Source organism: Pseudorhodoferax aquiterrae (assembly GCF_014652235.1).
Taxonomy (GTDB): Bacteria; Pseudomonadota; Gammaproteobacteria; order Burkholderiales; family Burkholderiaceae_C; genus Pseudorhodoferax; species Pseudorhodoferax aquiterrae.
The window spans coordinates 1-55233 of record NZ_BMYK01000023.1 but is presented as its reverse complement, the minus strand read 5'-3'; the positions used below and the strand labels follow the sequence as shown (position 1 = coordinate 55233).

At 70.0% G+C, this 55233-nt stretch carries 57 protein-coding genes (1 of these 57 only partly in view); 38 read left to right on the top strand and 19 right to left on the bottom strand.

The window, feature by feature from the left end:
- The 4 genes in view from IE209_RS25745 to IE209_RS25730 are tightly spaced (at most 42 nt apart) and all read left to right on the top strand, a layout consistent with a single transcriptional unit that may run on beyond the window.
- Positions 1–560, top strand: partial view of an ABC transporter substrate-binding protein gene (locus IE209_RS25745; protein ID WP_229883049.1) — the 3' portion only. It extends 457 nt beyond the left edge of the window; 560 of the gene's 1017 nt are visible here — the last part of the coding sequence; the start codon falls outside the window, past its left edge; the stop codon is at positions 558–560.
- Positions 560–1396, top strand: coding sequence for an ABC transporter ATP-binding protein (locus tag IE209_RS25740; RefSeq protein ID WP_189689730.1), 837 nt, complete (start codon positions 560–562; stop codon positions 1394–1396). The genes IE209_RS25745 and IE209_RS25740 overlap by 1 nt, the downstream gene beginning before the upstream one ends.
- 42 nt (positions 1397–1438) lie before the next feature.
- The gene (locus tag IE209_RS25735) at positions 1439–2269 is read left to right on the top strand and encodes an ABC transporter permease (RefSeq protein ID WP_189689787.1); all 831 of its coding nucleotides are present in this window, start codon (positions 1439–1441) and stop codon (positions 2267–2269) included.
- A gap of 11 nt (positions 2270–2280) precedes the next feature.
- On the top strand, positions 2281–2949 hold the full coding sequence (locus IE209_RS25730; protein WP_189689729.1) for a cysteine hydrolase family protein: 669 nt from the start codon (positions 2281–2283) through the stop codon (positions 2947–2949).
- A gap of 15 nt (positions 2950–2964) precedes the next feature.
- On the opposite strand, the gene IE209_RS25725 is transcribed toward IE209_RS25730, so the two are convergent.
- From IE209_RS25725 to IE209_RS25700, 6 genes are read right to left on the bottom strand one after another with little or no spacing between them, the layout of a single operon-like run.
- Positions 2965–4431, bottom strand: coding sequence for a gamma-glutamyltransferase family protein (locus tag IE209_RS25725; protein ID WP_229883047.1), 1467 nt, complete (start codon positions 4429–4431; stop codon positions 2965–2967).
- 11 nt (positions 4432–4442) lie between these two features.
- Positions 4443–5222, bottom strand: a complete 780-nt coding sequence (locus tag IE209_RS25720; protein WP_189689786.1) for an SDR family oxidoreductase — start codon at positions 5220–5222, stop codon at positions 4443–4445.
- Positions 5222–6223, bottom strand: coding sequence for a 2Fe-2S iron-sulfur cluster-binding protein (locus IE209_RS25715; protein ID WP_189689727.1), 1002 nt, complete (start codon positions 6221–6223; stop codon positions 5222–5224). Before IE209_RS25715 ends, IE209_RS25720 begins: the two co-directional genes overlap by 1 nt.
- Before the next feature lie 17 nt (positions 6224–6240).
- The gene (locus IE209_RS25710) at positions 6241–6717 is read right to left on the bottom strand and encodes a GlcG/HbpS family heme-binding protein (RefSeq protein ID WP_189689726.1); all 477 of its coding nucleotides are present in this window, start codon (positions 6715–6717) and stop codon (positions 6241–6243) included.
- 3 nt (positions 6718–6720) lie between these two features.
- Positions 6721–8178 (bottom strand): aldehyde dehydrogenase family protein, encoded by a 1458-nt coding sequence (locus IE209_RS25705; protein ID WP_189689725.1) that lies wholly within the window; start codon positions 8176–8178, stop codon positions 6721–6723.
- Between the two features lie 19 nt (positions 8179–8197).
- A complete protein-coding gene (locus IE209_RS25700; protein WP_189689724.1) occupies positions 8198–8926 on the bottom strand; it encodes an iron-containing redox enzyme family protein in 729 nt (242 codons plus the stop codon).
- A 199-nt stretch (positions 8927–9125) separates the two neighbouring features.
- On the opposite strand from IE209_RS25700, the gene IE209_RS25695 reads away from it, so the two are divergent.
- From IE209_RS25695 to IE209_RS25675, 4 genes are all read left to right on the top strand, one after another.
- Positions 9126–9440 (top strand): 2Fe-2S iron-sulfur cluster-binding protein, encoded by a 315-nt coding sequence (locus tag IE209_RS25695; protein ID WP_189689723.1) that lies wholly within the window; start codon positions 9126–9128, stop codon positions 9438–9440.
- A 283-nt stretch (positions 9441–9723) separates the two neighbouring features.
- Positions 9724–10056 (top strand): 2Fe-2S iron-sulfur cluster-binding protein, encoded by a 333-nt coding sequence (locus IE209_RS25685; protein WP_189689784.1) that lies wholly within the window; start codon positions 9724–9726, stop codon positions 10054–10056.
- Entirely contained in the window at positions 10053–10814 is a 762-nt protein-coding gene (locus IE209_RS25680) for a TSUP family transporter (RefSeq protein WP_229883046.1), read from the top strand. The genes IE209_RS25685 and IE209_RS25680 overlap by 4 nt, the downstream gene beginning before the upstream one ends.
- 8 nt (positions 10815–10822) lie before the next feature.
- Positions 10823–11737: an ornithine cyclodeaminase family protein gene (locus IE209_RS25675; RefSeq protein WP_189689722.1), complete on the top strand. Its 915-nt coding sequence runs from the start codon at positions 10823–10825 to the stop codon at positions 11735–11737.
- Positions 11738–11752: 15 nt separating this feature from the next.
- Here the strand turns inward: IE209_RS25675 and IE209_RS25670 are convergent, their stop codons facing one another.
- The 3 genes from IE209_RS25670 to IE209_RS25660 form a co-directional block, all read right to left on the bottom strand.
- Complete coding sequence (locus IE209_RS25670) at positions 11753–12409, bottom strand: GntR family transcriptional regulator (protein WP_189689721.1); 657 nt, start codon at positions 12407–12409, stop codon at positions 11753–11755.
- A 98-nt stretch (positions 12410–12507) separates the two neighbouring features.
- Positions 12508–13032 (bottom strand): DUF3016 domain-containing protein, encoded by a 525-nt coding sequence (locus tag IE209_RS25665; RefSeq protein WP_373305431.1) that lies wholly within the window; start codon positions 13030–13032, stop codon positions 12508–12510.
- Positions 13033–13043: 11 nt separating this feature from the next.
- Entirely contained in the window at positions 13044–14201 is a 1158-nt protein-coding gene (locus tag IE209_RS25660; protein ID WP_189689719.1) for a serine hydrolase domain-containing protein, read from the bottom strand.
- A gap of 212 nt (positions 14202–14413) precedes the next feature.
- Between IE209_RS25660 and IE209_RS25655 the strand changes: the two genes are divergently transcribed.
- Positions 14414–16612, top strand: coding sequence for a malate synthase G (locus tag IE209_RS25655; RefSeq protein WP_189689718.1), 2199 nt, complete (start codon positions 14414–14416; stop codon positions 16610–16612).
- A gap of 46 nt (positions 16613–16658) precedes the next feature.
- On the opposite strand, the gene IE209_RS25650 is transcribed toward IE209_RS25655, so the two are convergent.
- The 3 genes from IE209_RS25650 to IE209_RS25640 form a co-directional block, all read right to left on the bottom strand.
- Positions 16659–17591, bottom strand: coding sequence for a 2-hydroxyacid dehydrogenase (locus IE209_RS25650; protein ID WP_189689717.1), 933 nt, complete (start codon positions 17589–17591; stop codon positions 16659–16661).
- A gap of 73 nt (positions 17592–17664) precedes the next feature.
- Entirely contained in the window at positions 17665–19080 is a 1416-nt protein-coding gene (locus tag IE209_RS25645) for an FAD-binding oxidoreductase (RefSeq protein WP_189689716.1), read from the bottom strand.
- A gap of 34 nt (positions 19081–19114) precedes the next feature.
- On the bottom strand, positions 19115–19774 hold the full coding sequence (locus IE209_RS25640; protein ID WP_189689715.1) for an aspartate/glutamate racemase family protein: 660 nt from the start codon (positions 19772–19774) through the stop codon (positions 19115–19117).
- Between the two features lie 124 nt (positions 19775–19898).
- On the opposite strand from IE209_RS25640, the gene IE209_RS25635 reads away from it, so the two are divergent.
- The 11 genes from IE209_RS25635 (at position 19899) to IE209_RS25585 (ending at position 30483) form a co-directional block, all read left to right on the top strand.
- Positions 19899–20840 (top strand): LysR family transcriptional regulator, encoded by a 942-nt coding sequence (locus tag IE209_RS25635; RefSeq protein ID WP_189689714.1) that lies wholly within the window; start codon positions 19899–19901, stop codon positions 20838–20840.
- A gap of 189 nt (positions 20841–21029) precedes the next feature.
- Entirely contained in the window at positions 21030–22514 is a 1485-nt protein-coding gene (gene hydA / locus IE209_RS25630; RefSeq protein ID WP_189689713.1) for a dihydropyrimidinase, read from the top strand.
- A gap of 43 nt (positions 22515–22557) precedes the next feature.
- A complete protein-coding gene (locus IE209_RS25625; RefSeq protein WP_189689712.1) occupies positions 22558–23421 on the top strand; it encodes a transporter substrate-binding domain-containing protein in 864 nt (287 codons plus the stop codon).
- A 34-nt stretch (positions 23422–23455) separates the two neighbouring features.
- The gene (locus IE209_RS25620; RefSeq protein ID WP_229883045.1) at positions 23456–24202 is read left to right on the top strand and encodes an amino acid ABC transporter ATP-binding protein; all 747 of its coding nucleotides are present in this window, start codon (positions 23456–23458) and stop codon (positions 24200–24202) included.
- Between the two features lie 7 nt (positions 24203–24209).
- Positions 24210–24893, top strand: a complete 684-nt coding sequence (locus tag IE209_RS25615) for an amino acid ABC transporter permease (RefSeq protein WP_189689711.1) — start codon at positions 24210–24212, stop codon at positions 24891–24893.
- A 13-nt stretch (positions 24894–24906) separates the two neighbouring features.
- A complete protein-coding gene (locus tag IE209_RS25610; RefSeq protein ID WP_189689710.1) occupies positions 24907–25587 on the top strand; it encodes an amino acid ABC transporter permease in 681 nt (226 codons plus the stop codon).
- 103 nt (positions 25588–25690) lie between these two features.
- Positions 25691–26683, top strand: coding sequence for an N-carbamoyl-D-amino-acid hydrolase (locus IE209_RS25605; RefSeq protein WP_189689709.1), 993 nt, complete (start codon positions 25691–25693; stop codon positions 26681–26683).
- Between the two features lie 11 nt (positions 26684–26694).
- Positions 26695–27792: a threonine ammonia-lyase gene (locus IE209_RS25600; RefSeq protein WP_229883044.1), complete on the top strand. Its 1098-nt coding sequence runs from the start codon at positions 26695–26697 to the stop codon at positions 27790–27792.
- Positions 27793–27794: 2 nt separating this feature from the next.
- Positions 27795–28793, top strand: a complete 999-nt coding sequence (locus tag IE209_RS25595; RefSeq protein WP_189689708.1) for a Bug family tripartite tricarboxylate transporter substrate binding protein — start codon at positions 27795–27797, stop codon at positions 28791–28793.
- 90 nt (positions 28794–28883) lie between these two features.
- Entirely contained in the window at positions 28884–29297 is a 414-nt protein-coding gene (locus IE209_RS25590; protein ID WP_189689707.1) for a VOC family protein, read from the top strand.
- Positions 29298–29367: 70 nt separating this feature from the next.
- Positions 29368–30483, top strand: a complete 1116-nt coding sequence (locus IE209_RS25585) for an AI-2E family transporter (RefSeq protein WP_189689706.1) — start codon at positions 29368–29370, stop codon at positions 30481–30483.
- Here IE209_RS25585 and IE209_RS25580 read toward each other — a convergent pair whose 3' ends face one another.
- Complete coding sequence (locus IE209_RS25580; protein ID WP_189689705.1) at positions 30484–30834, bottom strand: DUF1304 domain-containing protein; 351 nt, start codon at positions 30832–30834, stop codon at positions 30484–30486.
- 105 nt (positions 30835–30939) lie between these two features.
- On the opposite strand from IE209_RS25580, the gene IE209_RS25575 reads away from it, so the two are divergent.
- The 4 genes from IE209_RS25575 to IE209_RS25560 are packed head-to-tail and all read left to right on the top strand — an operon-like array spanning position 30940 to position 33639.
- Positions 30940–31155 carry a cysteine-rich CWC family protein gene (locus IE209_RS25575; protein WP_189689704.1) on the top strand — a complete coding sequence of 72 codons (216 nt, stop codon included), beginning with the start codon at positions 30940–30942 and terminating at the stop codon, positions 31153–31155.
- A 36-nt stretch (positions 31156–31191) separates the two neighbouring features.
- Positions 31192–31380: a 4-oxalocrotonate tautomerase gene (locus IE209_RS25570; protein WP_145551689.1), complete on the top strand. Its 189-nt coding sequence runs from the start codon at positions 31192–31194 to the stop codon at positions 31378–31380.
- Between the two features lie 25 nt (positions 31381–31405).
- Positions 31406–32869: an MFS transporter gene (locus tag IE209_RS25565; RefSeq protein WP_229883043.1), complete on the top strand. Its 1464-nt coding sequence runs from the start codon at positions 31406–31408 to the stop codon at positions 32867–32869.
- A 2-nt stretch (positions 32870–32871) separates the two neighbouring features.
- Positions 32872–33639 carry a class II glutamine amidotransferase gene (locus IE209_RS25560; RefSeq protein ID WP_189689703.1) on the top strand — a complete coding sequence of 256 codons (768 nt, stop codon included), beginning with the start codon at positions 32872–32874 and terminating at the stop codon, positions 33637–33639.
- A 6-nt stretch (positions 33640–33645) separates the two neighbouring features.
- Here IE209_RS25560 and IE209_RS25555 read toward each other — a convergent pair whose 3' ends face one another.
- Positions 33646–34143 (bottom strand): Lrp/AsnC family transcriptional regulator, encoded by a 498-nt coding sequence (locus IE209_RS25555; protein ID WP_189689702.1) that lies wholly within the window; start codon positions 34141–34143, stop codon positions 33646–33648.
- A gap of 296 nt (positions 34144–34439) precedes the next feature.
- On the opposite strand from IE209_RS25555, the gene IE209_RS25550 reads away from it, so the two are divergent.
- The 11 genes from IE209_RS25550 to glnT all read left to right on the top strand — a co-directional run bounded on the left by IE209_RS25550 (position 34440) and on the right by glnT (position 48050).
- The gene (locus IE209_RS25550; protein WP_189689701.1) at positions 34440–35789 is read left to right on the top strand and encodes an NAD(P)/FAD-dependent oxidoreductase; all 1350 of its coding nucleotides are present in this window, start codon (positions 34440–34442) and stop codon (positions 35787–35789) included.
- Positions 35790–35973: 184 nt separating this feature from the next.
- Positions 35974–36780 carry a gamma-glutamyl-gamma-aminobutyrate hydrolase family protein gene (locus IE209_RS25545; protein WP_189689700.1) on the top strand — a complete coding sequence of 269 codons (807 nt, stop codon included), beginning with the start codon at positions 35974–35976 and terminating at the stop codon, positions 36778–36780.
- A gap of 80 nt (positions 36781–36860) precedes the next feature.
- Positions 36861–38225 (top strand): glutamine synthetase family protein, encoded by a 1365-nt coding sequence (locus tag IE209_RS25540; RefSeq protein WP_189689699.1) that lies wholly within the window; start codon positions 36861–36863, stop codon positions 38223–38225.
- A gap of 42 nt (positions 38226–38267) precedes the next feature.
- Positions 38268–39656 (top strand): aspartate aminotransferase family protein, encoded by a 1389-nt coding sequence (locus IE209_RS25535; protein WP_189689698.1) that lies wholly within the window; start codon positions 38268–38270, stop codon positions 39654–39656.
- Between the two features lie 47 nt (positions 39657–39703).
- On the top strand, positions 39704–40840 hold the full coding sequence (locus tag IE209_RS25530; protein WP_189689697.1) for a polyamine ABC transporter substrate-binding protein: 1137 nt from the start codon (positions 39704–39706) through the stop codon (positions 40838–40840).
- A 36-nt stretch (positions 40841–40876) separates the two neighbouring features.
- On the top strand, positions 40877–41974 hold the full coding sequence (locus IE209_RS25525; RefSeq protein WP_189689696.1) for an ABC transporter ATP-binding protein: 1098 nt from the start codon (positions 40877–40879) through the stop codon (positions 41972–41974).
- 10 nt (positions 41975–41984) lie between these two features.
- A complete protein-coding gene (locus IE209_RS25520; protein ID WP_373305430.1) occupies positions 41985–42923 on the top strand; it encodes an ABC transporter permease in 939 nt (312 codons plus the stop codon).
- Positions 42920–43774, top strand: coding sequence for an ABC transporter permease (locus IE209_RS25515; protein WP_189689694.1), 855 nt, complete (start codon positions 42920–42922; stop codon positions 43772–43774). Before IE209_RS25520 ends, IE209_RS25515 begins: the two co-directional genes overlap by 4 nt.
- Before the next feature lie 59 nt (positions 43775–43833).
- Positions 43834–45210, top strand: a complete 1377-nt coding sequence (locus IE209_RS25510; protein WP_189689693.1) for a DUF3138 family protein — start codon at positions 43834–43836, stop codon at positions 45208–45210.
- Between the two features lie 19 nt (positions 45211–45229).
- Positions 45230–46720, top strand: a complete 1491-nt coding sequence (locus IE209_RS25505) for an aldehyde dehydrogenase (protein WP_189689692.1) — start codon at positions 45230–45232, stop codon at positions 46718–46720.
- A complete protein-coding gene (glnT, locus tag IE209_RS25500) occupies positions 46713–48050 on the top strand; it encodes a type III glutamate--ammonia ligase (RefSeq protein WP_189689691.1) in 1338 nt (445 codons plus the stop codon). The genes IE209_RS25505 and glnT overlap by 8 nt, the downstream gene beginning before the upstream one ends.
- Here glnT and speB read toward each other — a convergent pair.
- Genes speB through IE209_RS25475 form a run of 5 tightly spaced genes read right to left on the bottom strand, consistent with a single transcriptional unit; the run spans position 48032 to position 52279 of the window.
- Positions 48032–49093, bottom strand: a complete 1062-nt coding sequence (gene speB, locus IE209_RS25495; protein ID WP_373305429.1) for an agmatinase — start codon at positions 49091–49093, stop codon at positions 48032–48034. The two genes, glnT and speB, sit on opposite strands and share 19 nt — an antisense overlap.
- Positions 49048–49611, bottom strand: a complete 564-nt coding sequence (locus tag IE209_RS25490; RefSeq protein ID WP_189689689.1) for a cytochrome b — start codon at positions 49609–49611, stop codon at positions 49048–49050. The genes speB and IE209_RS25490 overlap by 46 nt, the downstream gene beginning before the upstream one ends.
- 49 nt (positions 49612–49660) lie before the next feature.
- Positions 49661–50464 (bottom strand): ABC transporter permease, encoded by an 804-nt coding sequence (locus IE209_RS25485; RefSeq protein ID WP_189689688.1) that lies wholly within the window; start codon positions 50462–50464, stop codon positions 49661–49663.
- Position 50465: 1 nt separating this feature from the next.
- On the bottom strand, positions 50466–51284 hold the full coding sequence (locus IE209_RS25480; protein WP_189689687.1) for an ABC transporter permease: 819 nt from the start codon (positions 51282–51284) through the stop codon (positions 50466–50468).
- Entirely contained in the window at positions 51284–52279 is a 996-nt protein-coding gene (locus tag IE209_RS25475) for an ABC transporter ATP-binding protein (protein WP_189689686.1), read from the bottom strand. The genes IE209_RS25480 and IE209_RS25475 overlap by 1 nt, the downstream gene beginning before the upstream one ends.
- Before the next feature lie 69 nt (positions 52280–52348).
- Between IE209_RS25475 and IE209_RS25470 the strand changes: the two genes are divergently transcribed.
- From IE209_RS25470 to IE209_RS25460, 3 genes are all read left to right on the top strand, one after another.
- Positions 52349–53350, top strand: a complete 1002-nt coding sequence (locus IE209_RS25470; RefSeq protein ID WP_229883042.1) for a LacI family DNA-binding transcriptional regulator — start codon at positions 52349–52351, stop codon at positions 53348–53350.
- 193 nt (positions 53351–53543) lie between these two features.
- Positions 53544–54503: a Bug family tripartite tricarboxylate transporter substrate binding protein gene (locus IE209_RS25465; RefSeq protein ID WP_189689685.1), complete on the top strand. Its 960-nt coding sequence runs from the start codon at positions 53544–53546 to the stop codon at positions 54501–54503.
- A gap of 61 nt (positions 54504–54564) precedes the next feature.
- Positions 54565–55233: enolase C-terminal domain-like protein (locus IE209_RS25460; RefSeq protein WP_308433222.1), on the top strand; the 669-nt coding region annotated here is incomplete at its 3' end.

Below are 55233 nucleotides of genomic sequence, written 5' to 3'. Positions count from 1 at the left end.
ACGTGTTCCTGGAGGCGGCGCTGCGCAAGAAGGGCCTGGACCCCAAGAAGGATCTGAAGCTGGTCAACAACATCGGGCCGGCGGCGCGTGCCGGCGCCTGGACGGCCGGCCAGGCCGACTTCGCGATCTTCCTGGAGCCTGAAGCCACCGCGCTGGAAAAAGCGGGCCAGGCCTTCGCCGTGGCCTCCATCGGCCGCGAAGTCGGCCCGGTGGACTACACCGTGTTCACGGCGACCGACGCCTTCCTCAAGAAGAACCCGGCCATCGCACAGACCTGGGCGAACGTGATCGTCCGCGCGCAAAAACACGTCGCCAGCGCACCCGCGGCCGATCTGGCCCGGCAGATCGCCGAGTTCTTCCCCGGCATGGGCCAGGCCGAGCTGGTGGCCGCCATCGAACGCTACCGCGGCATCGGGCTGTGGAAGACCAGTCCGGTGGTCGAGAAGGCCGCCATGGAGTCGCTGCAGGACATGCTGGTGGCCAGCGGCGTGCTGGAGTCCGCCAAGCGCGTGCCGTACGAGCAGTTCGTCGTGACCGAGTTCGCCGCGAAGGCCAAGTGATGAGCGAAGTCCTCGATCGCCCCTGCGCCGGCACCGTGTCGGCCCCTGTGCTGAAGCCCTCGCGCATCGAGGTGCGCGACGTGTCGCTGCGCTACTTCACCCACGCGGGCGAGACCCAGGCGCTGGAGCGCATCTCGCTGGATGTCGCAGCCGGTGAGTTCGTGAGCCTGATCGGCCAGTCGGGTTGCGGCAAGAGCACGCTGCTGTCCATCATCGCGGGCATCCTGCCGGCGTCGTCGGGTACGGTGCATGTCGACGGCAAGCCCGTGAACGGCCCCTCGCCGCGCATCGGCTACATGCTGCAGCAGGACTACCTGTACGAGTGGCGCACCATCCTGGACAACGCCGTGCTCGGCGCCGAGATCCAGGGCCTGAACCTGCCGCGGGCGCGCGAGCGCGCAGCGCACCTGCTGCACAAGTGCGGCATGGGCGACTTCCTGCACCATTACCCGCGCCAGTTGTCGGGCGGCATGCGCCAGCGCGTGGCATTGGCGCGCACGCTGGTCACCAACCCGGACGTGGTGCTGCTGGACGAGCCGTTCTCCGCGCTCGACTCGCAGACCCGGCTGGCGATCGCCGACGAGGTCGTCGAGGTGTTGCGCAGCGAGGGCAAGTCCGTGGTGCTGGTCACGCACGACATCGGCGAGGCCATCGCCATGACCGACCGCGTGGTGGTGTTGTCGCGCCGGCCCGGCCGCATCAAGTCGCAGCACCTGATGCGCTTTGCCGGCCACGAAAGCAGCCGGCCCAGCCCGTTCGCGGTGCGCGGCCTGCCGGAGTTCAACCGCTACTTCAGCACCCTGTGGGACGAGCTGGATGTCCATGTCGAAGGCTGATCCATCATGACAAGCACCACGCACAGCCCCGTCGCGGCGCCGCTGGCCCCGCCCGCCGCCCATACCTCCTCCAGTGCCAGGCCCCCCAGTCCCGAGTACCGGGCCTGGCTGGCGCGCGAACAGCGGCGCCGGCACTGGATCGTGCTGGCCCGCGCCGCGCTGTTGCTGGCCAGCCTGGCGCTGTGGGAGTACCTGGCCCGCGCGCAGATCGTGAACCCCATGCTCACGAGCTACCCCAGCGCGCTGTGGCCCACCTTCCTCGACCTGTTGCGCAACGGCAAGCTCGCCATGCACACCTGGACCACGCTGGCCGCCACGTTGGTCGGCTTCGGCCTGAGCATGCTCATCGGCACCGCCGTGGCGGCGGGGCTGTGGTGGTCGGGCTTTGCCTACAAGGTGCTCGATCCCTTCCTGGTCGTGGCCAATGCCATGCCCAAGATCGCCTTCGTGCCGATCTTCTACCTGTGGCTGGGATCGGACTACTCGGTCTACGGCATGGCGGTGGCCATCGCAGTGTTCGTCACCATCATGGTGGTCTACGACGGCTTCCAGTCCATCGACCCGAACAAGATCAAGCTGGCGCAGACGCTGGGCGCCAGCCGCGCGCAGGTGCTGCGCCTGGTGGTGCTGCCCGGCAGCGTGCCCACCTTGATCGCGGCGCTGAAGATGAACATCGGCCTGGCCCTGGTGGGCGTGATCGTCGGCGAGTTCCAGTCGGCCAACGCGGGCCTGGGCTATCTGATCGTGAACGGCAGCCAGATCTTCAAGCTCAACATCGTCATGACCGCCATCGTGGTGCTGGCCGTGCTGTCCGGACTCATGTACCTGGCCATCGCGCGGCTCGAAGCCGTGGTGGCCAAGCGCTACGGCTGAAGGAGCTGCAGATGGAATTTCCGCAATGGGTGGTCGACCGCGTGCTGGCCCGCCAGGGCTGCCTGCACCCCCACGAGCGCCTGCCGGCGCGCCAGACCGCGTTCGTCGTGGTCGACCTGCAGAACTACTTCACCCAGCCCGGCTACCAGGGCGAGAACGCGCCGGCCCGCGCCACCTTCGGCGCGGTGAACCGGCTGGCGCAGGCCGTCCGCGCCGCCGGTGGGCTGGTCGTCTGGATCCAGACCTGCGCCGATGGTGCCGACCAGTTCTGGTCGCACCACCACGCCAAGATGCTGACGCCCGAGCGCAGCGCGCGCCGGCTGGTGGAGCTCAGCCGCGGCCATGCGGGCTTCGAACTGGCACCCGGCCTGCAGGCCGAGCCGCAGGACCCGCGCGTGGTCAAGCGCTGCTACAGCGCGCTGGCGCCGGGTTCGTCCGATCTGGACGCCGTGCTCACGGCGCATGGCATCACGCACGTGCTGATCGGCGGCACGGTCACCAATGCCTGCTGCGAGTCCACCGCGCGCGACGCGATGATGATGGACTACGCCACCGTGATGGTGCCGGACACGCTGTCCGCCGTGACGCAGGACGAGCACATCGCCTGCCTGAACAACTGGATGCTGTTCTTCGGCGATGTGCTGGAGAGCGGCGAGGTCATCGAGCGGCTGCAGGCATAGCGCCGGCAGGCGCGTCTACCAACCTGCCGCAATGCCGTCCTTGCGGCGGTCCGAGGCGCCGCACAGGCGGCCGTCGGGCTGGCGCGTGACCCACTGGGCGCCGCCGAAGTCGGAGCGGCCGCCGAGCTCGCCCATGCCGGCCGGGTCTGCATAGCCCGCTGCGCGCAGGGCCTGTTCGACGGGAGGGGGCGTGCCGGCTTCGATGGCCAGCGCGGCGGCGGATTCCAGCCGCCACCGCGGCGCATCCAGCGCGGCCTGCAGCGGCTCGCCCCAGGCCGCCAGCCGCAGCAGCAGCTGCAGCTGGCCCTGCGGCTGCATCGCGCCGCCGACGACGCCGAACACCGCGTGCAGGCGCCCCTCGCGCAGCGCAGCGCCCGGTACCACGGTGTGGTAGGGCCGCTTGCGCGGCGCGGGCCCGTTGATGTGGCCGGGTGCGGAGAAGCCGAAGCCCCGGTTCTGCAGCACGAAGCCGCAGCCCGGCGCCGCGATGCCGGAGCCGAACCGCTTGAACACGCTGGTCATCAAAGACACCCCCAGCCCGTCCCGGTCGACGATGGCCGTGCAGACCGTGTTGCCGGCCGGGTCGGCCACGGTCTGCTGCGCCCACTGCATGGCCTCGTCCATGGCCTGCACGGCACGCACCGTGGTCTGCGGGTCCTGCGGGTTCAAGTCCTGCCGGGCCAGCGTGTCCAATGCGCGCAGCACCGCCACGCCATGGGTGTTGGGCGGGCATTCCAGCACCGTGAGGCCTTGGAACTGCGTGCTGGCGGGTGTGCGGAAATCGCCGGTGTGGGCCGCGAAGTCTTCCGCGGCCAGCACGCCGCCCAGTGCCTGGACCTGGGCTGCCGCCGCGCGGGCAGGCGCCCCCCGATAGAAGCTGTCGGGGCCTTCGTCAGCGATCGCTTGCAACACGCGTGCAAGTTCAGGGTTGGAGAAGCGCTCCCCGGCGCGCGGCGGCGCGCTGGCCCGGTACAGCGTGCTGCTGGCGGCGTCGCGCAGCAGCACCCTGGCGAACAGCGCCCATTCGCGCGCGCAGACCGGCGCCACGGCGAAACCGTCGCGGGCGGCGGCGATGGCCGGCTGGAACAGCACCGGCCAGGGCAGGCGCCCGAAGCGGTGGTGCATGTCGTGCCAGCCGCGCACGGCTCCTGGCACGGTGACCGCATAGGGGTGGCGTTCGGGGATGCGTGCGCCGGGCAGGGCGCAGACCAGCGCCGCGTCCAGGCCGGCGGGTGCCCGGCCAGTGCCGTTGTAGGAGACCGGCGTGCCGTCGGCCTGTACGACCATGGCCAGCATGTCGCCGCCGATGCCGGTGGCCATGGGCTCGACCACCCCCAGAACCGCGTCGGCCGCGATGGCGGCGTCGACCGCGCTGCCGCCGGCACGCAGCATGCGCAGCGCTGCCTGCGAGGCCAGGGGGTGGCCGGTGGCCACCATGCATGCGTCGCCCAGCACGCCGGCGGCGGACGCCAGGGGAGCCATGTCCGCCATGGCTAGAACGCGCCCGGGTAGGAGCCGCCGTCCACCAGCAGGCTCTGTCCCGTCATGTAGCCCGCGTACTGCGAGGCGACGAAGGCGCACAGCGCGCCGATCTCGTCGGGCTCGCCGAAGCGGGCGGCGGGCGTGGCCGCCTCGCGCTCCTGCCAGATCGCTTCGAACGACTGGCCCGACTGCTCGGCCATTGCGCGCACGTGGTGCCGCTGGGCATCGGTCGCGAAGGCGCCGGGCAGCAGGTTGTTGATCGTGACGTTGTGGCGCACGGTCTGGCGCGACAGGCCCGAGACGAAGCCGACCAGCCCCGAGCGGGCGCCGTTGGACAAGCCCAGCTCGGCCTGCGGCGACTTCACGCTGCGCGCGACGATGTTGACGATGCGGCCGAAGCGGCGCGCGATCATCGGGTCCACCGTGCGGCGGATCATCTCGATCGGGCCGACCATCATCGCGTCCAGCGCCGCATGCCAGTCGGCCGGCGACCAGTCGCGGAAATCGCCGGGCGGGCGGCCGTCGGCGTTGTTGACCAGGATGTCCGGGTCGGGGCAGGCGGCCAGTGCGGCATCGCGGCCGGCCGGTGTGGTGATGTCGGCCACGACCCAGCGCACCGGTGCCGAGGTCGCGGCGCCGAGTTCGGCCGCGGCCTGGGCCAGCGTGGCCTCGGTGCGTGCGGCGATGCAGACCTGCACGCCGGCACGCGCCAGGTGCAGCGCGCAGGCGCGGCCCATGCCCTTGCTGCCGCCGAACACCAGGGCCGTGCGGCCGGCGATGCCGAGATCCATCATCGGGTGTTCTCCTGGAAGGTGAAGGCGTCGGCATACACGTACTGCGGATCGGCGCCGTGCGCGATGGCCGCGCTGCGCGCGTCGGCCACCATGTTCGGCGAGCCGCACAGGTAGACCGCGTGCTCGGACAGGTCGGGCTGGTCTTCCAGCAGGGCCTGGTGCACGTAGCCGGTGCGCCCGCTCCAGCCAGCGCCGGGGCGGGACAGCACCGGCACGTAGCGGAAGTCGTACAGGCGCTCGGCCCAGGACGGGATGCGGTCGTGCAGGTACAGCCCGCCCTGGTCGCGCATGCCCCAGTACAGACTCACGGGCGGGCAGTCCGCGTCGTCCATCAGCGCTTCCAGCATGGCCTTCAGCGGTGCCAGGCCGGTGCCGGTGGCCAGCATGGCGATCGGCCGCTCGTCCTCGCGGTGGTAGCGGAACTGGCCCAGCGGCACCTCCACGTCGAGCACGTCGCCGGGGCGCAGCGCGGCCAGCGCGCGGTCGGTGAAGCGTCCGCCCGCGATGCGGCGCACATGGAAGTCCACCAGGCCGCTGCCGGGCTTGGAAGCCATCGAGAAGCTGCGGTGCCGGTCGTCGCCCAGCAGCACGTTCATGTACTGGCCCGCCTGGTAGACGAGTTGCGGTTCGTCCGGCAGGCTGAGCTGCAGGTGCACCACGTCGTGCGCGAGCGCCGCCACATCCTTCACCACGGCGCGCGCGCGCGTGGGCGGCGAGCACCGCAGCGGCGGCGCCACGCTCAGCACCAGATCGCTGCAGGGCCGCGCCTGGCAGGCGATGGCCTCGCCGCGCGCCATGTCTTCGTCGCCGAGGGCGAACGGCTGCTCCTCGTAGTGCACGCGGCCTTCGACCAGCTTCACGCGGCACGTGCCGCAGCCGCCGAAGCGGCAGTCGTGCGGCAGGGCGACCTGCTGGCGCAGCGCGGCGTCCAGCACGGTCTCGCCGCTCGCCACGGCGAAGGTGGTGTCGCCCTCCAGCCAGTGCACGCGGTGTTCCATGGCGGCCTCCGTGCGGTTTACTTCTTGATGTCGGCCGCGACCAGCACCTCGTGCTGGCCGGCCAGCTGTTGGGCCAGCGCCTGCAGCGCGGCCACGCCGCAGGCCGTGTCCTGCTCGCCGTTGCCACCGGACAGGCCGATGCCGCCCACCACCTCGCCGTTCACCACGATGGGGTAGCCGCCGACGAAGGCCGCGAAGCGGCCCTCGAAGCTGAGCTGGATGCCGAAGGCCTCGTTGCCGGGCAGCGCCGGGCCGTTCGGCGGCGTGGTGAACAAGTGCGTGGAGCGCTTGTGGCCGGCCGCCGTGAATGCCTTGTTCCAGGCGATCTGCGGGCCGGTGATGCGGGCGCCGTCCATGCGCTCGAGCACCAGCGGAAAGCCGCCTTCGTCGGCGATGCAGACGGTCTCGGCCACGCCGATCTCGCGCGCCTTCTGCAGCGCCGCATCGGCCATCAGGCGGGCTTCGGCGCGTTCGATCTTCAGGGATGGTTTCATGCTTCAGACGCCTCGGTAGATGGTCTTGATCTGGGTGAAGAACTCCAGCCCGGCCCGGCCCGACTCGCGGAACGTGGAGGTGCTGGACTGCTTGATGCCGCCGAACGGCGCGTTGACCAGGTTGCCGGTGGTGGTGCGGTTGATCTTCACGGTGCCGGCCTGGATCTGCTGCGCGAAGTCGTGCATCACGCGCGGGTTGCGCGTGGCGATGGCGGCGGACAGCCCGTAGCGCGTGTCGTTGGCCTTGGCGATGGCGTCGGCGTAGCCGTCGGCCTCCAGCACCGCGATCACCGGGCCGAAGATCTCCTCGCGCGCGATGCGCGCCTCGGGCGCCACCTCGTCGAACACGGCGGGCGACACGTAGTAGCCGTGCGCATAGGGCTCGGCCGTGAGCCGCTCGCCGCCGCACAGCAGCCGGGCCTCCTGCCGGCCGATGGCCAGGTAAGACAGCACGGTCTCCAGCTGCTTGGCCGTGGCCAGCGGGCCCAGGTCCATGCCGGGCGTGAGGCCGCTACCGATCCTGAGCTGCTGCACGCGCGCGACCAGCTTGCGTGTGAACTCTTCCTTGACCGCGCGCAGCACGATCACGCGGCTGGTGCCCGTGCAGGCCTGGCCCGACAGCGAGAAGCCGCCCTTGACGGCCAGGTCCACGGCCTGGTCGAGGTCGGCATCGTCCATCACGATCAGCGGGTTCTTGCCGCCCAGCTCCATCTGCAGCCGCGTGGTCAGGTGCACGGTGCGGTGGATGGCCTCGCCCGCCGCGGTGGAGCCCGTGAACGAGATCGCGCGCACGGCCTCGGACGTGGTGATCACCGGCCCGACATCGCCGGCGCGTCCGGTGATGAAGTTCAGCACGCCCTTGGGCAGGCCGGCCTGCACCAGGGCTTCGGCCAGGCGCAGGCCCGACAGCGGCGCGTCCGACGAGGGCTTGAACACCACGGTGTTGCCCGTGATCAGCGCCGGCGCGATCTTGCGCGCCGGGATCGACACCGGGAAGTTCCACGGTGCGATCACCGTCACCACCCCCAGCGGCTCGCGCTGGCTGTAGACGGTCATCAGCGGGTCGTCCTGCGGGTAGGTCTCGCCACCCAGGGTCTGGCCCTCCACGGCGTAGAAGCGCAGCGTCTGCGCCGAGCGCATGAACTCGTCCCGGGCCAGCGCGACCGACTTGCCCTCTTCGCGCGTGAGCTCTTCGGCAAAGCGTGCGGCATGGGTTTCGAGGTAGCTGGCCGCGTCCTGCAGGACCTTGGCGCGCTTGCCGATCGGCGTGGCGCGCCAGCCCTCGAACGCGGCCGATGCCGCCGCGACGGCCGCCTCGGCATCGGCCGGGCCCGAGGCCTGGAAGCGGCCCACGGTCTCGCGCGTGTCGTGCGGGTTGAGGCTGTCGAAGGTGCGGCCCGCGCGGCTGCGGACCCATTCGCCCTGGATGTGGTTCAGGAACTCTTCGGGTGGGGCGGACATGGTGGCGTCGGTTCCCGCGTCAGGCTGCCAGCTTCAGCGCGGGCAGGTCGTTGGCCACGTAGTCGTGGTAGAGCGCCGTCGTGTACAGCAGGCGCATCTGGGCGCCGATCTCGCAGATCTTGAGGCAGCGCTGCTGCAGCTCCACCGTGTTCGCATGCTCCAGCACGATCTGGTAGCCGCGTTCGCCGTGGATCTCGTCGGAGACGATGTGCAGGTCGAAGAACTCGACCTCTTCGTCGGTGAAGCCGTACTTCTCGCGCAGCGTGGGCGTCTGCTTGCGGTAGATGGACGGCACCTGCGATTCCAGGCCCACGACCAGGCCGGCGACGGCCACCACCGGGTCTTCGCGCATGGCGACGGCATAGCACCAGCTCTGCAGGCCGCGCGTGGTGGGCGACATGTTGTCCGGGTCGACCACGCGCTCGCGCGTGGTGCCGCAGGCTTCGGCGAAGCGCACCAGCAGATCGGTGTGGCGGTCGCCGCCGATCTCTTCCTCGTACATGTTGGCCAGCAGGAAGTCCTTGGCCTCGGTCATGGTGTCGGGCGTGCGGGCGTAGATGTAGGCCAGGTAGTCGGCGAACGGGCCCACGTAGTGGTAGTGGTTCTCGGCCCAGCGCGCCAGGTGGGCGCGGCTCAGTTCGCCCGAGGCCCAGGCCTGGCTGAAGGGGGCCTTGTTGGCGCTCTTGCCCTGGATGGCGTTTTCGAGGGCGGTGCGGAAAGTGTCGCGGTTCATCAGTTCGGCGGTCATGGCGCAGCTCCTGCAGATTGAAGGGTGTTTCCGTGCTCGGAAGAATACAGTATACTGAAAACCAAGATGGCCGCAACGCCAAAATGGAGCTCTGCGAATGTCCTGGAGGATTTCTTTCTGGAGGCGACGCGGAGGCGATGGAATCTCCGTCGGTTGTTTTGGGCCTGACTCTTCAAACGGTATACCGAGAGCCGATTTCATGCCCAATGTCGTTCTCCACAAACAAGGCCAGACCTACCGTGACGAGGTCCAGCCGCGGACCAATCTGGTCGTGCGCGCGGGCATCCGCCAGTTCCCCTATCCCCACCTGCAGTACGGCTGCGGCATGGGCAAGTGCGCCAAGTGCGCCTGCCGGGTGCTGCGGGGCGGCGAGCACCTGCCCCCGCCGAACTGGAAGGAGAAAAAGCAGCTCGGCGAGCGCCTGGACGCCGGCTACCGGCTGGCCTGCCAGCTCTGGCTGGAGCACGACATCGAGTTGGCGCAGGACGCCCCCGAACAAGCCCCGACCGCCTGAGACCCGCACCATGACGACCCATGTGATCCTGACGAGCAAGCCCGGCCAGTTCCGCACCGAGGTGGGCCCCGGCCTGCGGCCCGTCGAGGCCTACGACTATGTGTTCTGTGGCCGCGTGCGCGCCCAGTTCGTGATCGCCGTGCTCGAAGAGGCGACCCGCGTGCGCGTGGTCGACGAGACCGAGCCGCCCACCGTGAACATGGTGCCTTCCAAGTTCCTGGAGCGTTTCGGCGACCTGGCCGCAGCCCGCGCCGAGCTGCAGGGCCTGTGCAGCTTCGGCACCATGGACACGCAGCTGCGGCCCCGCGCACTGGTGCCAGCCACGAAGGCGGCCGGTACCGTGCAGATCACCTTCGTGCCCACCGCCGGCAAGGTCGTCAGCGCGCCGCAGAACAGCAACCTGCTGCGCGTGTCGCTGCGCGAGAAGGGCGGCATTCCGTTCAAGTGCGGCGGCGGCCTGTGCGGCACCTGCAAATGCCGCATCGAGGAGGGCCTCGCGCACACGGATGCCGTGAAACCCAAGGAGCGCAAGCACCTCACCGAGGCGCAGCTGGCCGCAGGCTACCGCATGGCCTGCCAGACCTTCGTGCTGGGCGACATCGCGGTGTCCTGGTGAGCGCGGCCGGTATCCTGGCCTGGTGGCCGGCCGGCCTGGAGGCAGGCCATTACGCCGGCATGGCGTTGATGGTCTTCGTCGGTGCCTGCCTGCAGGGCGTGGGCGGCCTGGGCTTTGCGATGTTCTGCGCGCCGCTGGCCGCGCTGTGGTTCCCGGAGCTCGTGCCGGGGCCGCTGATCGCGCTGGCCTGCCCGCTGTCGCTGATGGCTGCGCTGCGCGAGGCGGGCGCGATCGACTGGCGGGCGGCCGGCACCGGGCTCGCCGGCCGCGTGGTCGGCACGGCGGGGGCGGCGCTGTGTCTGGCGCTGCTGTCGGCCGACACCTTGTCGCTGCTGTTTGCCCTGCTGATCCTGGCCGCGGTGGCCTTGAGCCTGCGCGGCTGGCGGGTTGCCGCCAGCCCGCGCAACGTGGCGATCGCGGGCGTGGCCTCCGGGGTCATGGGCACCATCACCTCGGCCGGCGCGCCGCCGTTCGCCATCGCCATGCAGCATCTGCGGGCCGACCGCCTCCGTGCGACGCTGGGCTGCATCTTCTTCGCCGGCTCCGCGGTCTCGATGGCCACGCTGGCGCTGGTGGGCCGCATGGGGCTGCGCGAGCTGCTGCTGGCCTTGCTGCTGGCGCCCTGGATGCTGGGCGGCTTCGCGGCCTCCGGCCGGCTGGGCCAACTGCTGCACCACCGCTCGCCGCGCCCGCTGCTGCTGGGCCTGGCGGCATTCGGCGCACTGGGCATCCTGGTGCAACGTGCATTTCCCCACTGAAAGCTGCCATGCAACACATCACCGATGCCATGGTCGACGCCGCCGTCACGGCGCAGGATGCACAGCAATGCCTGCGGGACGCCTTCCGCGCCTTCGGCGATGCACAGGCCGCCATGCAGCAGCGCATCCGCACCGAAGCCGGCGGCCTGAAGCTGTCCACGCTGGGGGCGGTGATCCCCGGCCAGCAGGTGGCCGGGGCCAAGGTCTACACCACGATCGCAGGGCGGTTCTCGTTCGTGATCCTGCTGTTCTCTGCCGAGGATGGGCGGCCGCTGGCCTCGTTCGACGCGGCAGCGATCACGCGCTTGCGCACGGCCGCCTGCTCGGTCATCGCGGCTGGCCACCTGGCCCGGCCCGATGCCCGCACCTTGGCCTTGTTCGGGGCGGGGGTGCAAGGACGCGCGCACCTAGCGCAGTTCGCAACGGCCTATGCGCTGGACGAGATCCGCGTGTGCAGCCGCCACGTGACGCCGCAGCAGGCGGACGCCTGGGCGCGCGGCTGCGGTGTGCCGTTGCGCCTGTGCACGGCAGCCGAGGCGGTGGACGGCGCCGACCTCGTGGTCACGGCGTCGCGCGCGCAGCAGGCCCTGTTTGCGGGCGAGGCGCTGGCCGAGGGCGCCTTCGTCGCGGCCGTCGGCTCCAGCCTGCCGCACACGCGCGAGCTGGACGATGCCGCGCTGCGGCGGGCGGCGCTGGTGGCGGTCGAGTGGCGGCCGCAGTCGCTGCGCGAGGCGGGCGATCTGGTGCTTGCCGCCCCCGATGCGCTGCCGGACGCGAAGATCGTGGAGCTCGGCGCACTGGTCAGCGGCCGGTCGCGTGGGCGCACGCATGCGCGCCAGATCATGGTCTACAAGTCGGTCGGCGTGGGCCTGGAAGACGTGGCGCTGGCGGGCCTGGCCTGGCGTCGGCTGCAGGGTGGCTGATGGGCCACCCGGCGCTCAAGGTTCCATCTGCGCGGCGTTGTACACGTGGCGGGTGGCGAGCAGCGCGGCGAGCTCCGCGTCGCCCTTGATCACAGCGCGCAGGATGGCGGCGTGCTCTTCCCAATTCTGCTTGCCGCGCGTGCGGTTGATGGGGGCGAACACCAGCGCCGTGCGGTCGCGCAGCGAGCGCATGATGTCCTGCAGCACCGAGTTGGCCGCGCTGTTGGACAGCGCGTCGTGGAAGCGCTGGTTCATCCGCATGGTGGTGGCCACGTCGTCGCTCTCGGCCAGGCGCGTGCCTTCTTCGAGGATGCGTTCGAGCTCGGCGATCTGGGCCGGGTCGTGGCGCTTGGCGGCCAGTTTGGAGTTGAGCCCCTCCAGCGTGGCACGCACTTCCACCAGTTCGCGCATCTGCTGCGGGCTGAAGCTCGTCACCGAGGCGCCGCGGCGTGGCTCGATCGTCACCAGGCCCTCGGCGGCCAGCTGCCGCAGGGCTTCGCGCACAGGCATGCGGGACACGCCCAGTTCCTCGGACAGGCGGCCTTCGACCAGGCGCTCGCCTGGCGGCACCTGGCCGCCCAGGATGCGGCCGCGCAAGGCATCGACGACCAGCTGGGTCAGCGGCGAATGGCTGGCCCCTAAGGTCCCTGGCAAGGTGGTGGACGCGTCCATCGGCGTGTGTCTCGGGTGAATCTGGCGTCCGGGAGCAGGCTGCTCCGGCAAATGGCGATTCTATTTCAGCCCCCGGGATACAAAATGCTGCAGCGGCTTCAGTGCGAGGCGCCGAACTCCCTGGCCACCCAATCGTCCAGCAGCGCCTTTTCGAAGCGCAGTGGGTCGCCGCTGTAGCGGGGCGGCCGCATCAGGAAGGTGGCGTCACGCAGTTGCCGGCTGCCGGCCTGCAGCACGCGGCCATCGGCCGCCAGGCGCTGGAAGTCCAGGTCGATGCGCGGCGGGTAGACGTCGCGCACCACGCGCAGGTCGCTCGCCTGCGGGCCGCGCCAGGGCTCGAAGCCGCCGGCGCGCTGGACGTCGGTGATGCGCACCTCGAGCTTCTCGTCCCGGGGCAGCACGGCCGCCGCCTTCTCGGCCAGATGGCGGGCCAAGGCACTGAGCCAGGCCTCGCGCGCGGCCGGCGTGTCGCGGTGGTTCTCGCGCGTGTCGCTGAACCGGGCCGGGTCGCTCCAGCTCACGCTGACGGCGCCGGGCGGTGCGCCCGTGGGGCGCGGCGTGGCACAGGCCGCGAGCATGGCGGTGGCGAGCAGCAGCGCCCAGCGCGATGGCATGGCGGGCATGGCAGATCCTTTCATTCGATGGCCGCGTAGACCAGGTGCCGGAACAGGTTGCGAAAGAAGATGCGCTGGTTCGGCGTCTGCGCCAGCAGCACCGCGAACACATCCTCGGCCGGATCGACGAAGAAGAAGGTGCCGCCGATGCCGCTCCAGAAGTACATGCCCGGCGAGCCGGGCTGGGCCACCAGGCCGGGCGCCGTGCGCACGGCCACGCCCAGGCCGAAGCCATGGCCGGGCGCGAGCAGCTCGCCGGCCACGGGAATGCTGCCCAGGTGGTCGGCCACCATCCACTCGATGGTCTTGCGCGCGACCAGGCGCTCGCCCCCTGCGCCCTCCACGCGGCCCTGGTTGCGCAGCAGCTGCACGAAGCGCAGGTAGTCGGCCGCTGTGGACACGAGGCCGCCGCCGCCCGATTCGAAGGCCGGCGCGCGCCGCGCATCCAGCATCACCACGTTCTGGCCGGTCTCGGGGCACAGGGCGAAGGGCTCGGCGATGCGGTGCTGCTGTGCGGGCGGCACGCTGAAGCCCGTGTCCACCATGCCCAGCGGGCCGAGGATCAGGCGCTGCAGCAGCGTGCCCAGCGGCTCGCCGGCCACCACCTCCAGCAGCGCGCCCAGCACGTCGGTGGCGCGGCTGTATTGCCAGCAGCTGCCGGGCTGGGCGCTGTAGGGCAGGCGCGCCAGCGCATCGCATAAGCCCGCGTTGGTCCGGCCGGTATCGGCCAGGCCGGCGGCCTGGTACTGGCGCTGCACCGCGCTGTTGCCGAGGAATTCGTAGGTGAAGCCGGCCGTGTGGCGCAGCAGGTCGTGCACCGTGGGCGGGCGCAGCGCGCGCTCCAGCACCAGCGCACCGTCGCGCTCCACGCCCACCGGCGTCTCGGCGAACTGGGGCAGCCAGCGCGTGATCGGGTCGGCCAGCGAGAGCCGGCCCTGCTCGGCCAGCATCAGCGCCGCCAGCGACACGATGGGCTTGGTCATCGAGTAGATGCGGAAGATCGCATCGGCCGGCATGGCCTGCTGGCCCGCAGGGTCCAGCCGCCCGAGTGCGGCCTGGTGGGCGACCTGGCCGCCCTGGCCCACCAGCACCACGGCGCCGGGCAGCAGGCCGGCATCGACGTGCTGCTGGAGCACCTGGTTCAGCTGGGTCAGGGCGGGGGCATTCAGACGGGCCATGGCAGGTTCCTGGAAGTGGTACGCAGGGTCATTGCGCTGGGGTGGGGTGGCTTTGGGTCTGAAAATTCTGTGATTACCATCATTTTGGTCACAGATGACCCGCTGCTGCGGTGCGCAATCGAAGGGCCAGTGTCCTCTAAAGTCATGGCACGCCGCAGTCTGCGGCCCGATTCCAGCATTCCCCTGACGATCCGGACTCCGAAAGGCCCGCCATGACCGCACGCACCACCTACCACCGCCTCCAGGTCGCGACCAACCTGGCCCGCTTCATCGAAGACAGGGTGCTGCCCGGCACCGGCATCGCGCCCGACGCGTTCTGGAAAGGCTTCGACGCCATCGTCGGCGACCTGGCGCCCAAGAACATCGCGCTGCTGGCCGAGCGCGACCGCCTGCAGGCCGAACTCGACGCCTGGCACCGGGCCCACCCCGGCCCGATCGCCGACATGCCGGCCTACCGCGCCTTCCTCGAGAAGATCGGCTACCTGGTGCCCGTGCCTGCCAAGGTGCAGGCCACCACGGCCAACGTCGACGCCGAACTGGCGACCCAGGCCGGCCCGCAGCTCGTGGTGCCGATCCTGAACGCGCGCTATGCGCTCAACGCGGCCAACGCGCGCTGGGGCTCGCTGTACGACGCGCTGTACGGCACCGACGCGATCTCCGAGGACGACGGCGCCGAGAAGGCCGGCGGCTACAACCCCGTGCGCGGCGCCAAAGTCATCGCGTTCGCGCGCAAGTTCCTGGACGAGGCCGCGCCGCTGGCCAGCGGCGCGCACAAGGATGCGACCGGCTACCGCGTCGAAGGCGGCAAGCTCGTGGTGCAGACCGGCGCCGGCACGACCGGCCTGAAGGACGCCGCGCAGTTCATCGGCTACCAGGGCGATGCCGCTGCGCCTTCGTCGGTGCTGCTGAAGCACCACGGCATCCACATCGACATCCGCATCGACCGCAGCACGCCCATTGGCCAGAGCGACGCGGCCGGCGTGAGCGACGTGGTACTGGAAGCCGCGCTGTCCACCATCCTGGACCTGGAGGATTCGGTCGCCGTGGTCGATGCCGACGACAAGGTCGTGGCCTACGGCAACTGGCTGGGCATCCTGCAAGGCACGCTGACGGAGGAGGTCGCCAAGGGCGGCAAGACCTTCACGCGCGGCCTGAACCCGGACCGCCAGTACACGGGCGCCAACGGCCAACCCGTCACGCTGCACGGCCGCTCGCTGATGTTCGTGCGCAACGTCGGCCACCTGATGACCAACCCGGCCGTGCTCTACACGGCGGCCGACGGCAGCACCAAGGAGATCCCGGAAGGCATCCTGGACGCGGTCGTCACGACCACCATCGCGCTGCACGACCTGAAGCCCCGTGCCGGCCAGACCGTGCGCAACTCGCGCACCGGCTCGGTCTACATCGTCAAGCCCAAGATGCACGGCCCGGCCGAGGTGGCCTTCGCGAGCGAACTGTTCGGCCGCGTCGAGCAGCTGCTGGGCCTGGCCGACAGCACGGTCAAGCTGGGCATCATGGACGAGGAGCGCCGCACCAGCGTGAACCTGGCCGCCTGCATCGCCGCGGCCGCCAGCCGCGTGGCCTTCATCAACACCGGCTTCCTGGACCGCACGGGCGACGAGATGCACACGGCCATGTACGCCGGCCCCATGCTGCGAAAGGGCGCGATGAAGACCACGCCCTGGATCACCTCGTACGAGAAGAACAACGTGCTGGTCGGCCTGGCCGCCGGCCTGCGCGGCAAGGCCCAGATCGGCAAGGGCATGTGGGCCATGCCCGACCTGATGGCCGACATGCTGGTGCAGAAGATCGGCCACCCCAAGGCCGGCGCCAACACCGCCTGGGTGCCCAGCCCCACGGCCGCGACGCTGCATGCGCTGCACTACCACCAGGTCAGCGTGGCGGACGTGCAGAAGGAACTCGAGAAGACCGACGTGGCGGCCGAGCGCGACGCCATCCTGAACGGCCTCTTGACCGTGCCCGTCGCCACCGACACCAGCTGGTCGGATGCGGACAAGCAGCAGGAGCTCGACAACAACGCCCAGGGCATCCTGGGCTACGTGGTGCGCTGGATCGACCAGGGCGTGGGCTGCTCCAAGGTGCCCGACATCCACAACGTCGGCCTCATGGAAGACCGCGCCACGCTGCGCATCAGCAGCCAGCACATGGCCAACTGGCTGCAGCACGGCGTGGTGACCGAAGCCCAGGTGCGCGAGACCTTCACGCGCATGGCGGCCGTGGTCGACAAGCAGAACGCCGGCGACCCGCTGTACAAGAGCCTGGTGGCCAACCCGCAGGGTGCGGCGTTCCAGGCCGCGCTGGACCTGGTGTTCAAGGGCAAGGAGCAGCCGAGCGGCTACACCGAGCCGCTGCTGCATGCGTGGCGGCTGAAGGTCAAGGCCGGCGCGTGATGCGCCAACACGGCCGGGCTGCGCGCGACCCGGCCGCCCGCGCGCCTCAGTAGCCCCGCGCGCGCGACACCTGTCCCGACACCGGGCGGCCCGCCAGCCAGTCCTCGATCTTGCGGGCGATCTGCGCCACGGTCTCGCGCCGTCCGGTCTGCGCCGCCACGTGCGGCGTCACGGTGACGCGCGGATGGCGCCAGAAGGGATGGTCCGGTGGCAGCGGCTCGGTGCGGAACACGTCCAGCACCGCGCTCTCCACCTGGCCCGCGTCCAGCAGGGCCAGCAGATCCTCTTCCACCAGGTGCTCGCCGCGCCCGACGTTGACCACGTGCGCCGGCGCCAGCAGCTGGCCCATCGTCTGCGCGCGGAGGATGCCCGAGGTCTCCTCGGTGAGCGGCAGGATGTTGACCAGGATGCGGCTGCGCGCGAGGAAGGCCGGCAAGCCGTCCGCGCCGGCGAAGACCTGGACCCCGTCCACCGGCTGGCCGCTGCGCGACCAGCCCGCCACGTCGTAGTCGAGCTGGGCCAGCACGGCCGCGATCCGCCGGCCGATGGCGCCCAGGCCCAGCACCCCGACCGGAAACGCGCGTCGGTCGCGCGCGGTCAGCTGTTGCCAGCGCCCCTGCGTCTGTTGCCCGGCATAGCGCCCGAACTGCCGCACGATGCCCGCCACCGCGTGCACCACGTACTCGGCGATCTGCGCCGACATGCCGGCGTCCTCGATGCGGTAGAGCGCCACCGACGGCGGCAAGGCCGGGTTGCGCAGCAGCGCGTCCACGCCCGCGCCCAGGTTGAACAGCGCGCGCAGTTGCGGCTCGCGCGCGTACAGCGCGTCCGGCGGCTGGAAGACGATGGCGAGTTCGGCGCCCTGTGCTGGCAGGCCCGCGTGCCATGGCACGAGCTCGGCGTGGGGCAGGGCGGCCTGGAAATCGGCCACGTAGTCCGCCGTGTGGAGCGGGTGGGTGCTGCAGAACAGGATCTTCATCACGGTGTCGGCTGCAGGCCCGGGGGCCTGGCGGTACGGGGAGGCGGGAAAAGTGGTGGTGGGCCGGCAAGGTTCAGAACACCTTGCCGGGATTCATCAAGTGGTTCGGGTCGAGCGCCTGCTTGATCCGCATCAGCAGGTCGGCCTCGATCGCGTGCGCGTGGCGCCGCGGCGCGTCCAGGTCCTGTGCTGCGACGGCGCTGCCGCCGTGTTCGGTGGCCAGCGCGTGCAGCGCCTCGCCAAGCGCCTGCAGCGCCGTGTCGTCCACGGCGGCGCGGGTGGCATCGGGCGCCAGCAGAGCGCAGTGCAGGCTGCCGTCGCCCAGGTGCCCGAAGCAGAGCAGCCGCACGTCGGGCGCCTGGCGCTGCAGCACCGCGCCGGCTTGCGCGACGAACGCGGACAGCCTGGACAGCGGCAGCCAGACGTCGTGCCGGTGCGTGCGGCCGGCCCGCAGCTGAGCCTCGGCGATGCCCTGCCGCAGCCGCCAGAAGTCCTGCACCTTAGCCGGTGTCGACCCGAACGCGACCTCGCCGAGCGCACCTGCGGCCGACGCCTCGGCCAGCACGGCCTGCAACGGTCCGGCCAGCGGGCCGGCGCAAGTGCCGCTGCATGCGATCAGCGCCTGGAAGGCATGCCGCCCCGCCAGTGGAGCGCGCGTGCCGGGGACCTGCGCCAGCACCAGGGCCACGGCCTCGCCGGACATCAGCTCGAACGCCGCGGGACAGCCGCCGCAGCGCGCGCGCAGCGCGTCCTGCAGCGCGACGAGGGCATCCAGCTGCGCGGCGCCCACCCAGGCCGTCGCAACGGCGGCGGGCCGGGGCTGCAGGCGCAGCGTGGCCGCGGTGATGACGCCCAGCGCGCCTTCGGAGCCGATCAGCAGTTGCCGCAGGTCGAGGCCGCCGTGGTCCTGGTGCCGCCTGTCCAGGCCGTTCCACACGCGCCCGTCGGGCAGCACCACCTCCAGGCCGAGCGTGAGCGCGCGCATGCCGGTGGCGCCGCCGGCATTGGTGGCCAGATTGCCGCCGATGGTGCAGCGGGCTTCGGAACCCAGGCGCAGCGCAAACGAGCGCCCGGCGTCCTGCGCGGCCTGCTGCACGCGCGCCAGCGTCACACCGGCGTCGGCCAACAGGGTCAGGTTCACCGGGTCGACGCCACGGATGCGGTCCATGCGCCCGGTGTGCAGGACGATCTGCGCACCGCTGGCGTCGGGTGTCGCGCCGCCGCGCAGGCCGGTGTTGCCGCCCTGGGTGACCACGGGCGTGTGCGTCTCGTGGCACACCCGCATGACGGCGGAGGTCTGTGCGGTGTCGGCCGGTCGCACGACGAGCGCGGCCCGGCCCTGCCACCGGCCCTGCCAGTCGCGCAGGTAGGGCGCCTGGGCCAGGGCGTCGTGCACCAGCCCGGCGTCGCCCACGATGGCGTGCAGCCGCCTATGCAGCTCGGCATGCGGCGCGGCGGGCCGGGCAGGTGCATCGTGCGCGGGATTCATCGCGCAGGCCCGCCGGGGAAGGCCAGGTGCATGCTCACCAGCCCAGCTGGATGCGGCCCAGCGCCATCGCCGCGGCGGCCTGCGTGGGCTCGACCACCGGCAGGCCGCAGGCCTCGGCCAGCGGCGTGCGGAACGTGGCCATGCCGGCGCAGCCCATCACCAGCACATGGGCGCCGCGCTCGTCCCGCAGGCGCCGGCCGGCGTCGACCATGGCCGCCAGCGTGGCCTCGCGGTCGGCCAGTGCGGACACGCCGCGTCCGATGGCGATCTCGCCGGCGCAACGCTGTGCGATGCCCATGGCGCCCCAGGCGCGCAGGTGGCGCGGGATGGAGCCCGGCAGGATCGCGATCACGCCGAAGTGGTGGCCCAGGGTCAAGGCCGTCAGCACCGCCGATTCGCTGATGCCCAGGACCGGGACCGCGACGCGCTCGCGCAGTTGCGCCACGCCGGGATCGCTGAAGCAGGCCACCACGAAGCCGGCGGCGTCGGCCTGGTGGCGCGCGGCGAACGCGTTGACGGCCAGCGCGGCCTCGTCCACATGGGCCTGCGTTTCCACACCGGGCGGGCCGGATGGGAGTGTCACGCACCGGATGTCGGGCCCGCCGGCGTGTCGCAGCGGGTCCACCGCGGCATCGAGCTGCGCGGTCACGCTGGTGTTGCTGTTGGGATTGATGACGTAGAGGGTGCGGGGCATGGGGCGGGCGGTCGGCAAGGCGTGCAAAAAGTCTAGGCCGCCCGGCGGGGCATGGCACTTGCTAAGTTGTGGGTCGTCCTTAACGTTCTGTTATCCGCTTGGCCTGCGGCCGGGCCGGCACGCCATGTCCCTCAACCTGCGCCAGATCGAAGTTTTCCGTGCCGTGATGATCACGGGCTCCATCACCGGCGCGTCGGAGTTGCTGTGCGTGTCGCAGCCCGCGGTCAGCCGGCTGCTCTCGCACACGGAAAGCCGCGTCGGCTTCCCGCTGTTCGAGCGCATCAAGGGGCGGCTGTATCCCACGCCCGAGGCCAAGAAGCTGATCCGCGAAGTGGAGCTGGTCTACGCGGGCGTGGGCCGCGTCAACGAACTGGCGCGGGAGCTGCGCGAGAACAGCGACGGCATCCTCAACCTGGTGTCCAGCCCCAGCGTCGGGCAGATGATCATTCCGCAGGCCGTGATGCGCTTTCGCCTGCGCCATCCGAATGTCAAGGTCACCTTCCAGTACCTCGGGCCGGTGCCGCTGGTGGAGCGCGTGCTCAACCACCAGGCGGACCTCGCGGTGACGCTGCGCCCGGTGGAGCATCCCAACCTGCTCGCCATGCCGCTGGGTTCGGCGCGGCTGGTCTGCGTGTGCCCATACGACCACCCGCTCGCGCGCCTGGCCACGCTGGCGGTGGAGGACCTCGTTCCCTGGCCGCTGGTCTCCTACGAACGCAGCACCTACTTCGGCCGGCTGGTGGCCCAGCTGTTCGAGGCCGCGGGCCAGCCGGTGCGCGCGGCGGTGGAGGTGGGTTCGCCGCAGAACGCCTATGCCATGGTGCAGGCGGGGGCCGGCATCGCGCTGGTCGACGAGTTCTCGGTGCGCAGCTGGACCAACCACCGCCTGGTGGTGCGGCCGGTGCATGGCACGCCGCTGGTCCATGCGACGCTGCTGCACCTGCGTTTCGAACCGCTGTCGCAGATCGCGCAGTCCTTCATCACCGATCTGCGCGCCTTGATGCACGGCAATGGACCATCCGTGCCCCGGCAAGGTGCGCAGATGCACCAGGACGTCGCTGCTTAACCGCAGGTTATGCCTTTCGCACGAATCGGCAGGCGACAGCGCGGCGCGCGCTCGAAATAATTTCTTCCAACGCGTCGTCCTGCCGCTGCGCCACAGGCGCTCCGGCAGCCCGATGCGGCCCCGTGTGGATGCGGTCGACGACCGCGCCCGCACCTGTCCCAGCCCGTCCTTCGTCCCAGCGCCCGCACCATGACCGCTCCCTTCGACCTCACCATCCGTGGCGGCAGGATCTGCAACGCCTCCGGCTGCACCGACGGCGACATCGGCATCGTCGACGGGCGCATCGCGGCCATCGGGCCCGACCTTGCGCCGGGCCGGGAAGACGTGGATGCCCGCGGCCGCTGGGTGCTGCCCGGCGGCATCGACAGCCACTGCCACATCGAGCAGCTCTCGGGCATGGGCCTGATGTGCGCCGACGACTTTTACTCGGGCACGGTGTCCGCGGCCTTCGGCGGCACGACCACCATCCTGTCGTTCGCCGCCCAGCACCGCAAGGACAGCATCCCCCAGGTGCTGGCCGACTACGCGCGCCGGGCCGCCGAAAAGGCCGTCATCGACTACGGCTTCCACCTGATCCTCACGCGCCCCGACGCGGAGGCGCTGTCCGTGCACCTGCCGCAGGCCATCCGCGACGGCATCACCTCGCTCAAGGTCTACATGACCTACGACCTGCTCAAGCTCGACGACCACGCGCTGCTGGACGTGATGGCGACGGCCGGCCGCGAGGGGGCCATGGTGATGGTGCACGCCGAAAACCACGACATGATCCGCTGGATCGCGCAGCGCCTGCTGGACCGCGGCCACACGGCGCCCAAGTTCCACGGCGTCGCGCACGACCCGCTGGCCGAGGCCGAGGCCACCTACCGCGCGGTGCAGCTGTCGCGCCTGGTGGACGTGCCCATCCTGATCGTGCACGTGGCGGGCGCGGAGACCGTGGAGGTGCTGCGCCAGGCCCGCCGCCTGGGCGCCCAGGTGCATGCCGAGAGCTGCCCGCAGTACCTGTTCCTGGAAGCCTCCAACATCGACCTGCCGGGGGTGGAAGGCGCCAAGTTCTGCTGCAGCCCGCCGCCGCGTGACAAGGCCTCGCAGGAGGCGGTCTGGGCTGGCCTGCTGGACGGCACCCTGGGCGTGTATTCGTCCGACCACTCGCCGTTTCGCTTCGACGCGTCGGGCAAGCTGCCCCGGGGCGAATCGACCACCTTCAAGGAGATGGCCAACGGCGTGCCGGGCATCGAGCTGCGCATGCCGCTGCTGTTCTCCGAAGGCGTCATGAAGGGCCGCATGGGCATCGAGCAGTTCGTGGCGCTGACCGCCACCAACCATGCCCACATGTACGGTCTGGCGCCGCGCAAGGGCGCCATCGCGGTCGGCGCCGATGCGGACATCGCCATCTGGAATCCCGCGCGCGTCGTGGACGTGACGGCCGCGCTGCTGCACGACAACGTCGGCTACACGCCCTACGAAGGCATGCGCCTGACCGGCTGGCCGGAAGACGTGTTCAGCCGCGGTCGCAGCGTGGTCCGCGCGGGCGAACTGCGCGCCGCGCGCGGTTCGGGCCAGTTCCTGCGCCGCGGCCCTTCACGCCCGCTGGGTGCCGCGCCCGCACGCTCGCCCGGCCGCGGCGCGTTCAGCGCCCTGCTCGGACTGGACGCGCCGCATGCCGCCGCCGCCTGACCCCTCTCCCCGCACTGCACGTCCATCCCAACCACGCCCCACCATGTCCCAGCACCTCCTTTCCCGCCGCCTCCTCTGTGTCCTGGCCGCCAGCGCCGCCATCGCCGGGCCCGCGGCCCAGGCCCAGGCCCAGGACGGCCCGCCGCTGCGCACCGCGGTCGATCCGACCTTCGCGCCGCAGGCCATGGTCAAGCTCGGCGGTGGCATCCAGGGCTTCAACGTCGACCTGGCCGAGGAACTGGGCAAGCGCCTGCGCCGCAAGGTGGAGATCGAGGCGACCGAGTTCTCCGGCCTCATCCCGGGCCTGAACAGCGGCAAGTACGACTTCCTGCTGGCGCCGGTCACGGTCAACCCGGACCGCGCCCGCGCGCTGCTTTTCACCGAGGGCTACACCGAGACCAACTACACCTTCCTGGCCCGCAAGGGCGGCACGAAGCTGGAAACGCTCGAAGGCCTCAAGGGCAAGACCGTGGCCGTCAACAAGGGCTCCAACTACGAAGGCTGGGCCAAGGAGAACGCCGAGAAGTACGGCTTCAAGTACGACGTGTACGGCACCAACGCCGACGCGATCCAGGCCGTCATGTCCAACCGCGCCGACTTCAACCTGGCCGGCAACACGGTCGCGGGCTGGGCCGCCAAGCAGAACCCGGCCCTGCAGACCACGTACACGGTGAAGACCGGGCTGGTGTGGGCCATTCCCTTCCGCCTGAACGACAAGGCTGGCCGCGATGCGGTTTCCAACGCCCTCAAGTGCATGAAGCTGGACGGCACGATCGCGCGCCTGGCCAACAAGTGGTATGGCATCGACCCCGCCCCCGGCAGCGTGGAGCGCACCGTGGCGCCCGGCCACGGCGTGCCCGGCACCGAGAACTACGACGCCACGCCGGTCAAGCCGAACTGCGCCTGAGCCGGACCACGCGGACGATCTCCCCCATCCAGCCATGAGCGCACCCATTCTCGAACTCGTCGGACTGCGCAAGTCCTATGGCGCGCAGGAGGTCCTGCGCGGTGTCGACCTCCGCGTCCGCCCGGCCGAACTGGTCTGCGTCATCGGGCCCTCCGGTTCGGGCAAGAGCACCATGCTGCGCTGCTGCAACCGTCTGGAAGAGCCGACGGCGGGCCAGGTGGTGGTCGACGGCCAGGACATCACCCGCCCGGACACGGACATCAACCGCGTGCGCCAGAGCGTGGGCATGGTGTTCCAGCACTTCAACCTGTATCCGCACCTGAGCGCACTGGAGAACGTGACGCTGGCGCTGCGGCGGGTGCAGAAGAAGGACCGCGCGCAGGCCGAGGCGATCGCCCGCGAGGCGCTCGGGCAGGTAGGCCTGGCGCACAAGGCCGATGCCTATCCGGCCCAGCTCTCGGGCGGGCAGCAGCAGCGCGTGGGCATCGCGCGCGGCATCGCCCTGCAGCCCAAGGTCATGCTGTTCGACGAACCCACCAGCGCGCTCGACCCCGAACTCGTCGACGAGGTGCTGCGTGTGATGCGCAGCCTGCGCGACGGCGGCATGACCATGCTGGTGGTGACGCACGAGATGGCCTTCGCGCATGCCGTGGCCGACCGCGTGGTGTTCATGGACGGCGGCGTCGTCGCGGAGCAGGGCACGCCGGCCGATGTCTTCGAGAACCCGAAGGAGGCGCGCACGCGCAGCTTCATCGGCCGTTACATGGACGCCAAGGGGTGAGGGCGGCATGAACGAAGCCAACGCCGGATTCCTCTTCACCTTCTTCAACCCCGCGGTGGCCGCGCAGTACTGGCGCGAGATCGCATGGGGCATGGTGGTCACGGTCGGCGTCGGCGCGGCGACCGTGGTCACGGGCGTGCTGGCCGGCCTGGCGCTGGCGCTGGCCCGCGCCACCGGGCGCACCTGGCTGCGCATCCCTGTCGTGGTGTTCTCGGACGTCACGCGCTCGCTGCCGCCGCTGGTCATCATCATCCTGCTGTACTTCGGCCTGCCGGCGGTGAACCTGCCGCTCTCGTCGTTCACCTCGACCTGGCTCGCGCTGTCGCTGGTGCTCGCCGCCTACGCCACGGAAAGCATCTGGGCCGGCCTGTCCTCGCTGCCCCGGGGCCAGATGGAGGCCGCCCGCTCCACCGGCCTGAACTGGTGGCAGGCCATGCGCTGGGTGCTGCTGCCGCAGGCCCTGCGGCGTGCCGTGCCGCCACTGACCAACCGTGTCATCGCCACGACCAAGAACACCGCTCTGGGCTCGGTGGTGGCGCTGGGCGAAATCCTCAGCACCGCCCAGGCATCGGCGGCCGTGGCGGGCAACCCGACGCCGCTGACCGTCGGCGCCTTCCTCTACCTGCTGGTGTTCCTGCCGATCGTCTGCGTGGCGCGCTGGCTTGAGCACCGTGCCGCCCACGGAACCTGAGCACAGCCCGGCCATGGACACGCTCATCGACACCTTCTTCAACCTGGACATCTACCGTCAGGTCTTCCCCTACCTGCTCGGCGGCCTGTGGACCACGGTCTGGCTGTCCGCCATCGTCATCCCGCTGGGCGCAGGCGCCGGGCTGCTGCTGGCGCTGGCGCAGACGCAGTCGCCCGCACGCTGGGCGCGCTGGTCGGTCATCGCCTACGTCGACTTCTTCCGCGCGTTCCCGCCGCTGGTGCTGCTGATCTTCCTGTACTTCGGACTGCCGTTCCTGGTCGGCAACGTGCCCAAGCTCGGCGCCGTCGTGCTGGCCTTCGTGCTCAACAACGCCAGCTACTTCTGCGAGGTCTTCCGTGCCGGCATCCAATCCGTGCCCCGAGGCCAGATGGAGGCCGCCCGCTCCACCGGACTGACCCGCCTGCAGGCGCTGCGGCACGTCGTCCTGCCGCAGGCGGTGCGCAACGTGATGCCGGACCTGCTGGGCAACTGCATCGAGGTCGTCAAGCTGACGACCATCGCCAGCGTGGTCGGCATGCCCGAACTGCTGCGCGCCGCGCGCGACACGCAGTCCCTGGTCTACAACCCCTCGCCCATCGTGCTGGCCGCGCTGCTGTATCTGGCGATGCTGTGGCCGCTCACCCGCGTGCTGGCCAGCCTCGAGAAACGCCGTGCCGGCATGGCCGGCCACTGAACTGCGACGGACCACTGCGCACCGACAGCTTCCGCCCGCCAACTGACCCCGTCCGGCCGAACCCCGGCCTTCGCCCCGCCCCTGCATGTCCTCACCCACTGCCATGAACCGCCTGATCACCGTCGCCGCCGCCCAGCTGGGCCCCATCCAACGTGCAGAAGGCCGCGACGTCGTCGTCGCGCGCATGGTGCGCCTGCTCGAAAGGGCGCACCAGCGCGGCGCGAACGTGGTCGTCTTCCCCGAACTGGCCTTCACCACCTTCTTCCCGCGCTGGTACGTCGAGAACCTCGACGAGGCCGACGGCTGGTACGAGGAGACCCTGCCCTCGCCGGCCACGCAGCCGCTGTTCGACGCGATCCGCCGCTACGGCCTGACCTGCTACCTGGGCTACGCCGAGATCGCCCACGAGCCCGACGAGAACGGCGTGCTGCGCAAGCGCCGCTTCAACACCTCGGTGGTCATCGCGCCCTCGGGCGAGATCGTGCTCAAGTACCGCAAGGTCCATCTGCCGGGCCACAAGGAGTTCTCCACCATCCGCAAGGTGCAGCACCTGGAGAAGCGCTACTTCGAAGTCGGCAACCTGGGCTTTCCCGTCACGCGCGCGCCCGTCGGCGGCGTGGACGTGAACCTGGGCATGCTGATCTGCAACGACCGGCGCTGGCCCGAGTCCTGGCGCGAACTGGGCCTGCAGCAGGTCGAGCTCGTCATGCTGGGCTACAACACGCCCGCCGTGAACCAGGAGAACCGCGGCTTCGAAGCGCCGTACCAGCGCCAGTTCCATTCGCAGCTCTCGATCCAGGCCGGCTGCTACCAGAACGCCACCTTCGGCGTGGGCGTGGCCAAGGCCGGCAACGAGGACGGCTTCGAGCTCATGGGCCATTCCGTGATCGTCAACCCGCAGGGCGAAGTGATGGCCCTGGCATCGACCTGGGACGACGAGCTCATCGTGGCCGACTGCAACCTCGCCATGTGCGAACTGGGCAGGAGCACCATCTTCAACTTCGCGCAGCACCGCCGCCTGGAGGCCTACCAGCGCATCGCCACGCAGACCGGCAGCAGCGCGCCGGCCGTCTGGCAGCCGGGGCAGTGCGCATGAAGGCCGCGGGTATGGCGGCCCCGGTCCTGCCCGAGCGCATCGTCCACGCCATGCTGGGCGAGCTGCGCGTGCCGCACTTCGCCGACGTCGCGCGTGCGGCCGAAGCCATCGCGCCGCATGTGCTGCGCACGCCGCTGCTGCGCTCGCCCGTGCTGGACGAGCGCGCCGGCGGCCCCGTGTGGCTCAAGGCCGAGAACCTGCAGGTCACGGGCTCGTTCAAGATCCGTGGCGCCTTCAACGCCGTGCTGGCGCTGCCACCCGGGCGCCGTGCGGCCGGCGTGGTGGCCTATTCCACGGGCAACCATGGCCAGGCCATCGCCTGGGCCGCGCGCCGGCTCGGCGTGCCCGCCACCATCGTGATGCCCGTGGACGCGCCGAAGAACAAGGTGGCGCGCGCGCTGGCGCAGGGTGCGCGCGTGGTGCACTACGACCGCGCCAGGGAGAGCCGCGAGGACATCGGCATGCGCCTGCTGGCCGAGACCGGCGGCACGCTGGTCCCGCCGGGCGACCACCCCGAGGTGCTGGCCGCCCAGGGCACCGTCGCGCTGGAGGCGCTGCAGGACCTCGCGCCCGAGGCGCGCGCCGGCCTCGGTCTGTTCGCCGCGCCCTGCGGCGGCGGCGGCCTGATGGCCGGCTGCAGCCTGGCGCTGGCCGCGCTGGCGCCGCAGGCCGAGCGCGTGGCCGTGGAGCCCGCGGGTTTCGACGACACCGTGCGTTCGCTGGCCAGCGGCCGGCGCGAAACCAATGCGCCCGGCGCGACCACGCTGTGCGACGCGCTGATGGCCGTGACCCCGGCCGAGCTGCCCTTCGCCGTCAACCAGCCGCTGCTGGGCCGCGCCGTCGCCGTCAGCGATGCCGAGGTCGCCGCCGCCATGCGCTTCGCGCTCGAAGAGCTGCGCCTGGTCGTGGAGCCCGGCGGCAGCGTGGCGCTGGCCGCGCTGCTGGCCGGCCACCTGGACCTGCAGGGGCGCAGCGCCGTCATCGTGCTGTCGGGCGGCAACGTCGACCTGCCGGTCCTGCAATCCGTCACCGCATCCCCACGACACGAGGCCGCGACCAGCGGCCCACAGGAGACCGTCCCACCCCCCTCGATCCCCGGAAAGTCCTGACCATGTCCGTTTTCGCTTCTTCGTCTTCTGTACGCCGTCTGTTGCTCAAGGTCGTGGCGGCCCCGCTGGCCGCGCTGGCTTTGGCGGGCCATGCTTCTGCGGCCTACCCCGACAAGCCGATCACGCTGATCGTGCCGTTCAATGCCGGCACCACGCCCGACATCGTCTCGCGCCTGCTGGCCGACGCGATCGGCCGCGACATCGGCCAGACCATGGTGGTCATGAACCGCGTGGGGGCCTCGGGCATCATCGGCACGCAGGCGCTGATCAACGCGCCGGCCGACGGCTACACCATCGCCTACGCCAACGTGGCGACGCTGGCCATCAACCAGTCGCTGTACAAGAAGCTCGCGTACGACGCGGACAGGCAGCTGGTCCCCGTGGCGCTGACGGGTTCGGTGCAGAACGTACTGGCCGTGCGCGCCGACCTGGGCGTCAAGAGCGTGGCCGAGCTCGTCGCGCTGGCCAGGAAGAACCCGGGCAAGCTGACGGTCGCTTCGGGCGGCAACGGCACGACGGGCCATCTGTCGGCCGAGATGTTCAAGTCCATGGCCGGTGTGTCCATCGTGCACATCCCCTACAAGGGCGGCCTGGAGGCCGACCTGGCGCTGCTGCGCGGCGAGGTCGACCTGGTGTTCGAGAACATCACCTCGATCGCCCCGCACCTGAAGACCGGCAAGATCGTTCCACTCGCGGTGACCGGCGCTGCGCGCGACAGCCGTGTGCCCGATCTGCCGACCATGGCGGAATCCGGCCTCAAGAACTACCAGGCCGTGGCCTGGAACGGCTACGTGGCCGCTGCCGGCACCGACCCCAAGGCACTGGACTTTTTGAACGCCGCGTTCAACAGGGCGCTGCAGTCCCCGGCCGTGAAGCAGGCGCTGGAAACCCAGGCCTACGAAGTCCACACCGGCCCGCGCGAAGACCTCTTCAACCTGGCGAAGAAGGAGCGGCCGGTCTGGGCCGACGCGATCAAGCGCTCGGGCGCGACCATCGACTGACGCCTGCCGCAGCGCAGGCCGGCCGCTCACGCCGCGCCGGTGCCGGCCGGCGCCTGCGCGTTCCCACCCTCCGATCCACCCGCAACCACCATGACCTCCGTCTTCCACCTCGCCTTCAACGTCACCGACCTGGACGCCGCGCGCCGCTTCTATGGCGGCACGCTGGGATGCCGCGAAGGCCGCAGCACCGCCACCTGGGTCGACTTCGACTTCTTCGGCCACCAGGTCTCGCTGCACCTGGGCGAGCGGTTCGCCACGGCCGCCACCGGCCGGGTGGGCGACAAGCTGGTGCCCATGCCGCATTTCGGCGTGGTGCTGCTGCTGCCGGCCTGGCAGGAACTGGCACGCCGGCTGGAAGCGGCCGGCACCGACTTCGTGCTTGCGCCGCAGGTGCGCTTCGCCGGCGAACCCGGCGAGCAATGGACCATGTTCTTCCGCGACCCGTTCGGCAACCCGATCGAGGTCAAGGGCTTTCGGACGACCGAAGGCCTCTACGCCGTCTGACACGTCGGGCCGTGGGGGCAGGCGGTTTGCCGATACGATGCGCGGCACCTCCGCCAGCCCTGCCTCCTCCATGTCCTCCCAGCCTCCGGCACTCGAACAAAAAGCCTTCATCCTGTTGCTGGTGGCCGTCTCGGTCGCTTTCGGCTGGATCCTGTTGCCCTTCTACGGCGCGGTGTTCTGGGGGGCGGTGCTGGCCATCGTGTTCGCGCCGCTGTACCGGCGCTTGCTGGTCAAGACGCGCCAGCGGCCCACGCTGGCCGCGCTGCTCACCTTGCTCATCATCGTGCTGCTTGTGATCCTGCCGCTGGCCATGATCACGAGTTCGGTGGTGCAGGAGGTGACGGCGCTGTACGCCAGGGTGCGCGACGGCGGCGTGAGCTTCTCGGGCTATGCGCACCAGATCTATGCCGCGCTGCCCGACTGGTTCACGCAACTGCTGGGCCGCTTCGGCCTGGACGATCTGGACGGCCTGCAGCAGCGTCTGTTGACCGCGCTGCAGCAGGGCGGCCAGCGCATCGCGCAGCAGGCCATCGACATCGGGCAGAACACCTTCGACTTCGTGGTCAGCTTCTTCATCATGTTGTACCTGCTGTTCTTCCTGCTGCGCGACGGTGCCCAGCTGACGCGGCGCATGCGCGACGCCATCCCGCTCGATGCCGGCTACCTGCGCAACCTCTCGGGCAAGTTCACGACCGTGATCCGCGCCACTGTCAAGGGCAACATCGCCGTGGCCGCCGTGCAGGGGGCGCTGGGCGGGTTGGCGTTCTGGTTCCTGGGGATCCACGCGCCCGTGCTGTGGGCGGTGCTGATGGCCTTCCTGTCGCTGCTGCCGGCCGTGGGTGCGGGCCTGGTCTGGGGGCCGGTGGCCATCTACCTGCTGGCCACCGGCGCCACGCTGCAGGGCATCGGGCTGGTGGTCTACGGCGTGCTCGTGATCGGCCTGGTCGACAACGTGCTGCGCCCGCTGCTGGTGGGCAAGGACACCAAGATGCCCGACTACGTGGTGCTGATCAGCACGCTGGGCGGCATGGCGCTGTTCGGGCTCAACGGCTTCGTGATCGGGCCGCTGATCGCGGCCATGTTCATCGCGGTGTGGGACATCTTCGCGACCGAGCAGGCCCAGGCCAATGCGCTGGCCGAGGCGACGGCCGCGCCGCCGAAGCGGACGGACGACGAGATCCTGTAGTCACAGCAGCCACAGGGCCGCCAGGGCCAGCAGCGCCGGCAGCGCCTGGATGTAGAAGATCTTGCGGCTGACCGTCATGGCGCCGAACACGCCGGCCACCGCCACGCAGGCGAGGAAGAAGACCTTGATGTGCAGGCCCTCTGCGCCCAGGTTCAAACCCCAGAGCAGGCCGGCCGCGAGGAAGCCGTTGTACAGGCCCTGGTTGGCGGCCATGGCCTTGGTCATCTCGGCCTTCTCGGGGGTGAGCTGGAAGGCCTTCATGCCCTGGGGCTTGTCCCAGAGCACCATCTCCAGGACCAGGAAGTAGATGTGCAGCAGCGCCACGAGCACGATCAGGATGTTGGCCAGCATGAGGTTCTCCTTGTTCTGTGGGTAAAGCGCAGTCCATTGTGCAGGCCGGAACGCGGGCTTCGGCACCGGCAGGGGCGAACGCGGGCTTGGCCTACACTGATTCGCATGCCCGCCGCACCCCTGCCGCCGCTGCCCGTGCCCGACGCGCGCACCTGCCCGCTGTGCGGGCAGCCCAATGCCTGTGCGGTGGCCTGCGGCGATGCGGCGCGCGCGGCCGAATGCTGGTGCATGCAGGCGCGCATCGCGCCCGAGGTGCTGGCCCGCGTACCGGCGTCCGCGCGCGGCCTGGCCTGCGTCTGTGCCCGGTGCGCGCAGGGCTAACATGCGTGGCTTTCAGCCCTTGCAGGAGAAGCACCCATGCCCACCTACCACATCGAAATGATGGAAGGCCGCACCGTCGAGCAGAAGAAGAAGCTCGTGGCCGAGATCACCCGCGTCTCGGTCGAGATCCTCGGCGGTTCGCCCGAATCGGTCGACATCCTGATCACCGACGTCAAGCGCGAGAACTGGGCCACCGGCGGCCAGCTCTGGTCCGAGAAGAAGTAAGCGGGCCGGCCACGGCCCTTTGCCCTTGAGCGCGACGTCCTCCCTGCCCGATCTGCGGGCCCGCTACGGGCCGCGCTACCGCTGGCTGCTGCTGCTGTCGGTCATGGTGGGAACCATCGCTTCCATCATGTCCTCCACCATCGTCAACGTGGCGGTGCCGGACATGAGCCACCAGTTCGCGCTGGGGCCGTCGCGTGCGGCCTGGGTCAGTTCGGGCTTCATGGTCGCCATGACCAGCTCCATGCTGACCACGCCGTGGCTGCTCGCGCGCTACGGCTACCGCCGCACCTATTCGGGCGCCATGTGGCTGCTGATGGCGGGCGGCATCGCGGGCGGCTTCGCCGCGGACTTCGGCCTGGTGCTGGCGGCCCGCGTGGCCGAGGGCCTGGCGGCGGGCGTGGTCCAGCCCATTCCGGCCATCATCATCCTGCGCGCCTTCCAGCCGCACGAGCAGGGCCGCGCCACCGGCATCTTCGGCATGGGCGTGGTGCTGGCCCCGGCCATCGGCCCCAGCATCGGCGGCCTGCTGGTCGAGGCCTTCGGCTGGCGCTCCATCTTCTTCATGGTCGTGCCCTTCTGCGTCGCCTCGCTGTGGCTGGCGCGCACCTACGTGCCCATGACGGCGCCGGGTGGTGCCGTCGCCACGCGCGATGGCGGCCGGCTCGACTGGTCCGGCCTGGCCCTGGGCACGGTGGGCACGCTGTGCCTGCTCAACGGCATGGTCGAGCTGCACGCGCGGCCGGGCGCCACGGCCGTGCTGCTGCTGGCCGCGGCCGTGGCCGCCTTCGGCGGCTTCGTCTGGTGGCAGCAGCGCCAGACGCGCGGCGGCGGCCTGCCGCTCATGGACATGCGCCTGTTCCGCTCGCGTGCCTATGCCATGGGCTGCGTGGTCTCGGGCATCTACGGCACGGCGCTGTTCGGTTCGACCTACCTGTTGCCGGTCTATATGCAGTCGGCGCTGCACCTGTCGGCCGCACACGTGGGAACCATCCTGGTGCCGGCCAGTCTGGTGCTGGCCGGCACCATGGCTCTGGTCGGCCGGCTCGCGGACCGCAAGCCGGCTTCGCTGCTCGTGAGCACGGGGCTCGCGCTGCTGGCGGCCTCGTTCGCGCTCATGATGACGGTGCCGGCGGCCAGTCCGATCGCCTGGCTCGTGGCCTGGGCCATCCTGGGCCGCATCGGGCTGGGCTTCATCCTGCCCTCGCTGAACCTGGGCGCCATGCGCTCGCTCGACAAGTCGCTGATCCCGCAGGGCGCCAGCGCGATCAATTTCCTGCGCATGCTGGGCGGTGCCACGGGCGTGAGCCTGTGCGGCATCGTGCTCGAATGGCGGCTGGCCGCGCACGGCCAGAGCCTGCTGCCGCAAGGGGGCGTCAGCACCGAGCGTCTGGCCGCCTTCAACGAGACCTTTTTGATGCTGGCCGCGCTGTGCGTGCTGGCGATCGCGGCGGCACGCCAGTTGCGCGCCGACCCGCGCGCGGGAGCCTGACCATGTGCCAACTGCTGGGCATGAACTGCAACACGCCGACCGACGTGGTGTTCAGCTTCACCGGCTTCGCCGAGCGCGGCGGCCGCACCGACCACCACAGCGACGGCTGGGGCATCGCCTTCTTCGAGGGCCACGGCCTGCGCCACTTCGTCGACCACCAGAGCGCTTGCGAATCGCCCGTGGCCGAGTTGATCCGTCGCTACCCGATCAAGAGCCGCAACGTGATCTCGCACATCCGCAAGGCCACCCAGGGCGTGGTGGCGCTGGAGAACTGTCACCCCTTCGTGCGCGAGTTGTGGGGGCGGTACTGGGTGTTCGCGCACAACGGCGACCTCAAGGACTTCCATCCGCGCCTGCACGGCGCCTTCCGCCCGGTCGGCAGCACGGACAGCGAGCGCGCCTTCTGCTGGATCATGCAGGAGCTGGCCAAGTCGCATGCCGGCGTGCCCACGGTGGAGGAGCTCAGCATCACGCTGCGCGAGCTGGCACCGCGCATCGCGCGGCACGGCACCTTCAACTTCCTCTTGTCCAACGGCCAGGCGCTGTGGGCCCATGCGTCCACGCTGCTGCACTACGTCGAGCGGCGCCACCCGTTCACCCACGCGCAACTGGCCGACGAGGACCTGTCGGTCGACTTCTCCAGCCTCACCACGCCCGACGACCGTGTGGCCGTGGTCGTGACCACGCCGCTCACGACCAACGAGGCCTGGACGGCCTTCGCGCCGGGCGAGCTCAAGGTCTTCGTCGATGGCGCGCTGAGCGCCCACTAGGGCCGGCTACTGACGCAGTTCCGAACGCAGCGCGAGGGCGGTCGTGCGCTTGACGGTGCGCAGCACCAGCATGGAGTTCGAACGCACCACGCCGGGCAGGCGTGACAGCACCTCGGCGTAGAAGCGCTCGAGGTCGTCGGCATCGCGGTAGGTGAAGCGCAGCAGGTAGTCGTTGCTGCCGGCGACATAAAAGCAATCCTGGATGCGCGGCTCGTCCGCCACGGCCTGCTCGAAGGCGCGCAGGGCGTCCGGCGTGGTCCGTTCGATGTTGACGATCGTGAACGAGGTGCCTGGCTGGCCCACCGCCTTGGGATTGACCAGGGCCACGTAGTGCGTGATGACGCCGGCGTCTTCGAGCAGCTTGACACGGCGCAGGCAGGCCGAGGGCGAGAGCTGGACGCGGTTGGCCAGCTCCACGTTGGAGAGCTTGGCGTCGTGCTGCAGCGCGCGCAGGATCGCCGCATCGATCGCGTCGAATTGCAAGTTGGCGTCGGACTTTCGCATCAGATTCTGAGCTTGGCACAGATTTCTGCATGTTATGCGAAGACCCAGGGTTCATCCTCCACCCCGGCGCAACCCGATTGCGTCCGTGCCCACCTAAACTGGCATGCGAAATGCATACGAAAAAACAAGGGGGCATCCAGGTGGACACCATGCCAGCCGGATCGACAGGTCCGGTGTCTTTCGGTACCGTGGTGCAGCCAGCGCTCCCCAGGCGTGAAGTGCCACCGATCCCCGTCCGCGCTGTGGGCTGACCGCAGCGCAGTGCACTTCCCTTCCAAGGCCAGCTTCGCGTATTTATGAGCTTTCTGAGCGTCGACCAGGATCTTGCGCGCGATTCGTACTATGCGGCCACGGCGCCGCGCGAGATCCGGTTTGCCGCGCTCGACGGCGAGGTGCAGACCGATGTGGTCGTCGTGGGCGGCGGCCTGGCGGGCCTGTCGGCGGCCATCGAACTGGCAGACCGCGGCCGCCGCGTGGTGCTGCTCGAGGCGCGGCAGGTGGCCTGGGGCGCTTCGGGCCGCAATGGCGGGCAGGCCATCGCCGGTTTGGCCTGCGACCAGAGCGTGGTGGAGCAGCAGCTCGGCAAGGAGCCGGCCCGCACGGTCTGGGACATGACGCTGGAGGCGTTGGACCTCATCGCCCAGCGCTGCCAGCGGTTCGGCATCGATTGCGACTGGCAACCGGGCTACATGGGCCTGGCGGTCAACGCGCGCAAGGCTGCGGAACTGCGCCTGTGGCAGGAGCACATGCACCACAGCTACGGCTACCAGACCACCTGGATCGCGCCGCAGGAGATGGGCGGGTGGATCGCCAGTCCGCGCTTTCACAGCGGCATCCACGATGCCCGCTCCGGCCATCTGCATCCGCTCAAATACAGCCTGGGCCTGGCCCGCGCCGCGCAGCGCCTGGGCGTGCGCATCCACGAAGACAGCCCCGTCACAGGCCTGCAGACCGGCGCGCGGCCGCGGGTGCACACGGCGCGGGGCGCGGTCCTGGCGGAGCAGGTGCTGCTGGCCGGCAACGTCTACCTGCAAGGCCTGGCCCCGCAGATCGAGTCGCGCATCATGCCGGTGGGCACCTACGTCGTCTGTTCCGAACCGCTGGACCCGGCGCTCTGCGCAGCCTTGATTCCCTCGCGCTCGGCCGTGTGCGACACGAACTTCGTGCTCGACTACTTCCGGCCGACCGCCGACCACCGCATGCTCTACGGGGGCCGCGTGAGCTACAGCACGGCCACGCCACGCAACCTGGTGGCCAGCATGCGCAAGCGGATGGCGAGGACATTCCCGCAACTCGCCGGCTGCCGCATCGACCATGCCTGGGGCGGCTTCGTCGACATCTCCATGAACCGCGCGCCCGATTTCGGGCGGCTGCGCAAGGATGGTGCGCAGCAAGCGCCCCGGGATCGATCGTATTCAGTGCGCTCGCACCATGCCAACGTGTATTACCTGCAAGGCTTCTCGGGCCACGGCCTGGCGCTGACCGGGCTGGCCGGCAAGCTCGTGGCAGAGGCCATGACGGGCGACGCCGCACGCTTCGACGTCTTTGCGCGCTTGCAGCACCGTCCGTTTCCGGGAGGAGCCTGGCTCCGCACGCCGGCCCTGGTGCTGGGCATGGCCTATTACCGCATGAGGGACGCCCTGTGAACGCCCCGACTTCCCGTTTGCGCGCGCGGCCGGTAGAGCTGTGCCACAGCGCATGGCCTGGTCGGCCCTGCGTTGTGGCACAGCCCTTGCACGGCCCCAGACGCAGAACAGTTCGTTTCAGCAGCAGCAAGCCCAATGCGCCGTGTCGCAAGACCCGGGTTAAGAACCCGGCGCAGCAAGCCCAATGAGCACCAACCGACCGTCCACCCCGCGGAACCCGCCCATCGTGCTGGTTCCCGCCTGCAGCAAGATGCTTGGACACCATCCGTTCCAGGCTGCGGGCCAAAAGTATCTCGATGCCGTCCGGCTGGCCGGCTGCCTGCCCCTGGTGGTGCCGGCCGCGCAGCCGGAGGAGGTGGACGCGCTGCTCGCGCTCGCGGACGGTGTCTTCCTCACCGGTTCCGTGTCCAACACCCACCCGCGGCATTTCGGCGAAGAGGTCCACGACGCCAGTCTGCCGCTGGACGAGGCGCGCGATGCATGGACCCTGCCGGTGGTGCGCGAGGTACTGCGCCGCGGCATGCCGCTGTTCGCGATCTGCCGCGGCCTGCAGGAGACCAACGTCGCGCTGGGCGGCTCGCTCTACCAGGCCGTGCAGGAGCAACCCGGCTTCATGGACCACCGCGCGCGCGACGAGGATCCGGTCGACGTGCAATACGGACCGGTGCATGCCGTGCGCGTGCTGCCCGGCGGCGTGTTGCATGCCGTGCTCGGCCTGGACGACATCCAGGTCAACAGCCTGCACGGCCAGGGCATCCGGCGCCTGGCGGACGGCCTGCGTGCCGAAGCGCTCGCGCCAGACGGTCTCATCGAGGCCTTCTCGGTGCCGCAATCGAGCGGCTTCAGCCTGTGCGTGCAATGGCACCCCGAGTGGCAGGCTTCCGCGAACCCGGTCTCCCGAAAGCTGTTGACGGCCTTCGGTCGCGCCTGTCAAGCTTGGCGCGCAGGCCACCACCGCCACGAAGACGACGATCTCGCGCCCGAAACCTAGCTGCCCTGACTGCAACACATCGTTGTCAGACCCAGAACACGCGCCGCGGCCCGCAAGCCCGGCGCACAAGAAAGGTAGATATGGTTGCCAGAGAAAACTTCACCTTCAGCGAGCTCGAGCAATGGCTCAACGAGCGCCGCGTCACCGAGATCGAATGCCTGGTGCCCGACCTCACGGGCGTGGCCCGCGGCAAGATCCTGCCGCGCGAGAAATTCACCGAGGACCGCGGCATGCGCCTGCCCGAGGCCATCGTCGCCATCGGGGTGACCGGTGAGTTCCCCGAGCAGGGCTCCTACTACGACGTGATTTCGCCCACGGACCGCGACATGCACCTGCGGCCCGACCCGGCCACCGTGCGCATCGTGCCCTGGGCGGCCGACCCGACGGCCCAGGTCATCCACGACTGCTTCGACCGCGACGGCAACATGATTCCCTATGCGCCGCGCTCGGTGCTGCGCCGGGTCTGCGATCTGTTCGCCGCCGAAGGCTGGAATCCGGTGGTCGCTCCAGAGCTGGAGTTCTACCTGATCGAGCGCAATGCCGACCCCAACCAGCCGCTGCGTCCACCGCGCGGCCGCAGCGGTCGCGCCGAAACCTCGCGCCAGTCCTACTCCATCGACGCGGTCAACGAGTTCGATCCGCTGTTCGAGGAGATCTACGACTACTGCGAGAAGATGGAGCTCAACGTCGACACCCTGATCCACGAGGCGGGTGCCGGGCAGATGGAGATCAACTTCTTCCACGACCATCCGCTGGGCCTGGCCGACGAGGTGTTCTTCTTCAAGCGCACCATCCGCGAGGCCGCGCTGCGCCACGAGATGTACGCCACCTTCATGGCCAAGCCCATGGCGCACGAGCCGGGCAGCGCCATGCACGTGCACCAGAGCGTGGTCGACCAGGCCGGGCGCAACATCTTCAGCAACGCCGACGGCAGCGCCTCGGACATGTTCCGCTGGTACATCGGCGGGCTGCAGCGCTACATCCCGGCGGCCATGGCGCTGTTCGCCCCGTATGTCAATTCGTACCGCCGGCTGTCCCGGGCCACGGCGGCACCGATCAACATCCAGTGGGGCACCGACAACCGCACCGTGGGCATCCGCTCGCCGGTCGCGGGCCCGGCCGCGCGGCGCATCGAGAACCGCGTCATCGGCGCGGACGCCAACCCCTACGTGGCCCTGGCGGCCACGCTGGCCTGCGGCTACCTGGGCATCAAGAACCGCATCGAGCCCAAGCCCGAGTGCAAGGGCGACGCCTACCTCGGCGAATACAGCCTGCCGCGCAGCCTGGGCGAGGCGCTCGGGCTGCTCAAGGCCGAAACCGACCTGCACGCCGTGCTGGGCGAGAAATTCGTGACCGTCTACACCGAGGTCAAGGAGATCGAGTACGAGGAGTTCATGAAAGTCATCTCGCCCTGGGAGCGTGAACACCTGCTGCTGCATGTCTGAGCCAGCACGCCTCCCATTGCCCACCGATTCCACGAGACAGCCATGAACCAGACCACCCGTACCCGCAGCACCCAGGAATGGCAACGCGCCGATGCCGCGCACTTCCTGCATCCCTTCACCGACTTCCAGAGCCTTGCGCGCAAGGGCTCGCGCATCATCACGCGGGCCGAAGGCATCTACCTGCACGACAGCGAAGGCCACAAGATCCTCGACGCCATGTCGGGCCTGTGGTGCGTGAACGTCGGCTACGGCCGCCAGGAACTCGTCGAGGCCGCCACGCGCCAGTTGCAGGAACTGCCCTTCTACAACGCCTTCTTCCAGACCGCCACGCCACCGGCCATCGAGCTGGCCGAGCTGCTGGCCGAGGTCACGCCGCCGCAGTTCAAGCACGTGTTCTTCTCGGGCTCGGGCTCGGAGGGCAACGACACCGTGGTGCGCATGGTGCGCCGCTACTGGGACCTGCTGGGCCAGCCCCAACGGCACGTGATCATCAGCCGCAAGAACGCCTACCACGGCTCCACCATGGCCGGTGCCTCGCTGGGCGGCATGGGCGGCATGCATGCCCAGGGCGGCCTGCCGATCCCGGGCATCGTCCACATGGAGCAGCCCTACTGGCATGAACTCGGCCGCGGCCTGTCGCGCGACGAGTTCGGCCGCGTGGCCGCCGGCTGGCTGGAGGCCAAGATCCTCGAGGTCGGTGCCGACCAGGTCGCGGCCTTCATCGGCGAGCCCGTGCAGGGCGCCGGCGGCGTCATCGTGCCGCCGGAGACCTACTGGCCCGAGATCCAGCGCATCTGCGACAAGTACGGCATCCTGCTCGTGTCCGACGAGGTCATCTGCGGCTTCGGCCGCACCGGCCAGTGGTTCGGCTGCGAGCGCTTCGGCACGCGGCCCGACCTCATGACCTTCGCCAAGGGCGTCACCTCCGGCTACATCCCGCTGGGCGGCGTGATGGTGGGCGACCGCGTGGCCAATGTGCTGATCGAGCGCGGTGGCGAGTTCAACCACGGCTACACGTACTCCGGCCATCCCGTGGCCTGCGCCGTGGCCGTGGCCAACATCCGGCTGATCCAGCGCGAAGGCCTGGTCGAACGCGTGCGCGACGACACCGGCCCCTACCTCGCCGAATGCTTCGATGCGCTCCGTGACCACCCGCTCGTGGGCGAGGTGCAGACCTGCGGCCTGATGGGCGCGGTGCTGCTGGTCAAGGACAAGGCCAGCGGCGCGCCCTTCCCCGAGGCGCTGGAGCTGGGCATGGTCTGCCGCGGCCACTGCTTCGGCAACGGCCTGGTCATGCGCGCCGTGGGCGACCGCATGATCATCGCGCCCCCTCTGGTCATGACGCGGGCCCAGATCGACGACATGCTGGTGCTGATCCGCCGCGCGCTGGACCTCACCCTGGCCGACGCACAGCGCAACGGCTGGCTCTGAACTCCCCCTTTCCCTTGTCGCTTGCTTCCCACTCCGGAGGTTTCAACATGAAGCTGCTGTCGTTCCGTCGTCGCCCGCACCGCACCGCCGGTGTTTTCGCCGGGTTGGCCCTGGCCTGCGCTGCGCTGGCCCCCCAGGGCGTGCTGGCGCAGGAAGAGAAAGTCCTCAACGTCTACAACTGGTCCGACTACATCGCCGAAGACACCATCGCCAACTTCGAGAAGGAAACCGGCATCAAGGTGCGCTACGACAATTTCGACAACAACGAAATCGTCCATGCCAAGCTCGTGGCGGGCAAGACCGGCTACGACATCGTGGTGCCGTCCTCGTACTGGGCTAAGCTGCAGGCCGACGGCGGGCTGCTGCAAAAGCTCGACAAGTCCAAGCTGCCCAACCTCAAGAACCTGGACCCGGTGCTGCAGGAGCAACTGGCCAAGCTCGACCCGGGCAACCAGTACCAGGTCAACTGGCTCTGGGGCTACACGACGGTGGGCATCAACGTCGACAAGGTCAAGGCCGCGCTGGGCAGCATGCCCATGCCCGACAATGCCTGGGACCTGGTGTTCAAGCCCGAGTACATCTCCAAGCTCAAGTCCTGCGGCGTGAGCTTCCTGGACTCTGCCACCGAAATCGTACCGGCCGCCATGCACTACCTGGGCAAGCCGGCCTACAGCCGCAACCAGGGTGACTATGCCGGCGTCGGGCCGCTGCTCAAGACCATCCGTCCCTACGTCACGCTGTTCAGCTCCTCGGGCTACATCAACGACATGGCGAACGGCTCGATCTGCCTGGCACTGGGCTGGTCGGGCGACATCAACATCGCACGCCAGCGCGCCATCGATGGCAAGACCGGCCAGAAGATCGAGGCGCTGATCCCCAAGACCGGCGGCGTGCTGTTCTTCGACGTGATGGTGATCCCGGCCGATGCGCCGCACCCCGACAACGCGCTGAAGTTCATCAACTACATCCTGCGCCCCGAGGTGCACGCGGGCCTGTCCAACAAGGTGTTCTACGCGAACCCGAACAAGGAATCGCGCAAGTTCATCAAGCCCGAAGTGGCCAACAACCCGACCATCTTCCCGACCGACGAGGACATGAAGAAGATGGTGGCGCCCGACGCCCTGAGCAACGACATCCGCCGCACGGTCACCCGGCTGTTCACGTCATTCAAGACCGGCATGTGACCTGACGGTCCTGCCAACCGCGAGGGGGAGGGAAATATGGTGAAGAGCCAGGGGCAGGCGTACCTGCAAATCCGCGACGTGGTCAAGGACTTCGGCGGCGTCAAGGCCGTCAACCACGTCAGCCTGGACATCCAGAAGGGCGAGATCTTCGCGCTGCTGGGCTCGTCGGGCTGCGGCAAGACCACGCTGCTGCGCATGCTGGGCGGATTCGACCTGCCGACCTCCGGCAGCATCGTGCTGGACGGCAAGGACCTCAGCAAGCTGCCGCCCTACGAGCGGCCCATCAACATGATGTTCCAGTCGTACGCGCTGTTCCCGCACCTCAGCGTGTGGGACAACATCGCCTTCGGCCTGCGCCGCGATGGCATGCCGGGCGATGCGGTGGCGCAGCGCGTGGAAGAAATGCTCAAGCTCGTGCAGCTCAGCAAGCTGGCCAAGCGCAAGCCGCACCAGATGTCGGGCGGCCAGCAACAGCGCGTGGCGCTGGCGCGCAGCCTGGCCAAGCGGCCCAACCTGCTGCTGCTGGACGAGCCGCTCGGCGCGCTCGACAAGAAGCTGCGCGAGGAGACGCAGCTGGAACTCGTCAACATCATCGAGGAGGTCGGCGTGACCTGCGTGATGGTCACGCACGACCAGGAAGAGGCCATGACCATGGCCTCGCGCATCGCCATCATGAGCGAGGGCCGCTTGCTGCAGGTCGGCGCGCCGGGCGAGATCTACGAGACGCCGTCCACGCGTTTCGTGGCCGACTTCATCGGCAACGTGAACCTCATCGACGGCACGGTGGCCGAGGACCAGCCGGACCACGTGGTGATCCGCTGCCAGGACATGACGCACTACGTGGGCCATGGCATCACCGGCCACCAGGGCATGGAGGTGAGCGTGGCGCTGCGACCCGAGAAGATCCGCCTGTCGCGCCAGGAACCGGCCGAGCCCTACAACAAGGTGCAGGGCAAGGTGCGCGACCTGTCGTACTTCGGCAGCTACACCGTCTACCACCTGCAGCTGGCCAGCGGCCAGGTCATCAAGGTCAGCCAGATCAACAGCGAGCGCCACCCGGGCGATGTGCTGACCTGGGACGACCTCGCATGGGCGCACTGGTCCGATTCGGCCCAGGTCGTTCTCACCCAGTAGGGAGATGGCGATGCCCACCACTCCTGCCACCGCACGGCGCTCTGCATGGTGGCGCGGCCGCACGGCCGTCATCGGCATTCCCTACCTGTGGCTGCTGGTGTTCTTCCTGCTGCCTTTCCTGATCGTCGCCAAGATCAGCGTCTCCGAGATGGAGACCGTGAACTTCAAGGACCTGCTGACGCTCAAGGAGGGCGTGCTGCAGCTGAGCCTGAAGTTCAGCAACTACGTCTTCATCACGCAGGACGACCTGTACTTCCGCGCCTACGTGGCCAGCCTCAAGTACGCAGCCATCACCACGGTGCTGTGCCTGGCGATCGGCTACCCGTTCGCCTACTTCATGGCCCGCGCCAGGCCCACGGCCCAGCCCGTGCTGCTGATGCTGGTGATGCTGCCGTTCTGGACCTCCTTCCTGCTGCGCGTCTACGCCTGGAAGGGCCTGCTCAGCGACCACGGCTGGGTGGCCGAGGTGCTGGTGGCGCTGGGCATCGACCAGCTGCTGGCGGCCGGCGGCATGATCGCCACGCCGGGCAAGCTGCTCAACACGCCGTTCTCGCTGGTGCTGGGCATGGTTTACACCTACCTGCCGTTCATGATCCTGCCGCTGTACGGCAACCTGGCGAAGATGGACATGCGGCTGCTGGAGGCTGCCAGCGACCTCGGCGCCACGCCCTGGGTCGCGTTCTGGAAGGTGACGGTGCCCTTGTCCAAGGCCGGCATCATCGCCGGCAGCATGCTGGTGTTCATCCCCTGCGTCGGCGAGTTCGTGATCCCCGAGCTGCTCGGCGGGCCGCAGACGCTCATGATCGGGCGCGTGCTGTGGGACGAGTTCTTCAGCAACAACGACTGGCCCATGGCCTCCAGCGTGGCAGTGGTCGTGGTGCTGCTGATCCTGATCCCGCTGGCGCTGTTCAACCGCTACCAGGCCCAAGCCCAGGAGGCTGGACGATGACCCGCGCTCTCTTCGGCCCCCGTGCCGCCCGCACCACCGCGCGCACCTGGCTGGTCATGGTCTACGCCTTCCTGTTCCTGCCCATCATTGCGCTGGTCGTGTACTCCTTCAACGACTCGCCGGTGCCGGGCGTCTGGGAGGGATTCACGTTCAAGTGGTACGCCGCGCTGGTGCGCGACCGCGAGATCATCGCCGGCCTGTGGCTGTCGATGAAGATCGCGTTCTTCACCGCCTGCGGCTCGGTCGTGCTCGGCACGCTGGCTGCGTTCACGCTGAACAAGTACCGGCGCTTTCGCGGCCGCACGCTGTTCTCGGGCATGGTCAACGCGCCGCTGGTGATGCCCGAGGTCATCGTCGGCCTGTCGCTGCTGCTGATGCTGGTCTCGCTGCAGCGCCTGACCGGCTTTCCCGAGCGCGGCGCGTTCACGATTTGGCTGGGCCATGTGCTGCTGGGCATGGCCTACGCCACCGTGGTCGTCCAGGCCAGGCTGCAGGAACTCAATCCGCAGCTCGAAGAAGCCGCCATGGACCTGGGTGCGCGCCCGGCCCAGGTGTTCCGGCTGGTCACGCTGCCCATGATCACGCAGTCCATGTTGTCGGCCTGGTTGCTCACGTTCACGATCTCGCTGGACGACGTGGTGCTGTCGGCCTTCCTGTCGGGCCCGGGCTCGACCACGATGCCGCTGGTGATCTTCTCGCGCGCGCGGCTGGGCCTGAACCCCACCGTCAACGCCGTTGCCACCGTGATCATCGTGCTGGTCTCCATCGGCGTCATCGTCGCCAGCTACCTCATCGCCCGCGCCGAGCGCGAACGCATCCGCGCGATGGCCGCCGCGCGACGCGAAGAGTGACGCGCGCCGCTCCATTCCTTTCCTGTGTCCCACAACAACCACGTCCGAGGAGTAACAAGATGACCGCCTGGAAGTACACCGCCATCGCCGCCGCCCTGGCCGCCACGTTCCCGCTGTCTGCCGCGGCGCAGAGCTCGGCCGAACTGCTGAACGAACTGCGCGCGTTGCGCGACAAGGTGAACCAGCTCGAAAAGCGCCTGCAGGACACCGAGGCCAAGGCCGCCGCGGCGCCGGCCCCGGGCATGACGCCCGACCAGCAGCAGGAGTTCAACCGCATCGCGCTCAAGACCGAGGCACTGGAAGACACCCGCGACGCGCTGGGCCTCAAGGGCCTGCAGATCAAGGGCTACATGGACCCGACCTACATCTACAACCGGCGCCAGGACACCTCGACCTTCCAGTTCCTGAACCGCGTGGACGACGACGGCTACAACTACGACAACTCCTACTTCGGCGCGGCCGTCATCGACTTCACGAAGGAGACCGACAGCGGCACGCGCTGGCGCCTCACGCTGGCGCCGAACCGCGGCGTCGGCTCGACCTTCGACGGCACCTCCATCATCCACGAGGCCTCGGTCTCCATTCCGCTGGGCAGCCCCACGACGCGCTTCATCGCCGGCCAGGTGCCCGACTGGTCCGGCTACGAGTACCTGCCGGCGCCGCAGAACAAGCTCATCACGCACAACCTGCTGTTCGACTTCACGCTGCCCACGGCCTACACCGGCGCCGGCATGGAGATCACCGATGGCAAGTGGATCTACAAGGCCATGCTGGCCAACATGAATGCGACGCGGCGCGGCTCGGGCAACAAGGCGCCGGTGCTGGCCTACCGCGTCGACTACGCCAAGGGCGAGTACGCAGGCTTCGGCTTCGCGGGCGTGCATGGCAAGGCGCCGAACCTGTCGGAGAACCTGGTCGACGCGGACGGCAACCCCATCGTGCAACGTGATTCGGCCCTCCACCTGTTCGAGTTCGACGCCTACTTCATCCGCGGCGACTGGACGCTGCAGGGCCAGGCCAGCGTCGGCATGCAGCGCAAGGCCGCGATCACGCCCGACCCCGACACCGGCGCCCTGCGCGATGCCAAGTGGTGGGGCTTGTCGGGCCTTGCCGCCTACAAGTTCACGCCGCGCTTGGAGGGCACGGTACGCGCCGACTACATCAACAACAAGAAGAACGGCGGCGGCTTGCTGGGCTACACGGCCTTCGACGACCGCAACGGCATCGGCCCGGACCCGATGGGCGGCGATCCGAACAAGGGCGCCAACCGCTACGCGCTCACCATGGGCATGAGCTACCTGCTCAACCCCAACACCACGCTGAAGGCCGAGTACCGGCTGGACCGCGCCAGCCTGCCGGTGTTCCTGGACGTCCGCAGCGGCGACTACAAGAAGTCCAACCACCTGCTCGCGACCTCGGTCGTCGTGAGCTTCTGACCGGTCGCGGAGTCGCTCCATGCCTCTGCTCTCCTGGCAGGAACGGGCCGGCCTGCTGCGGCCCGATGGCCGCATCCTGATCGATGGCCAGCGCTGCGCCAGCAGCACCGGCCAGACCTTCGACAAACGTTCGCCCGTGGACGGCCGCCTGCTCGGTGCCGTGGCCCGGGCCCAGGCGGGGGACGTGGACCGCGCGGTGGCCAGCGCGCGCGCCGCGTTCGACGACGGCCGCTGGTCGCGCCAGCCGCCGGCCGCGCGCAAGAAGCTGCTGCAGAAGTTCGCCGAAGGCCTGCTGGCCGCCACCGACGAGCTGGCCCTGCTGGAGACGCTGGACATGGGCAAACCCATCCGCTTCAGCCGCAGCGTGGACGTGCCGGCCGCTGCGCGCTGCATCGCCTGGTATGCCGAGGCCATCGACAAGGTCTACGACGAGATCGCGCCCACCGGCCCCGCGGCGCTGGCCCTGATCACGCGCGAGCCCATGGGCGTGGTCGGCGCCATCGTGCCCTGGAACTACCCGATGATCATGGCCGCCTGGAAGCTCGGCCCGGCGCTGGCGGCCGGCAACAGCGTGGTGCTCAAGCCCTCGGAGAAGTCGCCCTACACGGCCATGCGCATGGCCGAGATCGCACTCGAAGCCGGGCTGCCGCCCGGCGTCTTCAACGTGGTGCCGGGCTTCGGCCACGAGGCGGGTGAAGCGCTGGCCCTGCATCCGGATGTGGACGCCATCGGCTTCACGGGTTCCACGCGCGTGGGCCGGCGCACGCTGGCCTATGCGGGCCAGTCCAACCTCAAGCGCGTCTACAACGAGCTGGGCGGCAAGTCGGCCTTCCTCGTGTTCCCCGACTTCGACGACCTGGACCGCGCGGCCGAAACCGCGGCCGGCAGCATGTACTTCAACCAGGGCGAATCCTGCAATGCGCCCTCGCGCCTGCTCGTGCACGAGGCCATCGCCGACGACTTCGTCGCGCGCGTGGCGCGCCATGCGCCGGCCTACGCCCCGGCCGATCCGCTGGACGAGTCGACCGTGATGGGTGCCGTGGTCGACGAAGGCCAGCTGCGCACCGTGATGGGTTACATCGCCTCGGGGCAGGAAGAGGGCGCGCGCTGCATGGCGGGCGGCCGCCAGGTGCGGGCCGACAGCGGCGGCTACTACGTCGAGCCCACGGTGTTCGACCAGGTGCGCAACGACATGCGCATCGCGCGCGAGGAGATCTTCGGCCCCGTGCTCAGCGTGATCCGCTTCCGTGACGAGGCGCAGGCCATCGCGCTGGCCAACGACTCCGCCTACGGCCTGCAGGCCAGCGTCTGGAGCAGCCACATCGACCGCGCGCACCGCGTCGCACGCGCGCTGCGCGCCGGCACCGTGCACGTGAACCAGTACGACGAAGACGACATCACCGTGCCCTTCGGCGGCTACAAGCAGTCGGGCAACGGCCGCGACAAGTCGCTGCACGCCTTCGACAAGTACACCGAACTCAAGACCACCTGGCTGCGCATCCATGCCTGATCCGACCACCGCCCAGGTCCTGCAGGAGAAGCTGGCCAAGCAGGGCGTGCACACCTTGCTGGCGCAGTTCACCGACCTGCTGGGCGTGGCACGCGGCAAGTACCTGCCGCTGGCGCAGCTCGGCACGCTGCTGCGCGGCGGTGCCGGCTTCTCCGGCACCTCCATCGCCGGCACCGGCCTGCCGCGCAGCGGCGCCCGTTCCGAGTACTACGGCCGCGGCGATGCGGCCACGGCCCAGGCGCTGCCCTGGATGCCGGGCTATGCCCGCGTGGTCTGCGACGGCCATGTGGACGGCGAGCCGTTCGAGGCCTGCCCGCGCCAGATCCTGCGTCGCCAGGTGGAGCGGCTGGCCGCGCGCGGCTGGACGCTGCAGGTCGGCATGGAGCCCGAGTTCTTCCTGCTGCGCCGCGATGCCGCGGGCCAGTGGCAGCCCGTCGATCCGCTGGACCGCTCGGACAAGCCGTCTTACGACCTCAAGGCCCTGGCGCGCCAGGGCGGCTTCCTCGACGCGCTGAACCAGGCCCTGCTGGACGCCGGCATGGAACTGCTGCAGACCGACCACGAGGATGCGCACGGCCAGTTCGAGGTCAACTTCAGCCATGCCGACGTGCTGACCACGGCCGACCGGCTCATGCTGTTCAAGATGGCGGCCCACACGCTGGCCGAGCACCATGGCGCCAGCTTCTCGATGATGCCCAAGCCCTTCGCCAACCAGCCCGGCAGCGGCCTGCACTTCCACGTGTCGCTGTGGAAGGGCGAGGAGAACCTGTTCGCCGACGACCATGCCGAGCTCTCCGAGCTGGGCCGGTCCTTCATCGCCGGCGTGCTCGGCCGCAGCGCGGCGCTGTGCGCACTGGCCGCGCCCACGGTCAACTCGTACAAGCGGCTCGTGGTCGGCGAATCGCTCTCGGGCACGAGCTGGGCGCCGGCCTACGTGGCCCATGGCTTCAACAACCGCACGGCGCTGGTGCGCACGCTGCGCGGCCGCTTCGAATGGCGCCTGCCCGATGCCGCGGCCAACCCCTACCTGGCCGCGGCGGGCCTGATCGCGGCCGGGCTGGATGGCGTCGACCGGCACCTGGACCCCGGCCCCGCGAGGCCGGACGATCTGTTCGAGTGGCCGCTGCAGCGCATCCGCGCCGAAGGCATCCCGGTGCTGCCGCAAAGCCTGGGCGAGGCCGTGGAGGCACTGGAGCGCGACAGCGTGCTGGCCCAGGCCCTGGGCGCTGCGGCGCACGGCGAGTTCGTGCGGCTCAAGCGGGCCGAATGGACCGCCTATGCGCGCCACGTCAGCGCCTGGGAGTTCGAGCGCTACGCGACGGCCTTCTGAGCCTGGCGCGCCACGCGCGCGCAGAGGTAGGTCCAGACGAACTGTGCCGCGGCGTAGCTGGTCAGGTCGGCATGGTCGTAGGGCGGCGCCACCTCCACGCAGTCCATGCCCACGAAGGGCAGATCGGCCATCTCCTCGAGCAGGCTCAGCACCTGGTTGGTGCTCATGCCGCCGGGCTCGGGCGTGCCGGTGCCCGGCGCGAAGGCCGGGTCCAGGCAGTCGATGTCCAGGCTCAGGTACAGCGGTGGGTTGCCGTGCGCGGCAACCCGCTCGCGCAGTTCGGCCACCAGGGGCTGCAGCTGAGCTGGGCTTTCCAGCCCGCGCAGCGCGCGCGCGGTGTGGATGATGCCGCCCTGGTCGCGCACGTAGTCGCGCGCCTCGCGCTCGCCGGCCGAACGGATGCCGAACTGCACGAAGCATTCCTTGACGACCAGGCCTTCCTGGATCGCCTCGTAGACCCAGGTGCCGTGGCCGCTGGGCTCGCCGAAGTGGTCCTTCCAGGTGTCGCAATGGGCGTCGAAGTGCACGACCGCGAGCGGCCTGCCGAAGTGCTGGCGGTAGGCCCGCAGCAGGGCCAGCGTGATCGAGTGGTCACCGCCCAGCCAGGCCATGTGGTAGTGCGCGATCAGCGTGCGCACCAGCGGCGCCATCGCGGCGCGCATCTCCCTGAGGCTGGTGTTGGGCAGCGGCAGGTCGCCCACGTCGGTCAGCGCTGCCTCGGGCGAGACGTCGAACAGCGGGTGCGTGCCGTCGCAGAGCATGTGGCTGGCCTCGCGGATTGCGCGCGGCCCGAAGCGCGCGCCGGGGCGGTTGGTGACGCAGCCGTCCCAGGCCACGCCGGCGATGGCGAAGGGACGGCGCGTGTCGTTGACGGGAACCTTGAGGAAGCTGGTGTTGGAGAGGAAGGCGAAGGCGGTCATGGCATCGTGGAGGGTGCGCGCCGAGTGTGCCGGTTCGGCCTGCGTCTGCCAATCCGCAGATGCCGGCAGAGCGGCCTTCAGCGCACGCGCCCCACCATGCGCTGCGCCACGGCGTCGCGCCACCACCAGCGGTGCAGCAGCACCATGGCCACATGCCCCGCGACCAGCGCCAGCAGCACCCAGGCCAGCAGCCCATGGGCGGCGTTGGCCGGTGCCATCAGGGCCTCGTTCTTGGGGCTGGCGCCCCACAGGGGCAGCGTATGGAACCAGATGAAGGCCCGGCCCGAGCCCCAGGCGCGCACCAGGGCCAGCAGCGGCACGATCACCATGAGCAGGTACAGCGCGCCATGGCCCGCGGCCGCCGCGCGGCCCAGCCAGCCGCTGCCGTGCGGCGGGCGCCGGCCGGCATGGGACAAGCCCCATGCGCCGCGCAGCAGCACCAGGACCATCAGCAGCAGGCCCACGCTGGCGTGCGAGCCGACGAAGAACGACACCACGGGCGTGCGCCCCAGCGCCAGCCGCAGCCCCATGCCGATGAATTGCCAGGCGAACAGCAGCGCCATGCCCCAGTGCAGCCAGCGGCTGATGCGGCCGTAGCGTTCAGGGGAGTCGCGCCAGACGGAGGTGGGGGCTGCTTGCATGCGGCCGCACTGTAGGCAGCCCGGGCAAACCCGTGGTGAATGCAGGACTTCAGCTGCCCGTGGAGGCGTAGTGCCGCACGCCCACGCGCCAGGCCATGAACGACAGCGCGAGGAAGCCGAAGCCGGCCAGCGGCGAGATCCAGCCCAGCCATTCAGGCGCGCCCAGCGGATCGGCCCGGCCCAGGATCGCCAGGCCCGGGTAGTAGGCCACGCAGGCCAGCGGGACGACGAAGGTCAGCAGCCGGCGGAACCAGCGCGCGTACACCGCCATCGGGTACTGGCCGGCCTCGACGCCGCCGTAGGTGAACACGTTGGCGATCTCCAGGCTCTCCACGGTCCAGAAGGCCAGCGTGCCCTGCAGCACGAGGATGCCCAGGAACAGCGCCACGCCGCCGGCGACGCAGAACAGCGCCAGCGCCACGGTGGCAGGGGTCCAGGCAATGGGTGCGACCACGCTGGCGAACACGAGCACCGCCAGCGCCTGCAACAGCCGGCCCAGACGGGAGAGCCGCAGCTCGTGCGCCATGAGCTGCAGCGCGAGCGGGCGCGGGCGCAGCAGCAGCCGGTCGAAATGGCCCGTGCGCAGGAACTCCGTGCCCAGGATGTCGAAGCCGCGGCCCAGCGCATCGGCCAGCGCGAACATGGTGTGCACCAGCGCGTAGAACAACGCCACCTCGCCGATGCGCCAGCCCTGCACACTGCCGAAGCGGTCGAACAGCGCCCAGATCGCCACCACCTCGATGCCGGTGACGAGGAACTGCGAGACCGTCAGCAGCAGCGCCGAGGCCGGGTAGCGCAGCTGGCCGCGCAGCGAGGCGGCGACGAGGCGCAGGAACAGGCGCAGGTGCGACATGTCAACCGCCCTGGACTTCCAGCGTGCGCATGGTGCGCGCCATCCCCCACCGGCCCAGCGCGACCAGCGCGACCACCCAGAACGCCTGCAGCCCCAGCAGCGCCGCCGCCTGCGCACCCGTGGCCTGCGCCATGTACAGCCGCATCGGGATGTCCAGCAGCCCGGCCAGCGGCTGCAGCAGCAGGGCCTGCTGCCAGCCATCGGGCAGCAGCGCCAGCGGCACGAGATTGCCCGACAGCAGGATGACCAGCGGCACCGCGAAGGCGTTGATGCCGCGCGCATCCAGCGCCGCCGCCGCGGCGATGTTGAGCAGCATCACGAGGGCGGTGGACAAGGCCAGCGCGAGCAGCGCCGACAGGGCGAAGACCAGCGCCGCCCGCGGCGTCGCGGGCAATTGCCAGGCCCAGGCGTGCAGGCCGGCCAGCGGCAGCAGCACGGCCGCGAAGGCCGCCATGAGCGCCACGCGCGGCAGCACGCGTGCGGCGATCCAGCCCGCACTGCGCGCGAACCACAGCGCATAGGCGTCGATGGGGCGCAGCCGGTCGTAGGCCACCGCGCCCGTGCGCACGGCCAGCGCCACCTCGGGGTCGCCGCCCCAGGGCAGCAGCGCCAGCAGCCCCTGGGCGACCCAGGTGTAGGTGATGGCCTGGGCCAGCGTCATGGTCGGCGCGGCGTGGCCGGCCTGGCCGAAGAAGGCCGCCAGCACCATGACCTTGATGCCGCCCCACCAGCATTGCGTGCCGAAGCCCGCAAGCGCGGCCGCGCGGTACTGCAGCACCTGCAGGAAGCGCGCGACGAAGAGGGCGCGGTAGGCCGCCATCAGCCTTCCTCTGCACCGTGCAGCGCGTAGAAGCGCGTGATGACTTCCTCGATGGCCAGGCCTTCGAGCCGGATGTCTTCGACCGCGTGCTTGGATGCGATGCGCGCGATCAGTGCCGGCGCGGCCACCTGCGTCGGGTCGAAGCCCAGCACCAGCGTGCGGCCCTCGCGCGCGATCTCGCGCACGCCGGGCTGCGCGAAAGCCGCGGGCGGCGCCTCGGCGAAGTCCACCAGCAGCCGGCGCTCGGCCAGCACCTGGGCGCGCAGCGCGGCCACGGGGCTGTCGGCCAGCACGCGGCCGTGGCCGATCACGATCACGCGCTCGGCCAGGGCCTCGATGTCGTGCATGTCGTGCGTGGTCAGCAGCACCGTGGTGCCGCGCTCGCGGTTGGCGCGGCGCACGAAGTCGCGTACCGCGAGCTTGGAGGGCGCGTCCAGGCCGATCGTGGGCTCGTCCAGGAACAGCAGGTCGGGTTCGTGCAGCAGCGCCGCCGCGATCTCGGCGCGCATGCGCTGGCCCAGCGAGAGCTGGCGCACGGGCTGGTCCAGCACGCGCTCGAGCTGCAGCGCGGCGACCAGTTCGTCGCGCGTGGCGCGGTAGCGGCGCGGCGCCACGCGGTAGATGTCACGCAGCAGCTCGAAGCCCTCGCCCACGGGCAGGTCCCACCACAGCTGGGTGCGCTGGCCGAACACCACGCCGATGCGGCCCACGTGCGCCTGCCGGTCGGCGAAGGGGTCGCGCCCGTCCACCGTCACGCGGCCGCCGTCGGGCCGCAGGATGCCGGCCAGGATCTTGATGGTGGTGGACTTGCCCGCGCCGTTCGGGCCGATGAAGCCCAGCAGCGCGCCGCGCTCGAGCTGGAACGACACGCCGGCCAGCGCCTGTACCGCGCGGTGGCGGCGCTGCCACAGGCCGCGCACGGCACCGGCCAGCCCCGGCGCGCGCTCGGCGATGCGGTAGGTCTTGGTCAGCTGGTCGACGACGATCTGCGGCATGGGCGGTCTGGCGAAGGGGCGCGGATTCTAGTCACAATCCCTGCCTTTCCACGCCCCCGCACCCACGCTGTGAACCCAGGCGCCAAGCCCTTCACGATCCAGGACGTCGCCCGCATCGCCGGCGTCTCCGCCATGACCGTCTCGCGCGCGCTCAACACGCCGCAGAAGGTCTCGCCCGACACGCTGGAGCGCGTGCGCGAAGCCGTGCGGCGCACGAACTTCGTGCCCAACGCCATGGCCAGCGGCCTGCGCCGCGCGCGTGCGCGGCTCGTGGCGGCGCTGTTGCCGACCATGGTGGGCCCGGTGTTCCAGGAGATGGTGGAGGCACTGGACCTCGCGCTGCACGAGCGCGGCTACCAGCTCATGATCGGCCAGAGCGGCTACGACGCCGCGCGCGAGGACGAGCTGCTGCGCGCCATCGTGCAGCGCCGGCCCGACGGCGTGGTCGTCACGGGTGTCGTCCGCTCGGAGGAAGGCCGGCGCGTGCTGCGCGCCAGCGGCATTCCGGTGGTGGAGACCTGGGAGTTCACGCCCACGCCGATCGACATGCTGGTCGGCTTCTCGCACCCGGCCATCGGCGCGGCCGTGGTCGACTACCTGCATGCGCGCGGCCACCGCCATGTGGCCATGGTCAGCGCGGGCGATGCGCGCGCGCTCACGCGCGTGGCGGCCTTCAACGCACGCGCCCAGGCGCTGGGCCTGCAGACCTCGCAAGCCACGTTCATGCCGGCGCCCAGCACCATGGGCGCGGGCCGGGCCGGTCTGGCCGAATTGCTGACCCGTGCGCCCGAGGTCACGGCCGTGTTCTGCAGTTCGGACATGCTGGCGCTGGGCGCGGCCGTCGAGGCGCGCGAGCGCGGCATCGCCGTGCCGGGGCAATTGGCCATCGTGGGCATGGGCGACCAAAGCGTGGCGGCCGACGCCGCGCCGCCGCTGACCACGGTGCGCATCGACGGCACGCGCATCGGCCGGCTGGCGGCCGAGATGGTGGTGGCGCGGGCCGAGGGTCAGGTGCCCGCCGCGCCCGTGGTGGACATCGGCTTTTCCATCGTCGAACGCGCCAGCACCTGAGCCCGCGGTACCGATACCGCAGTGTCGCCCGCGCGACGCGTAGCGGGTACTCCGTTTCTGAGCTGCGGGTAATCCCCTAGATTTCTCCTGAATGGTTTTGGATATCGTTAACACACAGATTGTTAACGATAACTTGCGTGCATGCCTGTGGGTGCGCGCGCGCCCCTCTGTCCTCGTCCTTCAGGAGAAACCCATGAAAAAGTTGCTCGCCGCCTTGGCCTGCACGGTCTCGCTCGTGGCCGGTGCCCAGACCAGCTGGCCCGACAAACCCGTGACCATCGTCGTGCCCTTCCCGGCCGGCGGATCCACCGACATGGTGGCGCGCGCCATGGCGTTGCAGATGGGCACCGCCCTGGGCCAGAGCTTCATCGTCGACAACAAGCCGGGCGCCACGGGCACCATCGGCGCGGGCTTCGTCAAGCGCGCCGCGCCGGACGGCTACACGCTGCTGGTGTCCTCGCTGGGCGCCTTCGTGGTCACGCCGCACCTGGTCAAGGGCGTGCCCTACGACGCCACCAAGGATTTCGACTACATCAGCGTGCCCGTGCAGGCGCCCAACGTGCTGGTCGCCAGCCCCAAGCAGAAGGAGCGCACGCTGGCCGAGGTCATCGCGCTGCTCAAGGCCAACCCTGGCAAGGTCAGCTTCGCGAGCTCGGGCAACGGCTCGTCCGACCACCTGTCGGCCGAGGTGTTCTGGCAGCAGAGCGGCACCGAAGGCCTGCACGTGCCCTACAAGGGCGGCGCGCCGGCCATCAACGACCTGCTGGGCGGGCAGGTGGACTTCTCCTTCCAGAACGTCAATGCCGTGCTGCCGCACATCAAGGCCGGCAAGCTGCACGCCATCGCGGTGACGGGCGACAAGCGCTCGCCCGTGCTGCCCGACGTGCCCACGCTGGCCGAGGCTGGCGTCAAGGGCGCCGAGGTCTACTCCTGGCAAGGCCTGGCCGCGCCCAAGGGGCTGCCCGCCGCGGTGAAGGACAAGCTGGCCAAGGCCGCCGTCGCCGCCATCAACGATCCGGCCGTCAAGCAACGCATGGTGGAGCAGGGCCTGGAAATCGTCGGCAGCACGCCAGCCGAGTTCACGGCCTTCCAGGCCAAGGAATGGGCGCGCTGGAAGACGCTGATCGACACCCGCAAGATCTCGGCCGACTGATCCCGTGACCACTCCTCTCGTCCAAGACCTGCGTGTCGTGCCCGTGGCGGGCCACGACGACATGCTCATGAACCTGTCGGGCGCGCACGGCCCCTTCTTCACGCGCAACCTGCTGATCCTGACCGACAACGCCGGCCGCACCGGCGTGGGCGAGGTGCCCGGCGGCGAGAAGATCCGCCAGACGCTGGAAGACGCGCGCGCGCTCATCGTCGGCCAGCCCATCGGCAATTACCAGGCGATCCTGAACGCCATGCGCACGCAGTTCGCCGAACGCGACAGCGGCGGGCGCGGCCTGCAGACCTTCGACCTGCGCGTGGCCATCCACGCCGTGACGGCCGCCGAGTCGGCCCTGCTCGACCTCTTGGGCCAGCACCTGGAAGTGCCCGTCGCGGCCCTGCTCGGCGAAGGCCAGCAGCGCGATGCCGTGCAGATGCTGGGCTACCTCTTCTACGTGGGCGACCAGGGCCAGACCGACCTGCCCTACCGCCGCGAGCCCGAGGCCGACAACGCCTGGTTCCGCCTGCGCCACGAAAAAGCCATGACGCCCGAGGCCATCGTGCGCCTGGCCGAAGCAGCCCAGGAACGCTACGGTTTCCAGGACTTCAAGCTCAAGGGCGGCGTGCTGCGCGGCGACGAAGAGGTCGAGGCCGTCACCGCCCTGCACGAACGCTTTCCGCAGGCCCGCGTCACGCTGGACCCCAACGGCGGCTGGCTGCTGAAGGACGCCATC

Bases quoted from the DNA above. Each gene is read 5' to 3' on its own strand.
- IE209_RS25520 (WP_373305430.1), top strand. From the start codon at position 41,985: ATGCCCACCACTCCTGCCACCGCACGGCGCTCTGCATGGTGGCGCGGC.
- IE209_RS25695 (WP_189689723.1), top strand. From the start codon at position 9,126: ATGCCCAATGTCGTTCTCCACAAACAAGGCCAGACCTACCGTGACGAG.
- IE209_RS25575 (WP_189689704.1), top strand. From the start codon at position 30,940: ATGCCCGCCGCACCCCTGCCGCCGCTGCCCGTGCCCGACGCGCGCACC.
- IE209_RS25620 (WP_229883045.1), top strand. From the start codon at position 23,456: ATGAGCGCACCCATTCTCGAACTCGTCGGACTGCGCAAGTCCTATGGC.
- IE209_RS25580 (WP_189689705.1), bottom strand. From the start codon at position 30,834: ATGCTGGCCAACATCCTGATCGTGCTCGTGGCGCTGCTGCACATCTAC.
- IE209_RS25545 (WP_189689700.1), top strand. From the start codon at position 35,974: ATGAGCACCAACCGACCGTCCACCCCGCGGAACCCGCCCATCGTGCTG.
- IE209_RS25480 (WP_189689687.1), bottom strand. From the start codon at position 51,284: ATGGCGGCCTACCGCGCCCTCTTCGTCGCGCGCTTCCTGCAGGTGCTG.
- glnT (WP_189689691.1), top strand. From the start codon at position 46,713: ATGCCTGATCCGACCACCGCCCAGGTCCTGCAGGAGAAGCTGGCCAAG.
- IE209_RS25600 (WP_229883044.1), top strand. From the start codon at position 26,695: ATGGCGGCCCCGGTCCTGCCCGAGCGCATCGTCCACGCCATGCTGGGC.
- IE209_RS25700 (WP_189689724.1), bottom strand. From the start codon at position 8,926: ATGACCGCCGAACTGATGAACCGCGACACTTTCCGCACCGCCCTCGAA.
- IE209_RS25710 (WP_189689726.1), bottom strand. From the start codon at position 6,717: ATGAAACCATCCCTGAAGATCGAACGCGCCGAAGCCCGCCTGATGGCC.
- IE209_RS25540 (WP_189689699.1), top strand. From the start codon at position 36,861: ATGGTTGCCAGAGAAAACTTCACCTTCAGCGAGCTCGAGCAATGGCTC.
- IE209_RS25715 (WP_189689727.1), bottom strand. From the start codon at position 6,223: ATGGAACACCGCGTGCACTGGCTGGAGGGCGACACCACCTTCGCCGTG.
- IE209_RS25550 (WP_189689701.1), top strand. From the start codon at position 34,440: ATGAGCTTTCTGAGCGTCGACCAGGATCTTGCGCGCGATTCGTACTAT.
- IE209_RS25530 (WP_189689697.1), top strand. From the start codon at position 39,704: ATGAAGCTGCTGTCGTTCCGTCGTCGCCCGCACCGCACCGCCGGTGTT.
- IE209_RS25475 (WP_189689686.1), bottom strand. From the start codon at position 52,279: ATGCCGCAGATCGTCGTCGACCAGCTGACCAAGACCTACCGCATCGCC.
- IE209_RS25625 (WP_189689712.1), top strand. From the start codon at position 22,558: ATGTCCCAGCACCTCCTTTCCCGCCGCCTCCTCTGTGTCCTGGCCGCC.
- IE209_RS25725 (WP_229883047.1), bottom strand. From the start codon at position 4,431: ATGGCTCCCCTGGCGTCCGCCGCCGGCGTGCTGGGCGACGCATGCATG.
- IE209_RS25560 (WP_189689703.1), top strand. From the start codon at position 32,872: ATGTGCCAACTGCTGGGCATGAACTGCAACACGCCGACCGACGTGGTG.
- IE209_RS25615 (WP_189689711.1), top strand. From the start codon at position 24,210: ATGAACGAAGCCAACGCCGGATTCCTCTTCACCTTCTTCAACCCCGCG.
- IE209_RS25465 (WP_189689685.1), top strand. From the start codon at position 53,544: ATGAAAAAGTTGCTCGCCGCCTTGGCCTGCACGGTCTCGCTCGTGGCC.
- IE209_RS25510 (WP_189689693.1), top strand. From the start codon at position 43,834: ATGACCGCCTGGAAGTACACCGCCATCGCCGCCGCCCTGGCCGCCACG.
- IE209_RS25485 (WP_189689688.1), bottom strand. From the start codon at position 50,464: ATGTCGCACCTGCGCCTGTTCCTGCGCCTCGTCGCCGCCTCGCTGCGC.
- IE209_RS25635 (WP_189689714.1), top strand. From the start codon at position 19,899: ATGTCCCTCAACCTGCGCCAGATCGAAGTTTTCCGTGCCGTGATGATC.
- IE209_RS25605 (WP_189689709.1), top strand. From the start codon at position 25,691: ATGAACCGCCTGATCACCGTCGCCGCCGCCCAGCTGGGCCCCATCCAA.
- IE209_RS25610 (WP_189689710.1), top strand. From the start codon at position 24,907: ATGGACACGCTCATCGACACCTTCTTCAACCTGGACATCTACCGTCAG.
- IE209_RS25595 (WP_189689708.1), top strand. From the start codon at position 27,795: ATGTCCGTTTTCGCTTCTTCGTCTTCTGTACGCCGTCTGTTGCTCAAG.
- IE209_RS25640 (WP_189689715.1), bottom strand. From the start codon at position 19,774: ATGCCCCGCACCCTCTACGTCATCAATCCCAACAGCAACACCAGCGTG.
- hydA (WP_189689713.1), top strand. From the start codon at position 21,030: ATGACCGCTCCCTTCGACCTCACCATCCGTGGCGGCAGGATCTGCAAC.
- IE209_RS25590 (WP_189689707.1), top strand. From the start codon at position 28,884: ATGACCTCCGTCTTCCACCTCGCCTTCAACGTCACCGACCTGGACGCC.
- IE209_RS25685 (WP_189689784.1), top strand. From the start codon at position 9,724: ATGGACACGCAGCTGCGGCCCCGCGCACTGGTGCCAGCCACGAAGGCG.
- IE209_RS25525 (WP_189689696.1), top strand. From the start codon at position 40,877: ATGGTGAAGAGCCAGGGGCAGGCGTACCTGCAAATCCGCGACGTGGTC.
- IE209_RS25505 (WP_189689692.1), top strand. From the start codon at position 45,230: ATGCCTCTGCTCTCCTGGCAGGAACGGGCCGGCCTGCTGCGGCCCGAT.
- IE209_RS25555 (WP_189689702.1), bottom strand. From the start codon at position 34,143: ATGCGAAAGTCCGACGCCAACTTGCAATTCGACGCGATCGATGCGGCG.
- IE209_RS25730 (WP_189689729.1), top strand. From the start codon at position 2,281: ATGGAATTTCCGCAATGGGTGGTCGACCGCGTGCTGGCCCGCCAGGGC.
- IE209_RS25535 (WP_189689698.1), top strand. From the start codon at position 38,268: ATGAACCAGACCACCCGTACCCGCAGCACCCAGGAATGGCAACGCGCC.
- IE209_RS25665 (WP_373305431.1), bottom strand. From the start codon at position 13,032: ATGCCCGCCATGCCATCGCGCTGGGCGCTGCTGCTCGCCACCGCCATG.
- IE209_RS25675 (WP_189689722.1), top strand. From the start codon at position 10,823: ATGCAACACATCACCGATGCCATGGTCGACGCCGCCGTCACGGCGCAG.
- IE209_RS25705 (WP_189689725.1), bottom strand. From the start codon at position 8,178: ATGTCCGCCCCACCCGAAGAGTTCCTGAACCACATCCAGGGCGAATGG.
- IE209_RS25490 (WP_189689689.1), bottom strand. From the start codon at position 49,611: ATGCAAGCAGCCCCCACCTCCGTCTGGCGCGACTCCCCTGAACGCTAC.
- IE209_RS25645 (WP_189689716.1), bottom strand. From the start codon at position 19,080: ATGAATCCCGCGCACGATGCACCTGCCCGGCCCGCCGCGCCGCATGCC.
- IE209_RS25670 (WP_189689721.1), bottom strand. From the start codon at position 12,409: ATGGACGCGTCCACCACCTTGCCAGGGACCTTAGGGGCCAGCCATTCG.
- IE209_RS25570 (WP_145551689.1), top strand. From the start codon at position 31,192: ATGCCCACCTACCACATCGAAATGATGGAAGGCCGCACCGTCGAGCAG.
- IE209_RS25740 (WP_189689730.1), top strand. From the start codon at position 560: ATGAGCGAAGTCCTCGATCGCCCCTGCGCCGGCACCGTGTCGGCCCCT.
- IE209_RS25650 (WP_189689717.1), bottom strand. From the start codon at position 17,591: ATGAAGATCCTGTTCTGCAGCACCCACCCGCTCCACACGGCGGACTAC.
- IE209_RS25655 (WP_189689718.1), top strand. From the start codon at position 14,414: ATGACCGCACGCACCACCTACCACCGCCTCCAGGTCGCGACCAACCTG.
- IE209_RS25660 (WP_189689719.1), bottom strand. From the start codon at position 14,201: ATGGCCCGTCTGAATGCCCCCGCCCTGACCCAGCTGAACCAGGTGCTC.
- IE209_RS25585 (WP_189689706.1), top strand. From the start codon at position 29,368: ATGTCCTCCCAGCCTCCGGCACTCGAACAAAAAGCCTTCATCCTGTTG.
- IE209_RS25720 (WP_189689786.1), bottom strand. From the start codon at position 5,222: ATGGATCTCGGCATCGCCGGCCGCACGGCCCTGGTGTTCGGCGGCAGC.
- IE209_RS25515 (WP_189689694.1), top strand. From the start codon at position 42,920: ATGACCCGCGCTCTCTTCGGCCCCCGTGCCGCCCGCACCACCGCGCGC.